Source organism: Bacteroides reticulotermitis JCM 10512 (assembly GCF_000517545.1).
GTDB classification, from domain to species: Bacteria; Bacteroidota; Bacteroidia; order Bacteroidales; family Bacteroidaceae; genus Bacteroides; species Bacteroides reticulotermitis.
This window is the reverse complement of sequence record NZ_BAIV01000032.1, coordinates 1-57671: the sequence shown is the minus strand read 5'-3', so window position 1 is coordinate 57671 and position 57671 is coordinate 1. Positions and strand designations below refer to the sequence as shown.

Below are 57671 nucleotides of genomic sequence, written 5' to 3'. Positions count from 1 at the left end.
AAGGCTCAATCCTAAAATGTATATTGTCCGAAACGTTCCAGTCATAGCTCAATACCGCATGATGGGCTTTGGCAAAATCAAGGTTTTTGTTTACCAAACGGTTGCCCGTTTCCAGAGTGGTAACAAAATAATAATCGAGTCGCTCGTGGCGGCTGTGCATACCATAAGCCAAAGCAAAAACATGTCGCGGAGACACCTGCCAGCGGATGCTTGCCCGTTTCTCGAATGTCCAGCGCCGGTTGAGTGCAAAATATTGCATGTTTAGTCCCAATTGGGCAGTGAACTGTTCATTGAACTGATAAGATGACTGGGTGTATGCCGAAGCAAGGAAACTGTTCCCGTCTGCGTCGGCAAAGTTCTCCATCGGCTCGCCGTTAGTGTAAGGAGCGTTTGGGGCGATGTTATAATTGTCATCATAAAACAGGTTTGTAAGCGTGACGCCGGTACGGTTTGTGTGCCGTGCGCTGAACTTCCTGTTCAAGTATGAATGGAAAATGAGGTTGGTATTTTTGTCGAGCATATCCTGTATCCGTTGCGGATTCCGGCGGTTGGCATCATACAGGTCTGTCATCGTATGATTTTGGGAATATGTGACGGCATACGTGGATTTGAGATAAGTATTCTCATCCAGAAAAATCTTATGCCCCAATCCTGCCGTGCCCATATACTGGCGGGCTGTCCCTTCGATGGGAATATAATCGAAATCGGACAGGTCGTCAGGCAGGTAGTTCACAAAACCGTCGTTTGTTCCGATGCCCCACAGCGAGAAAACGCCCGCTTTTTGGGTGGGGAGATTAATTTTGAAAGATAAATCTTGGTAGCGCATACCGGAAACCTCTTTCATGTCGCCGCCGGCAATATCACCCGCCAAAGCCATCGACGAATAGCGGTAGTTAAAGAGGTAAGAAGCCCGTTCTCCTTTTTTGAAAGGCCCTTCGGAAGCAAATTCCACGCCGAGCGTCCCTACTTGCGCCGTGTGCTCATATTGCCGGTTGTTTCCGTTGCGCAGCGCCATGTCAAATACGCCCGACAGCGCATTGTTGTATTCCGCAGGAAAAGCGCCCGCGAAGAAGTCGGAATTACCCAGCACCTGTGAACTGAATGCTGTCAGGATGCCGCCACCCACACCGCCGATTTCGGGATAATGGCTGGGATTGGGTATTTCAACACCTTCCAATTTCCATTGCAGGGATTGCGGCGAATTGCCCCGGATGGCAATGCTGTTGCTTGTTACATCGCCCGCTACGCCCGCAAACGAACCGACCAGCCGCGCAGGGTCATCGAAACCGCCTGCATAACGGCTTGCTTCTTCCACGCTGAGCATCCGCGCCCCGGCCAATGCCATCGGGTTGAGCGGCGCGTCCTTGTTCGTCTTCGGGCGGACAACTATTTCGTCCAATGCCTGTACGCTTTCCTTCATTGTAATCTCCAGTATGGTTTCTTTAGCTGATGAAACCATTCTTTTTTCATATTCTTTTTACCTTTACTTTGATGCGGCAAAGGTACGGGTGGATGAAATGCACATTTATTTTTTTCGACCAAACGCGGCGGTTTTTCGACAAAAACGAATTTTTGAATGTATTTTTCAGGAAGTTGTCCATTCATGCTGTTTTTGATTCGAAAATGTTCTGTTATGCGGATAACACGTAATCGACCTTCAATATACCGGATTCAAACGTCTTGCTGCCGCACAATTCCCATTTTGATGTTTTCATTCTGGATGGGAACAAAGGAATACCGTCTCCAAACATAACAGGGATGTAACAAAGGTGCAGTTCATCCACCAAATCATGGTTCAACAAAAGTCTTATCGTTTGCCCGCCACCTAAAAGCCAAATATCCTTGCCATCCTGACGTTTGATTTGACGTATGTATTCCAATACATTTTCAGTAAGATACGATACGTTTGCTTTAGGAGGAAGATTATTTTTTCGACGGGAAAGCACATAAGTTGTTTTGTCTTTGTACGGCCAATCCACATCAGAAGATGTTATCTCCTGATATGTACCACTTCCCATAAGGACAGTGTCTATAGAATTGTAAAACACTTTATCCTTAAATTCTTTCAGGGCAGGGGCATTAAGTCCTGCCAGCCAATCCATTCCGCCATCAGGATAAGCAATGTAACCATCGAGCGACACAGCGATGAAAACTTTAATCTTTTTCATTTTTCTTCAATTTAATTGTTTATACTGTGTTCGCCTGTATCCAACAAAAAAGCGTGAACTTACGCTATTCCGACACGAGGTACTGGCATACCCAACAACCGAAACAGGCAAGCCCACGCCATACTTTCGTATAGCATGAACATTGCGACTGTTATTCTCGGTTGTTTGAAAAGTGCCAGTTTTCGTGTCGAGACGTTCAGCGAACGTTATGTTATATTATATAAACGGCTTTACAAGCCGCTATTTTCTATTTTTCAAGGGCAAAGGTACAAATTCTTTGCTATATTCATACTGTCCGAAAAATAGAAATAGAAAAGGTATTGATTGTTGTGGTTTCTCTCAAAAAGCAGTTATCGTGGCGAAATTATTTGAAGCAATGGAAAAACGAAGCAAGGTAAAGAATTTCACTCATTTCCATATTGTTGCCCAATGCTTATTCCTGCCTGCCTAAACTTCTGTTTTTAAGTTTGTAATGAAGGGTTAAAACTGGAAAAGCATTCTGGTATGAGTAACCAAAATAGATTGGAAAAAGGGAAACGCAAAAAAATGATTGAGTATATTGGTAATATAAGATTCTTTTGTAACTTTGCAGTTCAATATCGTTCTTTGTACTTTGTGAAAAATGACGTAAATAAACGAGACTCGCTCGTTTCTAAATCGTTACCTGTCAAGAAAAATATTCTTGTAACTTGCTTGTTTTCAGACGAAAATAAAAATTCATATGTCTTGCGGTGTGAAATGATATGTGTTTGTCAATTCCAGCTAGCCTCCTTAATATATTCAATTCTTTGTTAATATTAGAATTATCTTTTAACTTAAAAAAGCAATTGAGATCATCCATATAACGCTGTAATATTAGAAGTGCTTTCCCCTCAAACAATAAATATAAAGGAAGCCGGACTTCAGCACTAGTCTTGACTGATTTGTAGATAAGCCATGTCTCTTGATTAAACTCTACGAAGTCTGTAGACTTCAAGCTTATGAAGTCTGAATATCGTAAACCAGCGTAGCAACAGAACAGAAAAGCATCTTTTGTCTTTTGCCATTTTGCAGATCTACCCTCTAGTGATAGATCTTCTAGCTTGCGCAATTCTTCTGGTGTTAGATGCGTATGACTGCCTTCAACGCTTTTTATTTTATATTTCCTGAATGCATATTTTTGCGCGTCCATATAATCTTTGTTAATAGCGGCATTGATATATCGCTTCAAGTGCTTCATATGCTTAGCTATTGTATTAAGGTGATATTCTTTGGATTGCAGATAATTGTCGAAAGAAGAAACAAAATCAAATGTCAGGTCAGTAAATAGTACTTCTCTTTTGAATTTCTGCAGTAATTCCAAAGTCGATAGATGATTTTGTTTCGTGTTTTCTTTTAAAGAAGAATTAGCAACCTCTTCTTTAAAAAAAGCAAGGAACGACTTATCGCTACCTACGGGCTTATCAATCGACTCCTTTAATAAATCCAATGAAATTGCTTTTCCTCGACGCCATAGTCCAAATTCTGCTTGTTCAATAGTAGCAATGTGCTTATATAGCATCTGGTTCAGGATGTTAGAGTTAGGATGGTTTTTTACCATACTACGTTTTGCATCCCACTGATTAGGCTTAAGATATATTTTAGTGGAAAAGTATCTTTTTCTACTATTTAAATATGCCTCCACTTGTACTAAAGCCATCCCCTTTTTATTCAATCTTTTTGTTCGGTTAAATACGAGGTTGTAACTAATCTTTTCCATTCTCTTGTTTTTTAGTTAATATATAGAATTTAGTTAGACGTAATCTGTACTGCACTTAGAAGCGAACATCTATTAATATCTCTAAAAAAATAAAATATCGTCGATTAAGTATTCACAGAACTTTTAAATAAATGGCACTTTTTTGTAGGTCTTTCATCGAGATAAACAAAAAGATGCAATTATAGCAGTATTTAGTGACTAAAAATAAGCGAATCCAATGTTAAAAGAGACTTTTTGTCCAGACAATATGTTTATTCTTCTTTTGAAAATCGAAGTTTTTGCTATCGACTAACCAGTTTTTAATCATAAATCTTCCTTTATTGGTAACGAAATGTTATATTTGCAACCTTTTTTGATAAAGTTGCTTATTTATTTATATTTTATTAATACATTTGCAACTTGTTAGAGTGAAGGAAAATTAATGTAAAGTTAAACTTTAAGAGAGAGAATTTATGAAGAGAAAATTGATGCTGTTATTGGCGTGCCTTTTTGTGGGTCTAAGCCAAGTAGCCGCCCAATCTCAAACAATCACAGGCGTTGTGATTTCAGAAGAAGACGGGCAGCCAGTTGTTGGAGCCTCTGTATTAGTAAAAGGTACCACGAAAGGTACTATTACTGACATAGATGGCAAATTTAGTTTATCAAACGTACCAAGTTCTGCAAAGACTTTGCAGGTTTCGTATATTGGTATGCAGAGCGCCGAAACTGCTATTAGATCTAATATGAGAATTATATTAAAATCTGATACCGAAGTTCTGGACGAAGTTATTGTAACTGCTTATGGTACTTCAACAAAAGGAACATTTACGGGTTCTGCTGCTGTGATGAAAGCTGATAAGATTGAGAAACGTCAGGTTGCTAACGTTTCTAATGCATTAGCTGGTGCGGTAGCAGGTGTACAGATTTTGAATGATAACGGTCAGCCGGGTGAATCCGCTAAGGTGCGTATTCGCGGTGTAGGTTCTATCAATGCCGGAACGAATCCATTGTATGTTGTGGATGGAGTTCCTTTTGATGGCGAACTGTCTTCTATCAATACTGCTGATATCGAATCGATGACTGTATTGAAAGACGCTGCTTCTACGGCTCTTTATGGTGCACGTGGTGCTAATGGTATTATTATGATTACCACCAAAAAGGGTGTTTCCGGTAAAGCACGTATTAATGTAGATGCTAAGTGGGGTGTAAACTCTCGTGCAGTAAAGAACTATGATGTAATGACTAGTCCTAAAAACTACATTGAAACTGCTTATCAGGCTATCTATAATGCTCAGGTTGGTGCAGGATATACTCCTGAAATCGCTAATATCAGAGCTAACTCTATTTTGCCTACTAAGGCATCGGGTGGTTTAGGTTACCAAATTTACACAGCTCCTTCGGGACAACTAGTGGTTGGTTCTAATGGTAAAGTAAACCCGAATGCAACTTTAGGTTATAACGATGGAACTTACTATTACACACCAGACAACTGGGCTGATGAGACTTTCCAAAACAATCTTCGTCAGGAGTATAACTTCAATGCTTCCGGTGGTAATGATAAAGCTACCTATTATTTAGCTTTCGGTTACCTAGATGACCAGGGCGTAATTTCCGGTTCTGGATTGACACGTATTAATGGCCGTTTCAAAGGTGACTATAAACTTTACGATTGGTTGAAAGTTGGTGCTAATGTAGGCTACGTTAACTCAAAAAGCCGCTATCCGTCTGATCAGGATGCAAATGCTACTGCTTCTTCAGGTAACGCTTTCTTCATTGCTAATAACTTAGCTCCTGTTTACCCGATGTATGTTCGTGATACAGATAAGAATATCATGCTGAACAACGGACGTAAAGTGTATGATTATGGAGATGGACAAAGCTCAAAAGGTAATCGCTCCTTCATGTCTATTGCCAATCCGGCTGGTGACTTGATCTATAATAAGACTGAATACCTGATGGATATTGTAAACGCAAACTGGTTTGCTGAGTTAACTCCAATTTCCGGACTTACAGTTTCTGCTCGCTTCGGTATGAACGTTGACAACACTCGTTACAATGACCTCGGAAATGCTTATATGGGACAGAGTGCCTCTTATGGTGGTACTGCTTATCAGTCTTCTGAACGCACGTTTGGTTTCGACCAACAATATGTAGCTAACTATCAGTTTGCTCTTGAAGATGCACATCATTTTGATGTTACTGCAGGTTATGATGGATATACTTATGAGTATACGCTTTTGTCGGGAAGTGCACAAAACCTGTACAATCCTGAAAATGTATATCTAGGCAATGCTATTGATAACTTCAAGGTGAATGGTAAGAGAGATACATACTCTACAAAAGGTTTCTTCGGCCGTGTGAACTACTCTTACAATGACACTTACTTCGGTAACGTTTCTTACCGTCGTGATGCTTCTTCACGTTTTGCTCCGGAAAACCGTTGGGGAGATTTCTGGTCAGCAAGTGCTGCGTGGATCATCACTCGTGAAGATTTTATGAAAGATCTGACTTGGATCAATCTATTGAAGCTGAAAGCATCTTTTGGACAACAAGGTAATGATGATATCCTATACCCGGGAGTAGACTTGGATAAGAACTATTATCCTTGGATGGACCAATTCAAATTGACAGGTGCTAACGGTGTGTTTGCTGATGGTACATTATTATACAAAGGTAACCCTGATATCACTTGGGAAACTTCTATCTCCTATAATGTCGGTGTAGATTTCGCTTTGTTGGAAAGTCGTTTGAACGGTTCTATTGAATACTTCGGACGTAAATCGAAAGACATGCTTTACAATCGTCCGACTGCCGGTAGCTTAGGTTATACTGCTGTTCCGATGAACGTAGGTTCAATGACTAACTCAGGTCTTGAAGTTGATTTGAATTATCAGATTCTGAATAATAAGAAGATCAACTGGAACGTAAACCTGAATGCTACTTTCGTTAAGAATAAGATCAACGAACTACATCCTGACCTTAATGGAAAGATGATTGATGGTTCTCGTATTTACGAAGAAGGAAAATCAATGTACCGCATGTATCTGGTAGATTATGCAGGTGTAGATCCTGAAAACGGTATTGCTCTGTACTGGGCAAAAGATGATGCAGGTAATGCAATCAAAACATCGGATTATACAGTAGCTGAAGGCTATAAAGTTGCTACTGACGATTTGATGCCTACTGTTTACGGTGGATTTGGTACTTCGGTTGAAGCTTATGGATTCGACGCATCTCTCCAACTCTCTTATCAATTGGGTGGTAAAATTTACGATGCAGGTTATAGAGGATTTATGCACGGTGGTTCTTCCAGCTCTGCAGGAAGAAACTGGCACAAGGACATCTACAATGCTTGGACTCCGGAAAATACGCAAACAAATGTACCGCGTCTGAACGCAAATGACAAGTATACAAACTCAGCTTCTACTCGTTGGTTGGAAAGTTCAGATTACCTGAGCATCAACAACATCTCAGTTGGGTATACCTTGCCACAGCAGTTGACTAAAAAGATGATGGTTGACAAAATACGTGTTTATTTTGTTGCTGACAACGTAGCTGTAATTACTGCACGTAAGGGTCTAGACCCACGTCAGAGCTATACTACGTCAACTACATCGCTTTATACTCCTATTCGTACGCTCTCCGGAGGTATTAGTCTTACATTTTAATGGATTAACAAATTGAGAATTTAATATGAAAACAAAATATATTTTTGCTTCCTTCTTATTCTCTTCTTTAGCTTTTGTTGGCTGCGCCGAAATGGATACATTTCCTGAAGGCAGCACAATAACAGGCGAACAAAAAGAAGAAGTTGGGAAAATGGACCCGACTAAAATAGAAGCCCGTGTAAATGCGATCTTTGCTCAGTTTAATCAATACATGCCTAATACAGGTGCTTTGGGGCGTGAACGTCATAATGATATTGGTTATCCGAGCGTTATGCTATTTACAGATGCGAATGGTAATGATGTAGTTAGCGATGATAATGGTTACAACTGGACTGGTTCTGATCTTGATTTTACCGATCGTTCGCAAACTTCATTGGAAGGTCAGATTGTATGGAATGATATGTATTCCATCATCTACGCTTCTAACAATGTGATTTCAGGTATTGATCCTGCTTCAACAAGTGCAACTGATCAGTATTACCTTGCACAAGGCTTGAGTGCACGTGCCTTTTCGTATTGGGTATTAGCTCAGCTTTATCAGTTCAATTATAAGGGTAATGAAAGCAAACCTTGCGTACCTTTAATTACGGAAGAAAACATGGAAGCAGCTGAAAAAGAAGGCTGTGCCCGTGCAACTGTTAAAGATGTATATACAAAGATTACTTCTGACTTGACAGAAGCAATCGGTCTGCTTGAAAAAGCAAAAGTAGCCCGGAAGGATAAACGCTATATTAGCTTAGCTGTAGCTTATGGACTGAGTGCCCGTGTTTATTTGACCATGCACGAATACGCCTTGGCAGCTACTGCAGCAGATGACGCTATTGAGGCTGCAAGTGCCGAAAATATTGTACCGGGCGGTATGACCGACATCAATAAACCTACTTTCTCGAATATTGAAGAGAAAAACTGGATGTGGGGAATTATCGTTAATGAAACTGATGGAGTAGTAACTTCGGGTATCGTTAACTGGCCTTCGCACATGGGATCTTTCAACTATGGATATGCTAACTACTCAGGCGGTAAGCAGATCAATAAGAGCCTGTATAATAGTATTCCGGATGTTGACCCTCGTAAAGGTTGGTGGTTAGGATCGAACTTGCGTTCGGTGAATCTTACTGCAGCTCAGCAAGCGTTGATGACAGATTATGGGTATGGTGCTTATACACAGGTGAAGTTTGCTCCTTATAATAATGTACTTGAAACTGCTACCAATGCCAACGATATTCCGTTGATGCGTGTGGAAGAGATGTATTTAATTAAAGCCGAAGCCGAAGCAATGTCGGGTAAAGACGGTAAAGGAACACTCGAGAAGTTTATGCAAACATATCGCTATAAAGAATATACAGTTAGTGGAGGTGCTAATGTACAAGACGAAGTATTCTTGCAACGTCGGATCGAATTCTGGGGAGAAGGTTTGAACTGGTTCGACTTGATGCGCTTGAATAAAGGTGTCGATCGTCGTGGTGGAGGATATCCGAATGATAATATGATATTCAACATTGCCAGCAACGACAATATCTTGTTATGGCCTATTCCGGAAGTAGAGATCCAATCTAATCAGGCATTGACCAATGCAGATCAGAATACTCCGGGAACAACTCCGGAAGCTGTTGCAGATAATTAATTATACTTATTTTATAAATATGAATCATATGAAAATAAATAAATATCTACTCTATTTGCTGTTCGTCCCGGCTCTCTCTATGACTAGCTGTAGCGACTTTGAAGATACTGAGGTGGCAAGTCCACAAGCAGATCAAGATGCTTTGGGGGCTAACTTTACGGCAGCGACTTCTACTGCTACTGTAAACCCGGATAAAGGAACTAGTTTTACTGTTACGATGAATCGCGTGAACACCACTGGTGCAGCGACCGTACCTGTAAAAGTAGAGTCATGTTCTAAAATTGATGATGAACCGTTCTGCGACCAACCTACTGCATTTGTTTTTGCGGCTGGTGAAGCAAAAGCATCTGTTACGCTCAAACTTAACAGCAAGTGTAAATACCAAACAACCTATTCATTAAAGTTGTCGATTGGTGGTAATACCAAGGATCATCTTTATGCAGCAGGTACCTCTTTAACTACTATCTCCGTAACCAGAGATTATAAATGGGCGGCTTTAGGACAACCGGTACTTTTGGAAAAAGGTTGGTATGATGGTGGTATTCTTGCTCCTGTTCAGTTGGCATCTGACTACATTGGTGCTAATCCATTGTTCAGAGTTGGCGCACCCTACTATTATGCAGGTTTATCAGCTTCAACCGCAGGAAGTTTCCAGTTCTTCTTAGATGATACGAACTATGACTTTGCCGGTATGTTGAACAAACCAGGTGAGTATGAAGCTACTAAGATCAATACAGGCATGACGGAGAATAAATTGCCTCTATTTATCAATGTGACTCAGACGAAGAAAGTAGGCACGGTTTACACTTTTACTTATGATGTATTCTATGTGAAAGATGGCCAAAACGTAAACTACAAGGAAGGCGTTACAGCTGATCTTGACTTTGATATTGAAGGTTTGATGGCAGAATAATCAATATTCTTCTTCAAAATAATTAGCCCCTGACATACATTCGTGTGTGTCAGGGGCTTTTTTTGCTCTCTTTTTAATGAAGCACACTTATAAATACAAGATTTTTATGTAAGTTTGTTCCCACATTATTTATAGAATAAAAAGGATGAAAGAATTTGTAATATCCGAAGCCAAAGCGGAAACAGCAGTACTTGTGGGACTCATTACTCAAACGCAGGATGAGCGCAAGACAAAAGAATATCTGGATGAACTGGCTTTCCTTGCTGAGACGGCTGGGGCGGAAGTAGTGAAGGAGTTTACGCAGAAGTTACCTATTGCGAACTCTGTGACATATGTGGGAAAAGGTAAACTGGAAGAGATTAAAACCTATATTGCCACCGAAGCGGAAGAAGAACGCGAAGTGGGTATGGTGATCTTTGACGACGAACTTTCTCCTAAACAGCTTCGTAATATTGAAGCTGAGCTTAATGTGAAGATACTCGATCGTACTTCACTCATTCTTGATATTTTTGCCATGCGTGCTCAAACTGCCAATGCTAAAACGCAAGTAGAGCTGGCGCAATACAAATATATGTTGCCACGTTTGCAACGTCTTTGGACTCACTTGGAACGCCAGGGCGGTGGCTCCGGTAGTGGCAAAGGAGGTTCTGTGGGACTTCGCGGACCGGGAGAGACTCAGCTTGAAATGGACCGTCGTATCATCTTAAACCGTATGTCGTTGTTGAAAGAGCGTTTGCGGGAAATTGATAAGCAAAAAGCTACCCAACGCAAAAATCGCGGTCGTATGATTCGGGTTGCCTTAGTTGGCTATACCAATGTCGGGAAGTCTACCATCATGAATCTGTTGGCAAAGAGTGAAGTCTTTGCTGAGAATAAGCTATTCGCTACGTTAGACACGACAGTACGTAAAGTGATAATTGAAAACCTGCCATTCCTGCTATCCGATACCGTAGGATTCATCCGGAAGTTGCCAACCGATTTGGTTGAGTCGTTTAAATCGACCTTGGATGAAGTACGTGAAGCCGATTTATTGATCCATGTAGTCGATATTTCTCATGTTGGATTTGAAGAGCAAATCGATGTGGTGAATAAGACCCTGGCTGAGATTGAAGGCAGTGGCAAACCTATGATCCTTATATTTAATAAAATAGATGCGTACACTTATATAGAAAAAGCATCCGACGACCTTACCCCCCGAACAAAAGAGAACTTAACACTCGAAGAGCTGATGAAGACGTGGATGGCCAAGATGGAAGACAACTGTCTATTCATCTCCGCCCGCGAACGAATCAATATAGACGAACTGAAAGATGTGGTTTATCAACGAGTGAAAGAATTGCATGTACAAAAGTATCCCTATAATGATTTCCTTTATCAGACATACGACGAAGAATAGAATTTAATCAGTGTGTTGCTTTGCCGTCGATTGGCAAGGCACACATTAATATATTGTATTTGTATGAAAGATTATCGTAAACTTACTGAAGAAGAGATTCTTCAGTTGAAGGGACAGTCGTGCCTGGCTGGTGATTGGGGAAGTGTTTTGGTGGTCGAAGGTTTCAACTGTGAATATGTGCATCATACTCGCTTCTCGGGCGAGGTTAAATTGGGCGTCTTCGACTCCGAGTTTACCCTGCCCGGTGGCATCAAAAAGCATTCCGGCCTGCGGCATGTCACGCTGCATAACGTTACAGTTGGTGATAACTGTTGCATAGAGAACATTCAAAACTACATTGCGAATTATGAAATAGGTAGTGATGCCTTTATTGAGAATGTAGATATCATTCTGGTCGATGGCCTAAGCACATTCGGCAATGGAGTGAAAATCTCAGTTCTAAATGAAATGGGAGGACGTGAAGTTTTGATGAATGATAAGCTCTCTGCCCATCAAGCCTATATCCTGGCCCTCTACCGGCACCGTCCGGAATTAATCAATCGCATGAAAACGATTACCGATTATTACTCCAACAAGCATGCGGCTACAGTGGGGAGTATCGGGAATCATGTGATTATTCAGAATACCGGTTCTATCCGAAATGTGCGGATAGGGGATTATTGTCATATCTGTGGAACCTGCCGCCTTACGAATGGAAGTATCAATAGCAATGTAGCCGATCCGGTGCACATTGGTGACGGAGTTATCTGTGATGATTTTATCATCTCTTCCGGTTCGGAGGTCGATGACGGTACGATGCTAAGCCGTTGCTTCGTAGGTCAATCTTGTCGGTTGGGACATAACTACTCAGCCTCCGATTCGCTGTTTTTCAGTAACTGTCAGGGCGAGAATGGCGAGGCTTGTGCAATCTTTGCAGGCCCCTTCACGGTGACACACCACAAGTCCACCTTATTGATAGCCGGTATGTTCTCGTTCATGAATGCCGGCTCAGGTTCCAATCAAAGTAACCATATGTATAAGCTAGGCCCCATCCATCAGGGGACCATGGAGCGTGGAGCGAAAACCACATCCGATTCATATATATTGTGGCCGGCACGCGTGGGCGCGTTCTCTTTGGTAATGGGACGACACGTCAATCATGCCGACACGTCCAATTTGCCTTTCTCCTATTTGATTGAGCAACGGGATACCACCTATTTGGTGCCTGGTGTGAATCTGCGGAGTGTGGGAACCATTCGGGATGCTCAGAAATGGCCGAAACGAGATAAGCGGAAAGATCCCAATAAACTGGATTATATCAATTATAACCTGTTGAGTCCGTATACCATCCAAAAGATGTTCAAGGGACGAGCTATTCTGAAAGATTTGAAACGCGTATCGGGTGAAACTTCCGAGATTTACTCCTTCCAGAGTGCGAAGATTAAAAACTCATCTCTGAATAACGGCATCCGCTTCTATGAGATTGCCATTCATAAATTCCTTGGTAACTCAATAATCAAGCGTTTGGAGGGGATCAACTTTCAGAACGATGAAGAGATACGTCAACGTTTGAAACCGGATACCGAGATTGGTGTTGGAGAATGGGTGGATATGTCCGGTCTGATTGCTCCCAAGAGCGAAATCGATCGTTTGTTGGATGGCATTGAAAGTGGCGAGATCAACCGGCTGAAATCGATCAATGCCTGCTTCTCCGTGATGCACGCCAACTACTACACCTATGAGTGGACATGGGCCTATGAGAATATCCGGGAATTTTATGGAATTAATCCGGAAACTATTACGGCAAAAGACATCATTCAGATTGTGAAGTCCTGGCAAGAGGCCGTTGTCGGGTTGGATAGAATGGTCTACAACGATGCTCGCAAAGAGTTTTCACTCTCTTCGATGACCGGGTTCGGTGCGGACGGCTCACGTGACGATATGAAACAGGATTTTGAACAGGTTCGTGGTGATTTTGAAAGTAATCCTTTCGTTACGGCTGTTCTCAAGCACGTTGAAGATAAGACCGCTTTGGGGAATGAACTGATCAGCCGGATTGAAGGGCTTGTTGCCGAAGCATAGCAGAATACTTCTTTTTCCGAGAGGCTAGAACTATGAAACGGTGAGTAGAATGACAACATTCCTGCTCACCGTTTTGCATACCTTATACTCCGTTAATTATTACTTCTAAATATTTATCATTCATCATTTATTGCTACCTTTGTCTCACTAACTAACATAACGTAATAAAATAAGAAATTTATGGCAACACCTCCGTTTAAGTATCAACCTATGTTCGAAAAGGGCCAAGATACTACTGAGTACTATCTGCTTACCAAAGACCATGTGTCGGTAAGCGAGTTTGAAGGAAAACCTATTCTGAAAATTGCGAAAGAAGGCTTGACTGAAATGGCTAATACAGCCTTTCGTGACGTATCTTTTCTGCTTCGCCGTGCGCATAACGAACAGGTAGCTAAAATCTTGAGTGATCCGGAAGCCAGTGAAAATGATAAATATGTAGCATTGACTTTTCTGCGTAACGCGGAAGTAGCTGCTAAAGGCGTACTTCCTTTCTGTCAGGATACCGGAACCGCCATTATTCATGGTGAAAAGGGACAGCAAGTCTGGACCGGTTACTGTGACGAGGAAGCTCTTTCCTTAGGCGTTTATAAAACCTACACCGAAGAGAACCTCCGTTATTCTCAGAACGCACCGCTGAATATGTTTGATGAAGTCAACACCAAATGCAACCTGCCTGCGCAGATAGACCTTGAAGCTACCGAGGGAATGGAATATGAGTTCCTTTGCGTAACCAAAGGTGGTGGTTCGGCCAATAAAACCTATTTGTATCAGGAAACCAAAGCCATTCTGAATCCCGGCACCTTGGTGCCATTCCTGGTTGAGAAGATGAAGACATTGGGTACAGCTGCTTGTCCTCCTTATCACATTGCTTTTGTTATTGGCGGTACATCTGCTGAGAAGAACCTGTTGACAGTGAAACTCGCTTCAACTCACTTCTACGATAATCTTCCGACTACCGGCAATGAGTTTGGACGTGCATTCCGCGATGTGGAATTGGAAAAAGAAGTATTGGAAGAAGCACAGAAAATTGGGCTAGGCGCACAGTTTGGTGGAAAATACCTGGCACATGACGTACGTATCATCCGCTTGCCGCGTCACGGAGCTTCTTGCCCCGTAGGATTGGGCGTATCTTGCTCGGCCGACCGTAACATTAAATGTAAGATTAATAAAGAAGGTATTTGGATTGAGAAGCTGGATTCAAATCCGGGCAACCTGATTCCCGTTGAGTTGCGTCAAGCTGGTGAGGGAGATGCTGTGAAGATCGACTTGAATCGTCCGATGGCTGAGATCCTGAAAGAACTGAGCAAGTATCCGGTAGCAACCCGCCTTTCGTTGAATGGAACAATCATTGTAGGTAGAGACATCGCGCATGCTAAGCTGAAAGAACGTTTAGACCGTGGCGAGGACCTTCCTCAATATATCAAAGATCATCCGATCTATTATGCAGGTCCGGCGAAAACACCGAACGGCATGGCTTGCGGCTCTATGGGCCCGACTACTGCCGGACGTATGGACTCGTATGTAGGACTTTTCCAGAGTCATGGCGGAAGCATGATCATGTTGGCCAAAGGTAACCGTAGCCAGCAAGTAACAGATGCTTGTCAGCAATACGGTGGTTTCTATCTCGGCTCCATTGGTGGTCCCGCTGCTCTGTTAGCTCAGGACAACATCAAGAGCATCGAGTGTGTGGAATACCCGGAATTGGGTATGGAAGCAATCTGGAAGATCGAAGTAGAAGATTTCCCCGCATTCATCTTAGTCGATGATAAGGCAATGACTTCTTCAAACAGATTAAGCCGCGTTGCGCGATTAAATAAGACAACCCTTTACACAAAGTTGGGGGGCAGCTATAAATCTAGTTGTCCCCCTTTTATTTAAATAATACCATGAAAGAACCTTCGACAAAACTTGCTGAAAGATCCCACATTGTTTGGTTGGATATTGTTCGGCTGATTGCTATGTTTGCTGTTGTATGCTGTCATTGTACCGATCCTTTTAATTTCTTTCCGGGCACTTCTCCCGATATTGGTGCGATAAAATTCTGGGGAGCAGCCTACGGTGCTCTGCTACGTCCGTGTGTGCCACTCTTTGTTATGATTACCGGAGCACTTTTGTTGCCGGTGCGAGGTGAGGCTTCCACTTTCTACAAGAAGCGTATTCCGCGTGTACTTTTTCCGTTTCTCATCTGGTCTGTACTTTATAACCTCTTCCCTTGGATTACCGGACTGCTTGGACTTAACTCTCAAATCATACTGGACTTCTTCCCCTATGCGGGTGAAGATGTGATGCGTCAGTCATTTTCCGTAGCGTTGGAGTATATTTTGATGATCCCACTCAATTTTTCAATCCTAGCCGTACATATGTGGTACATCTATTTGTTGATTGGGCTTTACCTTTACCTGCCTATTTTCTCGGCATGGGTAGAGAAAGCTTCGGAACGTGCTAAACTCTATTTCCTACTGGCTTGGGGAGTTACTTTACTCTTACCTTATTACAATGAATATGCTGCCGATTACCTGTGGGGTACATGTTCGTGGAACTCGTTTGGCATGCTGTATGCGTTTGCTGGTTTCCACGGCTATCTGTTGTTGGGGCATTACCTCCGGAATCTGGAGTGGAGCCTGACTAAAACATTGGCTATAGGCATTCCGATGTTTGCGATTGGTTATGCCGTAACCTTCTTTGGATTCCGGCACATGACCGCTCTGCCCGAATGTACGGATGAGATGTTAGAACTCTTCTTTACCTATTGCTCCATCAATGTGTTAATGCTGACCCTACCCGTATTTATGATAGCCAAAAAGATCAATGTGCGTTCGGAAACGATCAAGAAAGCATTAGCTAATCTGACGGTTTGCGGTTTCGGAATCTACATGGTACACTACTTCTTTACCGGCCCTTCGGTTATGCTGGTGCGGTTGATTCAAATTCCAATACCCCTGCAAATCCCGGTAGCGGCAGTCTTAGCTTTTACGGCATCTTGGCTTCTGGTGCGATTGATTTATCGCGTCGGAGGAAGGGGGGCCAAATACATCGCCGGCTAATTACAAATCAACAAGAAGGGCTGTCCGAATTTGGATGGCCCTTTTTGATATCTATAAATTGTGAGCTGTACCTTCGCATCCTATTTTCTTATAATCCTGCCATAACGCATCTTCGGTGGTACGATATACCTCCTCTACACTGTATTTGTTTTTTGCTTTCAGCTTTCAGTTTGGGACGTAATTGGTTGTTATTTAATGAGATAATCCTGAAAGTGAGACGGTGAAACTGAAAGCTGCTGCTTTCAGCCGGATCGCTTGCGGGGTTGGGTTATAGCCCCGGGCATTTGCCAAAAAGCCCGGGGCGTTTCAGTCGTTTGCCCCGGGCAGTTGGTCAAAAGCCCGGGGCTTCGAACCAATAAGAATACTTGTGCGGATATAAAAAGAAAGGATGCTGGTTAGTTCGTATATGGGGGAGAGAAAGAGAAGCATTCGAATCTTTGACTTTTGAACTGAACGCTAACTGGGGGCTGAAAGCTTGCTTGTTACACTGCTTTCAGTTTAAAAGCTTTGTATTACAGTATTTTATGCCTAAAACTGAAAGCTGAAGGCTAAAAACTCAAACTTTATTTCCTGGCTTTTTTATCGAAGTTTTGGGGACGTTTCTTCCATTTGCTTTATAAAAGTAGGATCGCTCATCAATCCGAGACCGTGGTTGGTAAAGATCGGCTGTGAAAAAGAAAGGAGCTAGTCGACTTCCCGGCTAGCTCCTTTTCGCTTTTATTTTTTATCTAACTTCTTTTTCCATTGTTCATACTTCTGCAAGACTTTACTTCCGTCGCTGTTATACCAACTGTATCCCGTCCGTCGCTCAATGCCGATCTCCGATAGATCGTATCTTTTAACTCCATCACGATCGCAGAAGAAAGGGCGGTTCGTCTCTAAATCATAGAAGCGTGCCCATAGGGGAGGACAGTTCTCACAGGGAACCATGCGATAGTCTTTTTTGCCGTCGCTGTTGGTAAAGAACTCCTTCTGCAAGCCTTTGATCTCCGATCTCTTGAACCATTCGATAGAACCTTCGATTGAATTGATAATCCGTTCGGAGGGGCTGGGGAGAGATAAAAGCAATAAGACGATATTATCCGATTCTTGTCCGCTCAATGAAGGCAGTTCATAAGCACGCGCCTTGCAAGGTCCAAGGTCTCGCGATCGTGCTGGGCGCACCATACGGTCAGTTTACCATTTTGGCGGACTTGTGTATTGAGGATGCACTCAATTCCTTTGTCGAAAGAGGTACGAGCCTGTTCGCGGATCTTATCCGATAGAAAAGTATAAGGAGCTTTGTTCTCATATATCTCCCGCAATTGATTCAGCACCCGAACCATCGCATTATCGTTGTAGGTGATTTGTATGTAATAGCCTGTGGGGCGAGGATAGAATTGCGGCCATCCTCCATTGGGATATTGAGCGTCCAGCAAGTATTGGATGCCTTTCAGTACGGCTTCTTTGTATTTGTTGTCCTGTGTAGCCTGAAACAGGCGAGCCAGGTACTGAATCTCGGTCGTTGTGGCGTTGTTGTCAATCGTACTCTCATTGACGTTCTTTTGATCTTTCAACACAGCCGCATAGGCTTTCTTGTCCAATTCGGCAGGCATATAAATGTTCTTAGGCCATCCTCCGGTTGTCTGTTGATACAATAATACATTGTCACCGATGCGACGTGCTTCTTTGGTCTGGAAGAAAGAATCCTCAAATTTGGGAGCAATGCGTACCCATTCTTTATAATTCTTTTGTTGTGTGTAATTCTCTGTTTCTTGGGCGGATAGTTGGCTCAACGCAAAGAATGTCAGGAAGACAAAGGTTATTTTCTTCATGTCTTTAATTTGTTAAGTAAATCTTTGATGTACAAATGTAAGTGGAAAAACGAAGCGACAGGGGGAATAACTGGTTTTTTATTCCAAATATCTCGTAATCTTACCACTCAGTTGCAACAAAGATATCTCACAAAGTTTGGTGCTGTATTCGGCTGAGAGAATACGCTCTTCGGCATCCAGCAGACTCTTTTGCGCTTCACGCATTTCAATACCGGGCAGGTTACCGAGCATGTAACGCTCCATGCAATCTCGTGATTCTCTTTGGCCGAAATCAGGTTCTGCCGTTCTAGGTTGAGTAGCTCCTGATTGTTGCGGTAGGCTTGCCATAAATTGCTGAAGTCCGATCGCAGCGTCAGTTCTAACTCTTGTCGTTCCAGACGCGCGTTTTTTATGGCAATGCTCGCGTTGTTCTTCTCCCTGCGGCGGTTGCCATCGAAAATATTAAATCCGATGGTGACTCCGGCGTTAAGTCCCAAATCACCGCGGCGACTGGTGGCGTTGATATCGTATTTGTTGAATGTATATCCGTAGCCGTATTCAGTTTCAGGTACGGATAGTTACGCGAGTTGATTTTCTTGTAGTCTAACTGCGAAAGCGTTATGTTCTGATCCGCTTTCAATAAATTGGCATTGGTAGCAAGCGTCGCAGTCCACAAATCATCGTATATAAGTTGTGCGTTAACGTCAATAACCGAGTCCGTAATCAGCAACGGTTGGTTGACCGACTCATTGGCCATCAACTCGTTGAGGTGGATGCGCGACGAGTGTAACAGCTCCTGTTGCTTCATGTACTGAGCACTGTCCGCATTGAAGTCCACTTTTGCCTGTTGGTAGTCCAAGCGCGAGAAACTACCGATGTGGTATCGCTCCTCCACGATGCGCATACGCTCTTTCGAAAGCGTGACCGCGTAGCGGAGATTCTTCAGGCGGATTTCCTGTTGCAGGTAGTTGTAGTATTCCGAAGCCAGCGTGGCAATGAAATCCTCAATGGCGATGCGGGTGTTTGTTTCCCCCTGGCGTTCGAGTTCTTTAAGTTGCTTGTACGTAGTACTGATGTTAAAGCCATCGAAGATGGTCCAGTTGAGGTTGAGTCCCACATTAGCTGTCTGGTCATACACCCCGTTGTTTTTGATAATTTCTCCGGTAGCCCTTGATTTGCTTTCGATGTTATCGAGGTTCCCCTTATAGCCTGCCGAGAAATCCAACGTCGGCAGATAGCCGGCATTGGCCAGCGTAGCGTTGTTTTTACTAATCTGCTCCTGGTTGTGTGTGATTTGCATGGAGTAGTTGTTCTGCAACCCGCTCTCCAGGCACGACTTTAACGAATATACCTTTTGCGCCTGAACGCTCTGCGATAGACCACTGCAGGCTATCAGAAGATAAATGATATGCTGTATGCTGAAAAACGCTGTTTCATTCTTTTAGTTTATTGATTCGGTTAGTCGATATATAACTGTAGATAGCCGGTACGATGTACATCGTCAGCAGGGTAGAGATTACCATACCACCGACTACCGCTATACCCATGGCAATACGTTGGTTGGAGCCTTCACCGCTGGCAAAAGCCAAGGGCAATAGTCCCAGAATGGTAGAAGCACTCGTCATGAGGATGGGGCGGAGACGTTGCAAAGAGGCATCCTTGATGGCACTCATCTTGTCTTCTCCGGCCTCTTGTTTCTGGTTGGCAAACTCCACAATCAGAATACCATTTTTGGCTACTAACCCAATTAGCATGATGATACCGATCTGGCTAAATATATTCATCGTAATCCCGTTGAAGTACATGAATATTAATGCTCCCGCAATGGCGAGCGGCACCGTAAGCATGATAATCAGCGGATCCTTGAAACTCTCGAACTGGGCGGCCAGAATCAGGTAGATCAAGACAATGGCCAGTACGAAGGCAAACATCAAACTGGAAGAACTTTCCCGATACTCTTTTGACTCGCCTGACAGGGCGGTACGGAACGTATCGTCCAACGTTTCTTTGGCTATTTTGTCCATCTCGTCCAAGCCCTGCCCGATTGTTTTGCCTTCCGCCAGTCCGGCAGATATAGTAGCGGCAACGAATCGATTGTACCGATACAGTTTGGGCGGAGCTATACCCCCTTCGAGTTCGATTAAGTTGTCCAGTTGAACATATCCCCCTTCTCGTTTCGGATATAGATGGCTTTCAGGTCGGCAGGCTTGTTACGTTGCTGGCGATTGATCTCTCCCAGAATCTCGTATTGTTTTCCGTTCATGTAGAAGTACCCCATGCGTTGGCCGCTCAATCCATATTGCAGGGTTTGCGCAATGTTTTTGGTACTGACCCCCATGATACTTGCCTTATCGCGGTTAATTTGGATACGTGCTTCCGGTTTACTGAACTTCAAGTCTACGTCCGCCATCTGGAATACCGGATTCTCGTAAACCTTATTCATGAACTCGGGTAATATCTCTTGCAATTTGCTAATGTTCGTGGCTTGTAGCACGTATTGTATCGGCATACCTCCACGGCGACCTCCGAAGGAAGATGATTGCTGCACGAAGGAGCGCGCCATTGTTTTCTTCTGCACCGCCTTCGATAGTTGTTCGGCAACATCCATCTGCGAGTAGTCACGGTCTTTCATGTTCTTGAGCGTGATGCGCACATTACCGCTACCACTCGATACACGGGCGGTAACAGCCTCGGCGTCCGGAACGATGGAGTCTACCAAATGATTGATATCCTCCGTATAGTCACGGATGTACTCGTAGGTGATGCCCTCAGCTCCACGGGTATTGATCGAGATCTGCGAACGATCTTCCAACGGCGACATTTCCGCCGGAATGATGTTCCACAATACACCAATCGAGCAGATTATGACGAAGGAGATAAGGATGGCAATCCATCTCTTATTTAAAAAAGCACTCAACGAACGACTGTACAGATGGTTCAGCCCGACAAAGAATGGTTCGGTTTTCCGGTAAAACCAGTTCTTTTTCTCTTGTTTGATGAGCAGTTTGGTGGCAAGCATCGGTGTAAAGGTCAGAGCCGCAAAAGCGGAGATAAGGACTGAGCCGGAAATCACGATACTGAATTCGCGGAACAGACGTCCCGTAGTTCCCTGCATAAATACGATTGGGAAGAATACCGCTACCAAGGTGATTGTGGTGGAGATAATGGCAAAGAATATCTCTTTGGCTCCTTCGATCCCCGCCTCTCTGGGGTTCATCCCCCGTTCGATACGGATGTAGATATTCTCCGTCATTACAATGGCATCGTCCACCACAAGCCCCACCGCCAGCACAATGGCCAGCATCGAAAGCACATTGATGGAGAATCCCGCAAGGTACATTACAAAGAAAGCCCCGATGAGCGAAACCGGAATAACGATGCAAGGCACCAGTGTGACGCGCCAGTCGCGTAGGAACAAGAAGATAATGATGATGACCAGTATGAACGCTTCATATACCGTCGACTTCACCTCATTGATGGATGACCGGATGAATTGCGTGTTGTCAAAACCGTAATTGTATTTCACATCCTCCGGCAAGTCTTTCTGCATCTGTTCCATCCGCTTGTAAACGGCATCTGCGATTTCGATGTGATTGGCTCCCGGCTGAGGAATGACTACGATACCAACCATCGGCACGCCATTCATCTTCATATAACTCTTGATGTCCGCCGGGCCTAATTCGGCACGCCCGATGTCGCTGAAACGGACAATCTGCCCGTCCTGCTCCCTTACAATCAGGCTGTTGAACTCTTCTGCCGTATGCATTAGGCCAAGCGTACGTATGGTTAATTCGGTTGTGTTGCCTTCGATACTTCCTGAGGGAAGTTCGATATTCTCTTTGTCTACAGCGTTCTTGACATCAATGGGTGTGATGCCGTATCCCGCCATCTTGATAGGATCTAACCAAAGGCGCATGGAGTAACGCTTTTCGCCCCAAATGGATACGCTACTTACATCGGAGATGGTTTGCAGCTGCTCTTTAACCGTCAGGTCGGCTATCTCGCTCAGTTCCAGTAGCGAGCGTCTATCGCTTTGCAGCGCTACCATCAAGATAGGCGTCGCGTCTGCGTCAGCCTTCGAAACGGTGGGAGGGTCACAGTCACGTGGAAGGTAGCGTTGCGCCCGTGACACCTTGTCGCGCACGTCGTTGGCGGCCGTTTCGAGGTCTACCGACAATTCAAATTCGACGGTAATGCGGCTTTGGCCCTGCTGACTCACACTGGAGAGCGAACGTATGCCCGGAATACCGTTGATGTTTTGCTCCAACGGTTCCGTGATTTGGTTCTCAATTACGTCGGCGTTGGCTCCGGGGTAGGAGCAACTGACCGATATGATGGGGTTGTCTACCGATGGGTATTCACGGACGCCAGGTAGCTGTATCCAATGAACCCAAAGAGTAGGATGATGATTGTTAATACCGTGGCTAATACCGGACGGCGTATGCTTAATTCGGATATATTCATAGGTCACAGGTATTAGTCGATGTTGTCGAGGATGACGGAAAGTCCGGTACGAAGTTGGAGTGTTCCCGAAGTGATGATTGTGTCTCCCAATTGGAGACCTCTGACTACCTGAACTTCTGCTTCGGTGCGTATGCCCGCCACGATGTCCACCGGTTCTGCCTTTCCCGATTTATATAAGAAGACTTTATCCTTGCCCATTTCCGGCACAATGGCTTCGGTAGGAATCGCGATCGCGTTCGGGATCTCTTCCTTTTTAAGCTGGATGCTGGCGTAGCGTCCCGGAAGAAGCGTCCGATTTACGTTGGGATAGAGTGCCCGTACCATAAATGTGTGCAGGTTGGGGTCGATGGTAGACTCCATCGCATATACTTTAGCCGCAAAGGCGTCCAGTTGTCCTTCGATATGAAAGTTGAGGTTAGTCCCTTTTTTGATTTGAGCCGCATAGCGCTCGGGGACTGAGAACTGAACTTTGAGCGGCGTAACTTTGGTTAGTTTAGCTACGACGGTGGTAGGCGATGCGTACGAGCCGACGCTGATTTGGCGCAAACCGATCACGCCGTCGAAAGGAGCATGAAGCTCGGTCAGGGAAATGTTAGCTTTCACTATTTCGATGTCAGCGTTCAAGGTAGCCAAATCGGTCTTTACCTGTTCGTAGGCTTCCTTACTGACAGCATCGCGTTCCAATAAGGCGTTTTGGCGGAATACACGGTCCTCGGCTAGTTTAAGCTGAGAGACGAGCCGTTGCAGCTGGGCTTGCAGTTGCCGGTCGTTTACTTTGGCCAGTAATTGTCCTTTCTTAACCAGGCTTCCTTCTTCAAAGTTGATTTCGATCACTTTTCCGGAGGTTTCGAAAGAGAGATCTACTTCTTCATCGGGCAGTAGCACACCGGTAGTCGTAAATTCGTCTGTTAACAGTTGCGGCTTTATGATTTTGGCATTTACATTGAGAATGTTTTTCTTCCCTTTGCTGCCACTAACTACCTTGTCTGCCGCGGCTAACTCTTCATTTTCTTTGGGGAGCTGCGAATAGATAGCTCCACCAATAAGACCGACACCTAGTATAATAAGGCTGCCCCATTTGATTTTTTTATTCATGGTTAAGTATCAGTATGTGTTATGTTATTGAAGTTTAGACAGCAGGAAGGTAGAAAGGTTTAACTTCGGGTAAATAAAAAAGAGTTAAAGAACCTGATTCGATATGAAATAGTTACTTTAACTCTCGACTGTAGATAGGGAGGATTAGTGTGCCGACCTGTATTTTCCTTCTTCTTTATCTTCGAGCATACTCAGGTAAGAAATGTAGCGTGACTCGCTAATGAAATGCTCTTCTACGGCTTTGCGGACCGCACAATCGGGTTCGCTGCGATGGGTGCAGTTGTTATATTTGCAGTTGGCTGATGTCTTGAAAATCTCCCGGAAGTAGTGGCTCACTTCTTCCTCTTCCATATCAAAAGTACCAAAACCTTTGATTCCCGGGGTGTCGATAATATATCCGCCTTCTTCGACGGGAAACATTTCGGAGAAGGTAGTGGTATGCATCCCTTTGTTATGATAGGACGAGATCTCTCCGGTTTTTATATCTTGATTCGGCAGAATGGCGTTGATCAGCGTCGATTTGCCTACGCCGGAATGTCCGGAGAAGAGGGTGATCTTGCCTGCCAGCTCTTTCTTAAGAGGCTCGATGCCTTCGCCGGTTAGTGCGGATACTTGAAGGCAGGGGTAACCAATGTAGGAGTAGAGGGTGATGAGGCTGTCCATGTAACGAATTTCGTCTTCATCGTAGGCATCTATCTTATTAAAAACAAGTTTGGTCGGAACCCCGTATGCTTCGGCTGACGCGAGAAAACGGTCGATAAATGTGGTGGAGGTTTCCGGGTAATTGACAGTCACAACTAACATCGACTGGTCCAGGTTGGCTCCCAGAATATGGGATTGCTTCGACAAATTGGAAGCGCGGCGGATGATGTAGTTCTTCCGGTCTTCTATTTCGCTGATAAAGGCTGTACCTTCTTGGTTGAGTATAATTTTTACGCGGTCGCCCACAGAAATGGGATTGGTGCTCCGAATCCCTTTCAGTCTGAAATTTCCCTTAATTTTGCATTCAACGAATTGCTCGTCGTCTGTCTTTACGAGATACCAGCTGCCTGTATTTTTAATAACTAAGCCTTTCATGCATTGACATTTGAGAGTTGAAAACAGAGATCAGAATAATTGTTATTTCTATTTACATTTTGATCGGATGGATGCCCTGTTTTCAATTCTCTGTTATTCCATTTATACAGTCATAATTTCTTTTTCTTTCTCTGCTAGCATTTCATCAATCTGCTTGATGAATTTATCATGAATTTTCTGCAATTTCTCTTCCGAGTTCTTTTGCTCATCTTCTGCCAAGCCTTCTTTAACCGCTTTTTTAAGGTAATCGATACCATCGCGACGGGCGTTGCGGACACTGATCTTAGCTGTTTCGCCTTCGCCTTTACACTGTTTAGCCAATTGTCTACGGCGTTCTTCGGTTAGCGCAGGGATACCAATTCGGATAATTTCACCGTTATTCTCGGGCATGATACCCAGATCGGAGTCGATAATCGCTTTCTCAATAACACGAAACATGCTTTTATCCCAAGGTTTAATTGCGATGCTGCGCGCATCCGGAGTAGTTACAGCTGCTACATTGCTGATGGGAACCATGCTCCCATATGAATCTACGCGAATGCCATCCAGTAATCTGGTGCTCGCTTTCCCGGCACGGATATGAGCTAGGGCCTCATCGAGATACATGATGGCCATATCCATTTTTTCTTGTGCGTTGTTAATGCAAGTCTTTACGTCTACCATATTCTTTTGATTATTAAGTTGCTTTTTATCGATTAATTAGCAAAAGTATACTATTTTTTGTTGATCTGCAATAGCATACTCATCTTTTTTAGCAGGGACTTGCCTACGATAATCAAAGTGACAGCTGCAATAATCATGACAATACCGATTATCAGACGCAGCGTTAACTTTTCATGAAAAACCAGAACACCAAAGAATAATGCGGTTACCGGTTCCAATGCACCCAGAATTGCCGTGGGCGTAGAGCCGATGTAGTGGGCGGAAAGTGTGGTACATATCAACGAAACCGCTGTGGGGAGAATGGCGAGTGCAAGCACACTACCCCATAACAAAGGAGTGGGTGGCATCTGCAGATCGACGCAGAATCGCAGGCGGACAATGTAGATGGAAAGCCCGAATAAGATGGCGTAAAAAGTCATTTTAGTCGTTGGCAGTGTTTTGAGCGACGACTGGTTGACTCCTATTATATAAATAGCATAAGACAATGACGACAGCAGTACGAGGATGATGCCGAGTGTAGAAAGCGTTTTTCCTCCGTCGCCCTGATACAAGAAGGAGATCCCCACCAGTGCCAACGCGATGGAGAAGATCGTAATAAATGAAATCTTCTCTTTAAAGAATACCCCCATAATGACGGCTACCATCACCGGATAGACAAATAGGATGGTAGAAGCAATTCCGGCGTCCATGTAGTTGTAACTCATAAACAGTAGTAACGAAGAGAAAGAGAACAGCAACCCCATAATGGCCAAGGGAAGTATATCGGCTTTTTGGATGGCGAACGACTGTTTCTGTATTTTCATCAGAATGGCCAGAACGATTACGGCCAGTAGGTAGCGGTAGAATAGAACAGAGTCAACACTCATCCGGCGGCGTAGAGCGGTAGAGCGAATAAAGGATTCATTCCGTAGCTGGCGGCGGCAATGGCTCCATAGGTAAACCCTTTGGTTTTGTTGTTCATTATTTCAATTCTTCATTAAATTGCGGGCACAAAAGTATATCGTTCGCCGGTGATATACAAGTGTTTTGCCCAACAATAGAAAAAAATAATTGGCCGACCCCCGCAGGCTATAATCTCAGGCTTATACAGCTATCCTTTTGGGCTTAAAAATTAATTCGTTACACCCGGGTTGACGTTTCGTTTCACCTGGGTCGAACGTAAGTTACACCTGGGTTGTTGTTTCGTTCCACCCGGGTCGAACGAATCGGGTGCGGTTATTCGGGGAGCTAATTGTCGTTGGAAGAGGGGGTTATGGATCGATCGCTTCGTGCAAGAAATGCCGAATCGGTAAAAAAAGAATCGGTGCCACCGGAATTTCTCCCGATAGCACCGATTGCGGTATGTTCTATTGAAACGGAAAAAGCGGAGTTAGTTGTGTACCAAGGTTCCGATCTTTTCGCCGATAATTACTTTTTGTAGATTCCCTGCGGTATCCATGTCGAATACGATGATAGGCAGGTTGTTTTCTTTGCACATGCAGGTTGCGGTCAGGTCCATTACTTTCAACCCGCGGCTTAATACTTCGTCGTAGGTGATCTCGTCAAACTTGGTGGCTGTTGGGTCCTTTTCCGGATCGGCTGTATAGATTCCGTCTACACGCGTTCCTTTCAGCATAACATCTGCTTCGATCTCGATTCCCCGTAACGAGGATCCGGTGTCGGTGGTAAAGAAAGGATTTCCCGTTCCGGCCGACATAATCACTACTTCGTCGTTCTCCATACACTCAATGGCTTTCCACTTGCTGTAGAATTCGCCGATAGGTTCCATGCGAATCGCGGTTAGCACCCGTGCTTTCACACCGGTAGCCACAAGGGCGGAACTTAGCGCCAAGCTGTTGATTACCGTAGCCAACATGCCCATCTGGTCACCCTTCACGCGGTCGAATCCTTTATTGGAGCCACTCAAGCCACGGAAGATGTTACCACCGCCAATCACAATGCCGATCTGTACCCCTTGTTCGTGAATTTCTTTGATTTGTGCGGCGTATTCTGCCAACCTCTTTTCGTCAATGCCATATTGCTTTTCGCCCATCAAGCTTTCGCCACTTAGCTTTAGTAGTATTCTTTTGAACTTTGCCATACCTTTTTACGTTTAATTTCCGCAAAAATAAGCATATTTTGTCAGATTGAGAGAGACTTCCGGAGAATCTTTCTTCCCAAAACAGTCTGCGCCACTCCCCGCAATGATAAATAACAGATGAAAGCAAACCAAAGCGCGTGGTTTCCCCATTGCTGATATAGGCTGTAATAAATAAGGAAGAAGCAGGCTGAAGCAGCTAGCATGGAGTACAGCATTTGCCGGGTGGCGGTGGCTCCGATGAAGATGCCGTCCCACAAAAAAGCGGCAAAGCCCAGCAGTGGGAAGGAGAGTACCCAGTAAAAATAGGTATCCGCTTCCTGGATCACAGAAGGCTCATTGGTCAGCAGTCCGAGGAAAGCTTTGCCACCCACTAAGTAGAGCAAGGTGAACCCCAATGACAGTCCGGTTCCCCAGTAAAACAGTTGGCGTACGGTGCGATTCAGGGCAACTTGGTTCCGAGCACCGATGTAGCGTCCCGCCAAGGCCTCACCGGCATAAGCAAAGCCGTCCATGATGTAGGAGAACAGGGTGAATAGCTGCATCAGCAGAGTGTTGACCGCCAAAACGATTTCTCCCTGAGCGGCTCCGGTCGAAGTAAAGAATGTGGTGACGGCTATCAGGCAGAGGGTACGGAAAAAGATATCCCGGTTGACTTGGAAGAAGCGGTACATTTCCTGCTTTTGCCAAATCTCATTCCATCTGATCCGTTTGCGAAGGGTGCCGTAATAACGTTTCCAAAGTAGAAGTGCCATCACGATACCGGCATATTGTGCGATGAGTGTTCCGGTAGCTACTCCGGCTACATTCATATCCAACAGGTAGACGAATGACAAACTGGCTAGTATGTTTACAACATTCTGAACGATTGCGATATACATCGGGAAGCGGGAGTTCTGCATACCGATGAACCAACCCGCAAAACCGTAGAGCCCGAGCATGGCAGGTGCACCCCAGATGCAAATACGGAAGTAGACGGTGGCGAAGTGCTGGATATCTTCGGTCGTTTTGATCAGGTAAAAGCAACGTTGAGAATAGGCTTCTGGAGGAGTAGCAGGCAGAAAGAAATGAGAAGGCCTACACCTACCGAACGCAACAACAGTCTGGTTACTTCATCCAGGTCGTGCTTGCCGTAAGCTTGTGAGGTCATGCCGCTGGTGCCCATCCGCAGGAATCCGAAAATCCAATAGATTATATTGAATAGCATCCCCGCTACGGCAATTGCACCGATATAGGCAGCCGAACCCAAATGCCCCACAATTGCCACATCGATCAATCCCAGCAACGGGACGGTGATATTGGAAATGATGGACGGGATGGCAATATGTAATATGCGTTTATTGGTTGAAGCAGCGGTATTATTTATCATACAAATGCAACACTTTTTTCTAGTAAATTGTTCTATTTGCGAACAAAGGTACGCTTTTTGCTCTGAACAGACGAGATAGATAGAATAATAACATATTTTATGGATGATAAAAGCCTTAAAATGAGTACCTTTGCGAGGTGCAAAAAAATGACTAATAGTGTAGATGATGAAAACCTTAACTTTACTTTTTTATTTTCTGATTTCGTTACCGGTTGCGCTGCTGGCGCAGACCCCCGACGAGATGTTACAGAAGGTTTCTGCTGCGATTGATGAAGGGCAGCAAGGACCGGCAGTGAGTTATTTCCGCCAGGCGATTAATTTGAACTCCGATCGGGCGGAAATGTATTATTGGACGCATGTGGACAAGCGCGGTGAGTTAGCTCCCAAATTGGCTAATGAATTGGCCGTCGCTTACAAAAAGAACCGCAACTACGACAAAGCGTATTTGTTCTACAAAGAATTGTTGCAGACCAGCCCTGATAATGTGGATTACTTAGTCGCTTGTGCTGAGATGCAGGTAGGGCGTGGGCAGGAAAAAGATGCGTTGCGTACGTATGAGAAAGTTTTGCAACTGGATGCTGATAATCTGGATGCCAATATCTTTCTGGGGAATTACTACTATTTGATGGCAGAACAAAGAAAGCAAAAAATGGAAAGTGATTTTAAAAAGATTGGTTCTCCTACCAAAATGCAATATGCGCGTTATCGCGATGGGTTATTTGATCTGTTTGCCAACGGATATGAAAGGGCACGAGGCTCGCTACAAAAGGTCGTCTCGCAGTTTCCTTCCACCGAAGCCAAAAAGACATTGGATAAAATACTGTTAATCGAAAAAGAGGTGAAACGCTAGCGTTTCACCTCTTTCTTTTATGATAGAATGGGATTGCTATCTAGCAATCGATTACTTTTTAACCTGTATCGGCGGTCTTTCGTTGGAATCTAACGAACGAGTCTCCGCATCTGTATATCTTTTCGTTCCCGGAATAAGCGGCTATAAGAAAGTACGTGACGGATGCGCTTGTACTGATCGCTTGTGAATTGATCCGAATAACAGAATGCGTAATCCATAATATTGCGCGACACAAATTCTGTTCCACTACAATTTTTCCGGGTACATAACTGTTTGAAAGTATAATCGTCAAAGTCGATGGTGTTTAGCCAGTTTATATATTCAGTCATATTGTAGGTAGGGGTGTCGGCGCAATAATCTGTATCGGCGCATAGATCCGTATCGTCTCCATCTTCCGAGAAGGCGTGGTGTAATCCGAGATAATGTCCCAACTCATGCGCGAGCGTGTTGTTAACATCGGTTGTGTAGTAGGTGTCATCATCGTTGTTTACATAGATATACTTGCTGTTGATCGAAACGCAATGCGCGTATTCTACATCGTTCTTTAAATAATAGTCACCTTTATTTAATCCTGCAAGCGGATAGGTCGATAAAGCATATGGCAGGTGAGCTATACCCAGAATGTTTTCGTTATCAAACAGATAAACGAATATATTGATATACGATTTGGGATCCCACAGCATTTTTGCATACTCTTTCGCCATATTGTCGTCTCCGCTCATAAAGTCTTCGCATGACATGGGTAACGTGCTCCATGCAATTCGTTCAACGCCGGGCTCCTCCAAAGTAGCTCCTTTAGGCGTTTTATCGGCCATCACGAACTCGAGGTTCATGTCTTGGCTGATATTGGCACTGGCGCTTTGGTATATCTTGTTTTGGAAAGTATAGTTGCACATCTTGATAATTTCGGCAAGCCTTCCTTTATCGATGTATTGATTGCGGTCTGCCGGGTCTTTGTAGAGGACATGGAAAATAACCGGTAACTTATAATGCTCTATGTTGAGAGTCGAGTTGGGAAGTTGGGTTACCTGAAATGTTTTAATAGTCTTTCTGGAAACGATGCTAACGGTAGCGCTTCTCGATTCAGTAGTGGTATTTGCACTGATTAGCAGGCTAAGATCGGTGTTGTTAGTGCCGCTTAGCACACTCGGTACACACCAAGCTTGATCGCTACTGATATTCCAAGTCGAGTTACACGTGATGGTAAACTCTACCGCCGTACTTTCCGGGGTTATATCATTGAAAGATGATCGCGATACACTCAAGGCTGCCGTATCTGTATCAGAATCCCCGCATCCCATCATCAGAAAAGTGAGTAGGGGGAGGAATAATAATAACTTTATTTTCATACGTTAGTGAATTTAATATATAATGGCTTCAAATGTAATGATTTAATCTTCAAAAAAGGCATGTGCTTCAATAAAAAACGTTTTCTTTAAACATCTTTTCTATTCTTTCCTGTCTTTCGATAGCCGTATTCTTTCCACCAAAGTTAAAAGGAAATCAGATAAGATTCTATAGTAACCGCAAGAGGTGAAACGCCATTGCTCCACCTCTTCTCGGCTATATAGTTTTTATTTGATCATTCGCATAGGGAACTCTTGTGGGGTAGTAGTTGCTCTCGTTATGCTTCTTGCCACCTTGGGTCCCGGTACGAGAGGGCTATGTGTTAATACATAACGGATTCTTGCTTTCTGATCATTCGTAAAACGATTCATGAATGATATCTCATAGTCCATGATATTGTTAGGCGTAGAAGTTATATGTGTCTTACAGTCGGTTCTTTGTGACAAAACAACTATATCTTCGTAAGTCAATTTTTTATTCTGACTATACTCTGTGACATACTCTTGGTATTCATATCGGTTATAGGCCGGTGTATCTTCACAAAAGTCAGTGTCTTCGCATAGGTCGATATTTCCATCTTCAGCTTCATTAAAGGCATGGTGTAAGCCTAGGTAATGCCCAAGTTCATGGGCAATAGTCGCTACTACATCCACCGAAGTATAAAATTGACCTTCAACGATTGATTCTGTATAAATATAAGTATTGTTGATAGAGACACAATGCGGGTAATTTAAACTGGAATGAGTTGGCAGAAAATCTAAACTATTTAACCCGTCTAATTGATCAGGCTCTACTGTATAGGAAGGTGCGAAATTCCTAAGATGTTTTCATTCGTAAACTGATATAGGAAGATATTGACATACTTGTCTGTATCCCATACATACTTGAGTTTTGTCTCATCTCCCATGAAATCTTCACAATCGAAGATCGGGTTGCTCACCTCGATACGGTCGACACCGGGCTCGGTAAGCGTATTGCCTTTCTCGTCTTCTGTTGCTAAGATGAACTCGATATTGATATTAGAACTGTTGGTGGAACCACCGTATAGCTTATTGCAGGCAGCAATGATTTCATTAACTCTTCCCTCTTTGATGTATTGAGTTGAAGTCGTTTTGTTTTGATAAAGTATATGAAATACTACGGGGATTTTATAAGAATATGAGTTGATTTCGGCTTCAGTGAGCGTGATTGCATGCTGGGTAATTGTAACACTTCTGCTTATTTGATCGGAGGAAATCTTTATAGTTCCCGTGCGCGATTTTTGCTCAATATTAGGAGCAATAACAAAAGTTACGTCACTGCTATTATTACCACTCTTCATGCTGGGCGAACACCAGGAAGGTGCACTTATTACCCACGTTGAATTGCTGTTAATATTCAATGTCACCTGATCCCCTTTTCCATTAATGTCATTGAAAGATGATCGAGATACACTCAAAGCTGCCGTATCTGAATCAGAATCCCCACATCCCATCATCAGAAAAGTGAGTAGGGGGAGGAGAAATAATAATCTAATCTTCATAAGTGAGCGAGTTTAATATTTATGAATTCAAATGTAACGTTTTAATTTTCGAAAGAAGCATTTATTTCAATAAATATTCGACTTCTTTAAACATATAGCCCCTTTCTATCTGCGTTTCGTCTTTCAGGATCAATCTTCCTTCCGACTCCACACGTACTATTTGTGCGGTGAATTCTCCTTGGCGGTCCCTGTATCGGTGCATACCATCTTTCCGGAAAAGAGCTTGTTCATAACGTTGGCTTATCAGCTCGGTATCGCCTTGGCGAAGCAGCTGATAATAGGCTTTTACCCGTTGCATTATCGAATCGAGCACGTCGGATAAAGAATACTCCTTGTTTGTAATTTGCTTCAGTGATACCGGGTTAGGCGCGGGACTGACAAATGTTTGTTGGTTAATGTTGATCCCGATGCCTGCAATGCTTTGATTGATATACTTGCCCATCAGGTCGTTCTCGATTAATATTCCGCATATCTTTTTGTTTTTCCAATAGATATCGTTCGGCCACTTGATGGAAATATCAGTAGTATGACATTCCAAGGCCTCTTTGATGGCGAGAGATACAATTTGCGAAATGAAGAATTGTCGCCTGGCTTCCAGAAACTCAGGATAAAGGACGAAGCTGAATAGAAGGTTGCTACCGCGCTCCGACTCCCAGGAGTTGCCGCGCTGTCCTCTGCCCGCTGTCTGAAAATTGGCTACGACCGTAGTAAATTCTTCCGGTCTCGACTCATTGATGCAAGCTTGCAGGTAACTATTGGTCGAATTAGTCTCTTCGATGTGTATCAGAGGAACGATGAATTCGTTAGGGAATGGCGTCATATTCGGCACGTAATTTTCGAGTGAACTTTTGGATAACCTCTTCGTAAGAATGATCGATCATCTCCTTGATCAGCGCTTCGTTCACATCCCCGTCAAAGCTAACATTGTTCCAATACTTTTTGTTGAAGTAAGGGGCACTTGTAATGGAGGTGAAGCGTTCGCGGAGTTCGATTGTGCGCTCCGGATCACATTTCAGTATAATGCTGTTGGCATCTTCCAAATCAATTAACGCGAACATCTTTCCCATTACTTTCATGACGAGAGCATACTCGTTGAAAGGAAAACATTCAGTCGCTTCTTTTTTGCTGAGGCAGTACTCTCTGGCAATCTCTATATCCATATCCTGTTTTGTTATAAAGTGTCAAGTTACTTAGAAAAGTGGAGGATGAAATGCTTCTTTTAGATGTTCTATGGTAAAATTCTCCGGTTCACCTACGACCGTGATAATGTCGAAACGTACGGAAACGTCAATCTGAAATAGTTTCATATACGTGTCGGCAGCCCGAACGGTTCGTCTAATTTTCGCCAGATCGACCGCATCTTCCGGGTCGGCAAACGCCCTGTTTCGGCGCGTCTTGACTTCAACGATTACCAACTCATTGGCTTGAGCGGCTACGATATCCAATTCGAAGTGTCCTTTCCTCCAATTACGATGACGGATTACATAATCTTTCTTTTCGAGATAGGCCACAGCGGCATTTTCTCCGGCTTTTCCCAAATCATTGTGTTTAGCCATCTTTTTTTGCAAATTTACTGCTTTTATTCTTTGTTTTTACAGAAGTAAAAGTAATTTTGCAAAAGATATGAGAAAAAGAAGTAAGAAGTGCTTGAGGATATCTGCCGAATCAGTCAAACGAGAACGGCGGATGAGCATTTTGCTGAGCGAAGATGAGCAGCAGATTATTGATCGTTATCTGGAAAAATACAAGATAAGCAATAAGTCGCGCTGGCTTCGTGAAACAGTCCTCGCGTTTGTTCACCAGAAAATGGAAGAAGATTATCCCACCCTCTTCGGAGAACACGATATGCGACGTTAATATGCTGGACGATACTTATTTTATGAAACAAGCTTTGATAGAAGCACAGAAAGCCGGTGAACGGGGAGAAGTGCCTGTAGGAGCTATTGTTGTTTGTAAGGAGCGTATCATTGCGCGCGCTCATAATCTAACGGAGACATTGACGGACGTGACTGCTCATGCCGAAATGCAAGCCATTACTGCTGCCGCCAATGTACTTGGTGGAAAATATCTGAATGAATGTACTTTATATGTTACCGTTGAGCCTTGTGTGATGTGCGCCGGTGCTATTGCCTGGGCGCAAACCGGTAAATTGGTATTTGGTGCGGAAGATGAGAAACGGGGATATCAAAAGTATGCTTCAGAGGCGTTGCATCCGAAAACCGTAGTTGTAAAAGGCGTGCTAGCTGACAAATGTGCAGAACTGATGAAACAATTCTTTGCCGCTAAACGCAATAAGTAACGATTCTTAATTTACCTGATATTATTGAGAGAAGACTATTCTTTCACTTCTTCGAAGTCTACATACTCTCCTTCGTCTTTTGAGAATATCTTTTTATTATGCCCCTCCTCTTCGTTGTCGGAATTACTTGTGCCATAGCCTGTATTGGTCCGTTGGTCACCATTGTTGTGTCTGGCTCGTTCATAATGCGGCTGTTGTTTGGAACGTCCAATTCCGAAAATGGCTCTCAGAATCGTTCCAATAATCGAAAGGCCTATACCAAAAAGGCAAACAAAGAAAATCAGGATAAATAGAAGTATATGCATTGAACTCTCTTTTTAGTGTTATAACTTGAATACTATTATATTAGTACAACAAGCGTGCCAAAAGATTGTTTTATTCGCTTTTCTCAGTAAACACCGAGAGTAAGATATACCACACGATGATGGCAGCGAAGGCACTGATTTGTAATATAGCAAGGAGCGGGATGCAGACAATCAGAAAAATAAAACTTGTTTTGTTGTCTTTCCACGAGAGATTCTTGAACTTCAAAGAGAACATTGGAGTCTCTGAGACCAATAACCAGGAGAATACACAGACTAATGCCAATAGGTATAGAGGATGGCAACTTTCGGATACCAACCAGCTATGAGCTCCTACTACCAAAGAACCCCAGAATAAGGCGTTAGCCGGAACCGGAAGTCCAATGAAAGAACTAGTCTGACGAGTATCATTATTGAATTTAGCCAAACGCAATGCTGAGAATATAGAAATTAAAAAGGCGGCATAAGGCATATACGGTGCCAGAAACTCGATTCCTGCAGGATAATGCATCTCTCTAAATAACGAGAACACCACGATCGAAGGAGCTACTCCAAAGCTAACATCATCAGCCAAGGAGTCAAGGTCTTTGCCTATAATGGAATGTGCATCGAGCGCACGCGCTAACAAGCCGTCGAAAAAATCGAAAACCGCACTTAGTATAATAAAGAGTAAGGCCAGATCGTATCGGGCTTCGAAAGCCATCACACAAGCGATACAACCGGAAAAAAGGTTCAGGCAGGTTACAGTATTCGGTATGTTATTCTTAATAATGTTTGTCATTGTGACTTTTAATTATTTGAGTTTGGCGATAACTGTCTGGTTACCGGTAGTCAATTGGCCCAATTGAACGCATACTTCCGTGTCAAGCGGCAGATATACATCCACTCGAGAACCAAACTTGATGAATCCAAGGTGTTCATCGATGTAGCACTCTTCACCCACTTCTGCGTAAGTGACAATACGGCGGGCTACTGCACCGGCAATTTGACGTACCAACACTTCCACACCTTCGGGTGTTTCAATCACAACCGTAGAACGTTCATTTTCTGTACTGGCTTTAGGTAACCAGGCTTTCATAAAGTTTCCGTCGTGATGGGCTACTTTTTTCACAGCTCCGTCTACTGGGTACCAGTTGGCGTGCACATTTGTTATACTCATGAAGATGGAAATCATCAAGCGGCGATCATGGAAGTGCTCGTTCTCTTCCACTTCTTCAATAACTACTATCTTTCCGTCAGCTGGCGCGACTACTATCTTTTCCGTATCGTGCCCGAAGAATCGAATCGGGCAACGGAAGAAATTTACCATCAGCATATAAATGGAAATACTGACAATGGCTACAAGATAGAAAGGCAACTTGCATTCTATCCCCCAATAAAGAGCAGCGTTGATAAGAAGTAACAGAAAAAAACTGCCCCATAGAATGTGTGTTCCTTCCCTGTGAATACGTATTTTTTTTAGTTTTTTTAATCGGCCCATGAATGTTAGATAAATGGTAATTACGTGCAAAAATATACTTAATTTAAAAAACCCGCAAATAAATGTGAGTAGAAATGATGATGTTGATAACTTTTTGAGGATTATTTTTGTTTATCCGTGCATTGGTCGTATTTTTAGGGCTTAATTACTCACTTTATTAATTGTTATGCAGGATTTCGTTCATTTACACGTTCATACCCAATATTCTTTATTAGATGGACAAGCCAGTGTTAGTGCATTGGTGGATAAAGCTATGAAGAATGGGATGAAAGGTATTGCTGTGACTGATCATGGTAATATGTTCGCTGTCAAAGAGTTTACGAATTATGTTAATAAGAAAAATAGTGCTCCGAGAGGAGAAATCAAGGAGCTAAAGAAGAAAATAACAGCTATTGAAACAGGCAAAGTGGCTTGTGAAGACAAAGAAGCTGAGATTGCCGCTTGTCGGGAGCAGATAGCTGAGATCGAGAACCGGTTATTTAAACCTATTATAGGTTGTGAAATGTATGTGGCTCGACGAACTATGGATCTCAAAGAAGGTAGGCAGGATCAAAGTGGCTACCATCTAGTCGTATTAGCTAAAAACAAGACTGGCTACCATAACCTTATTAAACTCGTGTCACACGCGTGGACACGCGGGTACTATATGCGTCCTCGTACCGATCGTAGCGAACTGGAAAAGTATAGCGAAGGACTAATTATCAGTTCGGCTTGTCTGGGTGGAGAGATTCCGAGAAAGATTACGCAAGGTCTATTGAGTGAAGCGGAAGAGGCTATTACCTGGTACAAAAGAGTGTTCGGTGACGATTTCTATCTGGAGATGCAACGTCATAAAGCAACTGTACCTCGTGCTAACCGGGAAGCTTATCCCTTACAGGCAAATGTAAACGACCATTTAATCGAATTATCCAAGAAATTCGATGTAAAGCTAATATGTACCAACGACGTTCACTTTGTGAATGAAGAGCATGCGGAAGCGCACGATCGCCTAATTTGTTTGAGTACCGGTAAAGATCTCGACGATCCGAATCGAATGTACTACACCAAGCAAGAGTGGATGAAGACGCGTGAAGAGATGAACGTGCTCTTTGAAGATGTTCCGGAGGCGTTGAGCAATACGATGGAGATTCTCAATAAGGTAGAACACTATTCGATCGATCATGCGCCTATCATGCCGACCTTTGCCATTCCCGAAGATTTTGGAACGGAAGAAGGTTATCGACAAAAATATACGGAAAAAGACCTGTTCGATGAATTTACGCAGGACGAGAATGGTAATGTCGTATTGGATGAGGAAGAGGCATTAGCAAAGATCGAGCGTCTGGGTGGTTATGATAAACTCTATCGTATCAAACTAGAGGGAGATTACTTGGGTAAGTTAACCTTGGATGGCGCATTAAAGACGTACGGAGATCCCTTGTCGGACGAGGTGAAGGAACGACTGAAGTTTGAGTTATATATCATGAAGACGATGGGTTTTCCCGGTTACTTCTTGATTGTACAGGACTTTATCAGTGCTGCGCGTAATGAATTAGGCGTCTCTGTAGGTCCCGGACGTGGTTCGGCAGCCGGTTCAGCTGTTGCCTACTGTTTGGGTATTACCCGGATAGACCCCATCCAATATGATTTGCTGTTTGAGCGTTTCCTTAATCCCGACCGTATCTCCTTGCCTGATATCGATGTGGACTTCGATGATGATGGACGTGGTGAAGTACTTCGTTGGGTAACCAATAAATATGGGCAAGAGAAAGTCGCTCATATCATTACATACGGCACCATGCTACTAAACTGGCCATTAAAGACGTTGCCCGTGTACAGAAGCTACCTCTTTCCGAGTCCGATCGATTAGCGAAGCTTGTGCCCGATAGGATTCCGGATAAGAAGCTGAATTTGCGAAATGCGATTGAATACGTTCCGGAGTTGCAGGCGGCTGAGGCCTCCCCTGACCCGTTGGTACGCGATACGCTTAAATATGCTAAAATGCTCGAGGGTAATGTACGAGGTACAGGTGTACATGCCTGCGGTACGATTATCTGTCGGGATGATATCACCGATTGGGTGCCTGTGAGCACGGCTGACGATAAGGAGACCGGCGAAAAGATGCTGGTCACTCAATATGAAGGTTCGGTTATTGAAGATACCGGATTGATCAAGATGGACTTTTTGGGCCTGAAGACACTTTCCATTATTAAGGAGGCTGTTGTCAACGTACGTTTAAGCCGTGGGCTGGAGATCGACATTGACCAAATTCCAATTGACGATCCTGCTACCTATAAACTATATAGCGATGGACGAACGATTGGTACGTTCCAGTTCGAGTCCGCCGGTATGCAGAAATACCTGCGTGAGTTGCAGCCTTCCACATTCGAAGACTTGATTGCCATGAATGCGCTCTACCGTCCGGGTCCAATGGATTATATTCCGGACTTTATCGACCGTAAACATGGACGTAAGCCGATTGAATATGATATTCCCGTTATGGAGAAATACCTGAAGGAAACCTATGGTATTACGGTGTATCAAGAACAGGTGATGCTTTTGTCGCGTTTGTTGGCGGACTTTACCCGTGGTGAGTCCGATGCCCTTCGTAAAGCGATGGGTAAGAAGATGCGCGACAAACTAGATCATATGAAACCGCAGTTTATTGCCGGTGGACAGAAAAACGGACACAACCCAAAGGTTCTGGAGAAGATTTGGACCGACTGGGAGAAATTCGCATCTTATGCGTTTAACAAGTCGCATGCAACTTGCTATTCTTGGGTTGCTTACCAAACGGCTTATCTGAAAGCAAACTATCCGCCGGAATATATGGCTGCGGTTATGAGCCGAAGTTTATCCAACATTACGGATATCACGAAACTGATGGACGAATGTAAAGCGATGGGTATTCAGACTCTGGGACCGGATGTGAATGAAAGTAACCTGAAGTTACAGTAAATCATGATGGAAATATTCGTTTCGGACTTGGGGCTGTGAAAGGAGTGGGAGAGGCTGCCGTGCAAAGTATCATGGAAGAACGTGAAAAGAACGGACCTTTTACAGGACTCTTCGACTTCGTGCAACGCGTCAATCTGAATGCGTGTAACAAAAAGAATATGGAATGTCTGGCATTAGCCGGAGGATTTGATGAGTTTCCAGAGTTAAAACGCGAACAGTATTTCGCTGTAAACTCCAAAGGAGAAGTTTTCCTGGAAACTCTAATGAGATATGGTAACCGTTATCAGCCGATCAGGCTGCTGCGGTTAATTCCTTGTTTGGAGGAGATAACGTAATTGAGATTTCCACACCCGAAATTCCGCAAGGAGTACCGCGTTGGAATGATTTAGAAAGACTAAACCGTGAGCGAGATTTAGTCGGTATTTATCTTTCGGCCCATCCGTTGGACGAATTTGCGATTGTACTGGAGCATGTATGCAATACCCATGTAGCCGAACTCGACGATAAGGCTGCTTTAGCAGGTCGTGAAATTGTTATGGGAGGTATTGTAACCGGTGTTCGTCGAGGAATAAGTAAGAACGGTAACCCTTACGGTATTGTCAAAATGGAAGACTATTCAGGCTCTGCGAGATACCTTTTTGGGGGAATGATTGGGTGACCTATCAAGGGTACTTGAATGAGGGCACTTTCCTTTATATCAAAGCCCGTTGTCAACCCAAGCAATGGAACCCGAATGAGTTAGATTTTAAAGTAACGTCCATAGAACTACTGCCTGATGTTAAAGAAGAACTGGTGCAAAAAATAACCATTATGATTCCGTTGTCAGTGCTTAATAAAGAGCTTGTTACAGATTTAGCCCTACTGACAAAGTCGCATCCGGGTAGTACTGAACTCTATTTTAAAGTAACCGATGATTCGGATAACAATCATATGAGTGTTGACTTGATTTCCCGTCCGATCAAACTATCAATCGGTCGAGAATTAATTACGTATTTAAAAGAGCGTCCCGAACTGGCGTTTCATATAAATTGATTATATTTGTCCCGTGAATAATGATGATTTACATTAACAATAAATATAGTTAAAAAATGGCTTTAGAAATTACAGACAGCAACTACAAGGAACTCCTTGCAGAAGGTAAACCAGTTGTAATCGATTTTTGGGCTCCTTGGTGTGGCCCGTGTAAAATGGTAGCCCCTATCATTGAAGAGTTGGCAAAGGAATTTGAAGGACAAGTAATTATTGGCAAGTGCGATGTAGACGAAAACAGTGACGTGGCTGCCGAGTATGGAATTCGTAATATTCCTACAGTCCTTTTCTTTAAAGATGGTGCAATTGTGGATAAGCAGGTAAGTACTGCTAGCAAATCGGTATTTGTTGAAAAGGTGAAGAACCTACTCTGATAAATACCCAATATTCATTTTAAACTTAATAACCATGGGACTGGAAAATGATTTTTTAGCGATGGATGCTGATGAAGAGAAAACAATCGAATTCATCAAGAACTATCTTCCTCAGGAGTTAAAAGAGAAGTTCGATGATGATGAACTATGTTATTTCCTTGATCTGATTGATGAGTATTATGTGGAAAGTGGTATTCTGGACGCTGAGCCGGATGCAGAAGGCTACATAAACATCGATTTGGAAGAAGTGGTATCCTACATTGTAAAAGAAGCTAAAAAGGATGAGGTAGGAGAATATGATCCTGAAGAAATTCTTTTTATCGTTCAGGGCGAAATGGAATATGGTGATTCTCTGGAAGAGCAGGCATAGTAATTATCCGGTTTTCATAGAATAAACAAAGAATAATGGGGCTGTTCGAATTAATTCGAACAGCCCCATTTCTTGTTCTATCGGGTCATTGTCGGAACTTGATATAAGAACTGTATGCAATAATACATCACTGCGATGTGTTTGTCATATTTTGCGTATTATTCAAATGTCTTCCAGTGCGTAATACTGATAATCTCGTAAGATAAGCTGAAGAAACTTTTCCTTATTAGGGTCACGAGCGGTGATGGAGAGCGAATCCTCTACCTTTTGGGCAAGTAGCATAATGCGGCGTACACGCTCTTTCTCACCCGACTCCAATGTACGGGTAATAACATTTATTTGTTCTAAAGATAAATCCGCTGCTTGCGGGTAGGTGGGGCGGTAATCTTTAGTCAAGTAATTGAATTCATCCAGGCTGACATGTATCTTCCGGTAGTTCTTTTCTTTAATCACCATCGTACCGGCAGCAAGATCGCCTATGCGTTGATTGTTCTTGGTCAGTAAGACCACCAGTAAGCCCATGCCCCCTGTTGCCGGACCATCAATCAAAAATAGCAACCAGCGGAGTAAATACGAACCGATGCTCGGGGTAGAACCGTCTGCTTTCACTACGCGGATATTCATTAGCTTCTTTCCAAAACTTTGCCCCCGGTTGAACATTTCACACAAAAAAGAATAAAATAAGACAGGCAAATATCCAATGAACAGAAAGAAGAGATAACCTGCGCTGGATTGATTAATGGGAGATTTGGTTATCAGTGTGGTCATGCAGATGAGGTAAATAGCAATCAGAAAGTAATCTATGAATAGAGCTATTATCCGCTCGCCAATGCTGGCTGGCGTTTGACTGATACGGACGAATTGCCCCGTGATAATTGTGGAATCTGCCATTACTGGTTGAACATTTTTACGTTTCTGTTGCAAATATATCATAATTCTCTTACTTTTGCTAACTGTTTCGGGCTAAACTTACTCGAGACGTGGAGGGAATAATGAAAGAAGTTACGTTTATTCGGCAGAATATAGAAAAATGGAAGGAGGCTGAGAAGGTCGTAGAGCAGGCATCACGTTTGTCTCCCGATCGGTTGGCCGATGTCTATACGGAACTGACTGCTGATTTGGCATTTGCCCAAACTCATTATCCCGTTTCTCGCATTACGATCTACTTAAACAACTTATCTTCCGCATTGCACAACGAGATTTATCGAAACAAGCGGGAGAAATGGTCGCGCATCATCACGTACTGGGCAAAGGAAGTGCCACAAACAATGTACGATGCTCGCCGAGAACTGCTCACTTCTTTTCTAATCTTTTTATGCAGTGTACTGATAGGCGTTTTGTCGGCTACCAATGATCCGGAATTTGTACGACTCATTTTGGGTAATTCGTATGTGGATATGACGCTGAATAACATAGCCAATGGAACACCAATGGCTGTTTATAACGGAAGTTCGGAAATTCCGATGTTCTTGGGGATAACCTTAAACAATGTGATGGTCTCTTTCTACTGTTTCGCAACGGGAATTTTAACCAGTTTCGGTACAGGCTATGTTTTGTTGCAAAACGGTATTATGGTAGGAGCCTTTCAAACCTTTTTCTTTCAGCATGGTTTGCTTTGGGAATCTTTTTTGGCTATCTGGCTACATGGGACTTTGGAGATCTGGCTATTGTCGTGGCGGGTGCCGCCGGATTATGTCTGGGAAACGGATGGCTCTTTCCCGGTACGTATTCGCGAATTGAATCATTCCGAAGAGGTGCTAAACGTGGTTTGAAGATTGTCATTGGTACGGTGCCTGTATTCATTTTGGCCGCATTCATCGAAGGATTTCTCACGCGGCATACTCAATTGCCCGATTTGCTGAGGCTGAGTATTATCCTGCTTTCACTTGCTTTTATTCTATTTTACTATATTTATTTACCCAATAGGAAAAAACATGGAGTCACAAAAACCTAAAATTGCATTGTATAAGAAGCGCTCTTTCGGCGATAAGCTGAATGCTTCTTTCGACTTTATTAAAGAAAACTGGAAGATAATTCTGAAGTTTACAACCTATCTGCTTTTGCCTTTATCACTGATTCAAGCATTAAGCCTGAATGGATTGATGGGAGGAGCCTTTAGTCTAATGCAGCAGGCTGAAGGAGGAAATGCCACAGTTCCGGCTATTGGTATAGCTTTTTTATAAATTATGGAGTTTACATTTTGTTAACGATGATTGGAACCATGCTTCTGAGTTCTTTGCTGTATGGACTCATACACACATACAATGAGCGTGAAGAACGTTTGCAAGGCGTCACATTGGGCATGTTGAAGCCTCTACTATTTCGCAATTTGAAAAAGATGCTTATCATTTTCCTGATGGGCTTCGCATTGGGCATTTTAATAGTACTAGTTTTGGTTATACTAATTATGCTGACTCCATTCACGTTAATCTTTACGATTCCTGCGGCGATTGCTGTAATGCTGCCATTCGCTTTGTGGACTCCCATCTACCTATTGGAAGAGATAACTGTAATCGGAGCGCTAAAGAAAGCTTTCCGTTTAGGCTTTGCTACTTGGGGAGGCATCTTTTTGATGGCCCTGGTTATGGGACTTGTTGCCAATATTCTGCAAGGGGTAACTATGATGCCGTGGTATATTGCTACATTGGTGAAGTATTTCTTTGCCATGAGTGATGCGGGAAGCGGTGCTACTGTCTCTGTCGGATACAGTTTCTTCCTTTATATATTGGGAATCATTCAAACCTTTGGCGTTTATCTGGCGATGATCTTCTCGGTAGTGGGCTTGGTTTATCAGTATGGGCATGCTTCGGAAGTAGTAGACAGTGTCACCGTAGAAGATGATATTGATAAATTTAATGAATTATAAGAACCAGATAGAAAGATGATAAACTCTCCCGCGGATACATTGGTTTGCGATACGGCACAGATTGCTCTTTGGCAGTCTAACCCGGCTTATGCTATAACCGGGAGCTGATTACACCCGAAATCAATGTGCTCGAGTGGGTCGCTAATCAATTCGCGGAGTTGTTACGACGGATTTTCGGCAGTAAATTTGCTACCGAATACTCCGAAATTATACTCATCAGCATTGCCATTCTTCTTTTGCTGTTTCTTTGTTGGTTGATTTATCGCAAGCGTCCGGAGCTTTTCATGCGTACGCGCAGAAAACAACTGGGTTATGTCACCGAAGAAGATACCATTTATGGAATCGACTTTCACGAAGAGATAACACATGCACTTGCCGGACAGAACTACCGTCAGGCTATTCGGCTACTCTATCTGCAAACGCTCAAGCAGTTGAGCGATGAAGGTAAGATCAACTGGCAACTTTATAAAACTCCCACACAATACATTTATGAAGTGCGTACGCCTGTTTTTAGACAATTGACAAACCACTTTCTGCGGGTACGTTATGGTAATTTTGAGGCGAGCGAATCGTTGTTTCAAACCATGCAAACGTTGCAACAAGAAATCATGAAAGGAGGTGAAGCATGAAAGGTAGCCGTTGGTTTATTATTGGCATAATAGCCTTTCTGATTCTTATGTTTGCAGTGGAATATCATTTGCCTAAGAAGTTTGTGTGGATTCCTACCTTTAGCCATAACGACAGCCAACCTTTCGGATGCGCTGTCTTTGATAGCGTACTGTCTACCTCCTTACCCAAAGGGTATGCTTTGTCGAAAAAATCGCTTTATCAATTAGAACAAGAAGATTCGTCCCAAGTGCGGGGAATATTGGTTGTCTCCAATGATTTGATGCTACCCCGGGTTGATGTAGAGTCCATATTGAAGTTGGCAGAACGAGGGAATAAGATCATGCTCGTAAGCACTCGGTTTGGGAGTATTCTGCAAGATACCTTAGAATTCTACTGTACGTATTCTTATTTCAACGCGAATACGCTGAAGAAACGTGTAAGTTCGCTAGCGTTAGAAAGAGATACAATCTATTGGGTTGGAGACTCTGTATACTCCTCCAACTTGTATCGCTTCTATCCACAATTTATAGCTTCCCATTTCTTGCGGACCGACTCCTTACCGCAAAGAAAATTGGTGGAGAAAGATTTAATGAAACAAACGACGTACGAAATAACCGATTCAGATACGGCCAAGATCCATAACGCTTACCATCCGTTGCTTGCTTTCTCACGTCCTTGGGGCAAAGGCGAAGTAATTCTGGTATCCACACCTTTGCTGTTTACCAATTACGGTATGCTGGATGGAAATAATGCAACCTACCTTTACCGGCTGCTTTCGCAAATGGGCGATTTACCTATCATCCGTACGGAAGGCTATATGAAGGAGTCGGCCCAGGCAGAGTTGTCTCCTTTTCGTTACCTACTTTCGCAACCGCCCCTTCGGTGGGCACTCTACCTTACCATGTTGGCGATTCTGCTCTTCATGCTGTTTACTGCCCGTAGAACGCAGCGAGTCATCCCAGTGATGCGTGAGCCGGAGAATAAGTCACTCGAGTTCACCGAACTCATAGGCACTCTCTACGCACAGAAGAAAGATTGTGCCGACCTGGTTCGTAAGAAATACATCTATTTCTCCGAAGAGTTGCGACGGGATATTCAAGTCGATCTTGATGAAGTTATCGATGAAGAACGCCAAGTGCGACGAATTGCACAAAAGACCGGCATGGATGTCGATGAACTGTGTCGCTTTTTCCGCGAACTTCGTCCGGTGCTGGATAATGAGAAGATTATTATTTCCGATGTGGAAATGAAACGTTATATTGATAAGATGAATGAAATAGTCAAACAAATATAAAGAAGAAATTATGGAAGAATATATAGAACAACGCGTAGACCTAACTCTCTTCTCCGAGAAGATACAACTCTTACGAGACCAGATAGCATCCGTTATTGTTGGTCAGGAGCAGGCGGTGGATTTGGTGCTTACAGCCATCCTTGCCAATGGACATGTGCTGATAGAAGGGGTTCCGGGAGTAGCTAAGACTTTGCTGGCTCGCCTGATTGCTCAATTGATTGAAGCTAAGTTCAGTCGGATTCAGTTTACGCCTGATTTGATGCCGAGTGATGTACTCGGAACTACGGTGTTCAATATGAAAACCAGTGAGTTCGACTTCCATCAGGGACCGATCTTTGCGGATGTAGTCTTGGTGGATGAGATCAATCGTGCCCCTGCTAAGACACAGGCAGCTCTGTTTGAGGTCATGGAAGAACGACAAGTCAGTGTTGACGGAACGACTCACCGGATGGGAGAGCTCTATACCATTCTTGCTACCCAGAATCCGGTGGAGCAGGAGGGAACCTACAAACTTCCCGAAGCACAACTCGACCGTTTCCTGATGAAGATCACGATGGGATATCCGTCGTTAGAGGAAGAAGTAGCCATTCTGGAGCGTCACCATACCAATGCCAAATTGATCAGATTGGAAGATATAATCCCCGCAATAACGTGCGAGGAACTACTTTCCCTACGAACTTTCATGAGTCAAGTATTTGTGGAGCCTAGCTTACTCAAGTATATCGCTTTAATTGTAGAGCAAACCCGTACCAGCAAAGCGGTTTATCTGGGTGCATCACCCCGTGCATCGGTGGCTATGATGCAATCTGCCAAAGCCTATGCCTTGTTGCAAGGACGTGACTTTGTGACACCGGAGGACATTAAGTTTGTAGCTCCTTACGTGCTTCAGCATCGTTTGATACTGACCGCAGAAGCCGAGATGGAAGGTTATTCCCCTATCAAAGTAACACAACGCCTGATCGATAAGGTTGAAGTACCTCAGTAAAATAATATAAATAATAAACGCAGCCGACATTGTTTCTACCTCGCCGCTTCTATATAGCCTTGATTTTCGTTATCGCTCTGTTTGTCGGAGGATACGTGTTCGCCCCCTTGTTCGTTGCCGGACAGGTAGCTGATACTTCTCATCCTCTTGCTGTTGGTCGATGCCTATCTGCTCTATCGGTTACCGGGAATCCGGGCATACCGCCAGTGTGCCGAACGGTTCTCCAATGGTGATGAAAACCTCGTAGATATTCGCGTGGAAAGTAGCTATACGCATCAAATAGCCGTGTCGGTAATTGACGAGATCCCTTTCATCTTTCAGAGACGCGATATCGATTTTCATTTGTCGCTTCAGCCCGGTGAAGGGAAAAATATCAAATACAATCTTCGGCCAACGCAACGTGGAGTCTATTCCTTCGGCTTCATTCGCGTATTTGTATCTACTCCTTTGGGTATTCTCTCGCGCAGATATACCGTTGGCGAACCGAAAAACGTTAAAGTCTACCCTTCCTACCTGATGCTTCATCAATATGAGTTGCTGGCTATCAGCGATAATCTGACTGAACTTGGTATCAAACGTATCCGTAGGGTGGGGCATCATACCGAGTTTGAGCAGATAAAGGAATATGTGAAAGGTGACGACTACCGGACAATCAATTGGAAGGCCAGTGCCCGTCGCCATGAGTTGATGGTCAATGTCTTTCAGGATGAACGTTCTCAGCAAATCTATAACGTGATTGATAAAGGAAGAGTCATGCAACAGGCTTTCCAGAGGATGACCTTGTTTGATTATTCAATCAATGCGTCGCTGGTGCTCTCTTATGTGGCGATGCAGAAGGAAGATAAAGCGGGATTGGCAACGTTCAATGAGCGCTTCGATACTTTTGTGCCTGCTTCGCGTCAGGCAGGGTATATGCAAACGATTCTGGAAACTCTTTATGCGCAACAGACCAGTTACGGAGAAACCGACTTCTCGGCACTTTGCGTACATCTCAATAAGTACATCAACAAACGAAGCCTGCTTATACTCTACACAAACTTTGCTAATATTGCGAGTATGAACAGGCAATTAGCTTACCTGCAACAGCTAAACAGACGTCACCGGCTGCTTGTTGTTTTCTTCGAAGATACCGACTTGAAAGAATATATATCCCGTCCGGCAGACAGCACAGAAGAGTATTACCAGCAAGTTATTGCCGAGAAGTTCGCTTACGAGAAACGCCTCATTGTCTCTACACTGAAACAGCATGGTATTTACTCGTTGCTCACTACGCCGGATAACCTTTCGGTTGATGTGATTAACAAATATCTGGAAATGAAATCCCGGCAAATGCTGTGATTTACCGGGATCGGATTTTGTTTTTCCTGAAATTCTGTTGATTCCAGTTGTTTACATAAGAGCTTTCTCCTCGAAGGCTGCGCGGGTCATTACAAAGAAAAAGATGGATGCCCCGATTAGAACAACTCCTAAAAGTCCATACGCAACGCGTGCAAATGCTCGTCCCTCTTTCTTCACAATATCTATTGTGTGGGCGGATTGAAAAACCAGTCCCAATTCAAAATAGATGCTATTAGTGAAGTCGTTCCTGAACACAGAAAGAGTAATTGTGCCAGGTATTGTCCAATTCCGTTCATAGCTTAATGATTCGTGTTCCGTCTTCTTGTTCTTCAATAGTAACCTTTACAGCATTACCCGGTAAAAGTTCTTCTACGAGTTCAGGCCATTCGATAAAGCAAAGTGCTCCACTGTAGAAATAATCTTCATAGCCCATGTCATACACCTCGCTCAACTTCTTGATGCGGTAGAAGTCGAAGTGATAAATCAGCTCGCCGTTTTTGTCCGAACGATATTCGTTGACAATGGCAAAAGTAGGAGAGGTGATGATGTCCGATACACCCAATTCCTCACATAAAGCTTTTACGAAAGTCGTTTTGCCGGCTCCCATTTTCCCGTATAAGGCAAAGACGGTGTTTTCGTCCATAGCGTTGATAAATTGACGGGCAGCTTCGTGAATGTTTTCCAATGACTGAATCTTGATTTCCATATGCTAATAAATATATGATGAATTTTATTTTGTACATAGTGACTGTCGAATACTTCTTCCTACTTTGCAAACCGCATAAATCAGGATTGAGAAAAAGATAATCGAGGCTCCCGAAGGAACTCTCCAATGATAAGAGATGAACAATCCACCCATACAGCCCAAAAAACCAATAAGAATGGATAGCCAGATAATCCGTTTAAAGTTGTATGTGAATAAGTTCGCCGTCATTTGCGGAATGGTGAGTAGTGAAATAGCAAGCACGATGCCCACCATACGCAAACAAGCAACAATTGTGAGCGCAATAAACATCATCAAGAGATACTCGAATACGGCTACCGGAATACCTTGCGAACGGGCAAACTCCCGGTCAAACGCAATTGAGACGATAGGATGTATAAATAAATAGAAGAAAACGATTAGTGCCAACGTCAATAGCCCCAACATCCACAAATCATCTTGCGTAATGGTTAAAATATTGCCGAACAGGTATGCCGATAGGTCCGGAGCAAAGCCGGGCGACAGGAAGCTAAATATGATTCCCAACGCCATTCCCAGTGTCCAGAAAACAGCGATTGCCGAATCTTCGCGCATATCTTTCCGTTTGCTGAGCCATTCGACACCAAATGAAGATAGCACCGAAAAGATAGCAGCCGAGAGAATGGGAGAGATTCCGGCGAAGAGTCCGATCCCGATGCCACCAAATGAAGCATGCGTAATCCCTCCGCTAATGAAAACCAATCGGCGTGTAACAATGTATGTGCCGATTATGCCGCAGGCAATGCTTGCCAGCAGGCTACCCAATAGGGCATATTGAAAAAATGTATATTGCAGTAGATTCACGTTATTCTCCTCTCTTCGATGATAAGAAATACTTCGTCTTTAAGACTCTCCGGCAGTTGGATTTCCCTGAGTTGTAAACTACGCACCCAACCGGCTACTTCGGATTCCATTGTGCTATACAACACCTCACGAAACCGATTTGTTTCTTTTTCCGAATAGGAATTTGCTTCCCGTCCGATAAACTCGTCCAGCTCTTCGTCGTCGTAATACTCTATTTGGGTACTTACACCCGCCAGCAGACTGTCACGTTCGCAGATAGCATGTTGTCCGCAGCATTCGGCATCTGTAATCCGCACCTCCGGCATACGATCCAACTCCCCCCGCTTTATTTTACTTTGGAGTCTCCGGTTGCGAATCGTACCGGCTACCCAAGCAATGAGGCCTAGCAACAGTAAGCTTATAACGAGTATCCACATAATCGCACATCTCTAATTTCCGCAAAGTTACTTATAAATTTGTATTCTGTCGTGTCTGTTGTCTGATATTTTTCTTATTTTTGCTCTTTGTTATTAAAATAGTATGCAATGAAACTTGATAAATTACTTTCTATACTACTTGGTTTTGTTTTGCTTGCGGGGTTCACTTCTTGTTCGGAAGATAAAAGCGTGTTTGGCGATGAGTTTGAAATACCGGAACTGACGGATAAAAACACGATTCAATTCACAGTAGATCTCACTTCGGGTACTTGGAAGCAACTCGAAATATTTGCTAGTGGAGGGAGAGTGGTGGTTGATTGGGGAGACGGGCGTGTGCAAAAGGTGGAAGACCCGGGATCACTTTCGGGCGGAATCAGGTACCGATACGGCAACTCTAAAACCTACCGGGTGAGGATTTGGGCCGAGGAACTGAGTTTCCTTAATATCTCCGGATTGCTTTTGACGCTTCGTGATTTGCAGATGGGGTATTTTCCGAATATGTCGGATCTGTCTATTAATAGTATTGTGGGTACAAAAGCTCTGGATTTAAGCTCCTCTTGTCCGAATGTGAAAACGATTAATGTTGGGAATAATGCCGATTTGGAACAAATTGATATAAGCAGGTGCAGCAAGTTGGAATCAATCCAACTATATACCCATCCGAAGTTGACTTCGTTGAAACTCGGTGCTCACCCGAAGCTTATAGGTTTATATTGTACCGGAACTTCTCTGCGTACCTTATCGTTCAAAGGATTACCGGAAATGAGGGAGATCGATTGCAGCAATAATCCCAATTTGTCGACCATTGAGGTGGATGATGGACAGCAAATAGGTGCGCTACTATGTTATTCTTGCGCTTTTAAAAATATGGATTGGTTAGATCATATAACTGGTTTGTCAGAACTTGCTTGTCATGGGAATCAATTGACGGAACTGGATTTGTCTGCTCATCCCTACTTAGCTTATTTGAACTGCTCAAATAATCAGTTGACTCGTTTGTCAATTCCAACTTCAAAGTCAACGCGGCAGTTAGCGTGTCATTCCAATCGCTTGGATGCCAATTCACTGAACGAACTCTTTGAGAATTTACCCGATATGTCGAGCTTTGTTACGCCCACACTACAGTTTAGAATCAGCTATTACGATAATCCGGGTGAGAAAGATTGTGATGCGGATATAGCGGTCCAGCGGGGATGGACGATCACCGAATCAAAGCCGGCAAACTAAACTATTGAATAAAATTGTGTCGCTGTGTGCTTCGCCTCTTTGGGAACGGACAACTTACATGCGACAATAAATAGGCGCAGGTATTATCCGGAATATACCAGCTACATACTTCCATCTTTTAGAGATGTAAGCTACCCGTTTCTTTCGCGCAATTGCTTTTCGTATCTGCCGGGCCGCTTTATCTACTGGTGCTACCCAAAATAAACCTTCGCCTTTAGCCATTGCTGTATCTACGAAGCCCGGACGAATATCGGTGGTGAAGATCGGATGCGAGGATTTGGCCGCTTTCTGTCGCAATCCCTCCATATAGTTGATTTGATAAGCTTTCGATGCGTTGTATGCCGGAGCAATGCCACTGCCACGTGTTCCTCCTACGGAAGAGATGTTCACGAGATGCCCGCTGCCTTGTTTCTCAAAATATCGGAAGCCCCAATCGGCTACATGTGTAAAACCAAGAACGTTGGTTTGCAAAGTCGGCTCCTCCAGTTGGAAGTCCAACTCCGGATTTAACTCACCCGTTCCGGCGCAGATAATCAGGAGATCCATTCCACCCATCTCCTGAACAAGCGCATCTAAGATGGAAATTCGATGTTGCGTATCGGTTAGGTCGCATACCCGGTTAACTATTTGGTTCGGATGCGCGGCGTTCATCTCTTGTAGGACTGCTTCTCTGCGGCCGGTGATGCCCACCAGAGAGTTTTCGCTGACATATTGCTCTGCAAGTGACCGTCCAATACCGGAAGTTGCTCCTATAATCAGTATTTTCTTCATAAGTCACTTCGTTTAGTTAGTTGATTAGTTTTCTAAGGAAGCCGAGCTATCCGTTTGTTTCGGGAATTTAATTTCCGTTTCTATACGAATACCGAACCCAACTTGTCGAAGATGGTCCCAATACGTGGGATACGACTTCGTTACCACTTGTGGTTCCGCAATTCGGATCGATGGGAAGCGCAAGGCCGCCGGAGCGAAAGCCATAGCCATCCGGTGATCCTCGTACGTATGAATAACGGGGATCGCTTGCGGTTTACAACGTTCGCCATTCCAAAAAAGCACGCTGTCATTCTCTTCGCTTATCAGGTAACCTAGCTTTTTCAATTCGGTACGGAGTGCGGCAATGCGATCCGTTTCCTTAATCTTCAAACTTTGGAGTCCGGTGAAGCGAAAGGGAATATTTAGGAGCGCACAGGTAACTACAAATGTCTGTGCAAGATCAGGAATATCGATGAAATCTTCGTCCAGACGCGATGGTAAATCGCCCGACTTTCTCAGGCGTATTCCTTGCGGTATGTATTCGGTTTGAACACCCAAGCGACTAAATATCTCTGCACCTCGGCTATCTCCTTGGTAGCTTTTGTGAAACAATCCGGTCAATACGAGGTCAGCTTCAGGAGCTAAGGCAGCAAGCTGATACCAGTAGGAGGCAGCGCTCCAATCACTTTCCACGGTAAACTGCAAACTCTTGTACGGAACTGGAGCAACATATATGGTGTCAGCGGCAGTCCACGAAGCTTCGGCACCAAAATCATTCATTAGGTGAAGCGTCAGGTTGATGTATGGGCGTGAAATAATTTCTCCGCTCAGACGCACGGTTAGTCCGTTTTTCAGTACAGGTCCTATCATCAATAAGGCCGATATGTATTGAGAACTTATGTTCCCTTGCAGCGTGAGCTCTTTGCCTTCTAAAACCCCTCCTTGGATGTGCAACGGTGGAAATCCTTCGGTGTCTGCATAATCGATCGTTGCGTTCAGTGCACGAAGCGCGTTTACTAATATTTGTATGGGGCGTTGCTGCATACGTTCGGTCCCGGTAATTGTACGTTCACCCGGTATTACACTCAGGTAAGCAGTAAGAAAGCGCATGGCAGTTCCGGCAGCCATAATGTTGATCAGCTGTTTCCCTTGAGCTATAGCTTGTATCAGCACCTTTGTGTCGTCACAATCGGAGAGATTTTCTGGAGGGTACGTACCTTTTCCCAGTGCATTGATAATCAAAACCCGGTTGCTGATACTTTTAGAAGCTGGTAACTTGATGGTCCCTTTTACTGATGAAGGCGTAGTAAATAGATAGCGTTTCATACTGATTTTTTTGTGGTTTCGAAGACAAAGGTAAACAATTATTTGGAAATCATCGGGAGTAGCCGTGAAAAAATCAGATTGACATCTCGCCTCTCTGTTTTTATCTAACAGATTCTATCTGTCATTTGCATTGGGCAAATCTACAGACAAAGTTCTGCTTGCTGTTTTAATTAACCTCCGATTTATCTATTCTTTATTTATTATCAATGAGTTAAGTGTAAAGCGCTGATAAGAAATGCTCGTTTGAGCGAAACGATGCGATTGGGAGAAGAAATACAGCTGTTTGCAAGTTGGCTATGCTAAATTTAGGAAGTCTATTTACATGCTATCACCTATTTGTTTTACAATTATTTCCAGCCATTTTACAATAATTCCCTAAACTATCTAAAATGAGAAAATAGCCTATTACTATATTAATTTTTTTTGCTTCCGAAGGTGTACTTTTGTCAATCTATTAATTCTAATTGATTCACTATGACATCAGTAAACTTCGTATTTCGTCCTTCTGGCAAGCAAGGGTATAATCTAGGTAGCTTAGTTTTGCGTATTGTGCATAAACGCCGCTCTAAAAGTGTAACTCTGAAGGGGTGCCGACTTTATCCCAATGAGTGGGATAGCGAAAAGCAAAGCCTTATTTATCCCAAAAACAATCCTGTGCGGGTGGCTTATCTTGAGAAAGTGCAGCAGGTACTTACAGAAGAAACCAAGTTGTTGGAAAGTCACTTACTCGGTATTCGAGAACGTGGGCATTATTCCGTAGATGAGGTTATCAGTCTTTACCGGCTTCGTAAAGACGAGGGCCGAATTTTGGGTTTTGCCGAAAGTCTTGCCCGCGAGTTAGACCGTCGTGGACAGTTTCGTACCGCAAGGGCTTACCGCACCGTTACTCAGGGATTGATAAACTTTAATAAAGGTATGGATATTCCTTTGCATCAGATTAACGCTAGATTGGTCAAAGACTTTGAGATCTATTTGCGGTTTCAAGGCAAGCTACCCAATACCATTTCTTATTATATGCGTAATCTGCGTTCGATCTATAACAAAGCCCTTTTTACGAAGGTTTTCAAGGGAGGTCGTGACGAGAATCCCTTCTTGGGAGTTTTCACGGGTGTTACCAAGACCATGAAACGTTCTCTTTCACTTACGGAAGTTAAACAGTTCTGTGATCTGGATTTTGTTTCTTTCTTTAACGAGGGGCTCCCGTTCAATGAATCTCATCGTTACGCAGAGCGTCTGTATTCCGCATACCGCTATTTCCTGTTTTGTCTTTTTGCGCGTGGCATGTGTTTTATCGATATAGCCTATTTAACTAAGAAGAACCTGCGAGGAGGAGTTATTAAATATGTTCGTCGCAAGACGGGGCGACTAATGGAAGTCCGGGTTACTCCCGAAATGCAAACGATCATTGAGAGTTTTTCCTTGGATGTTGCGCGTTCTCCTTATCTTTTTCCCATCATTGTTCCGATGATAGGGAGGGTGGAGACTCCTAAAACAGCTCGTTTGAAATACGAGACAGCTTTGCGTAATCAGAATGTTCGTTTGAAGAAACTCGCTTTACTTGCCGGCATAAACAAACCCATTAGCACCCACTGGGCGCGTCATACTTGGGCTACTATTGGTAAGCATGAGCATGTTCCGTTGCAGGTTCTAAGCGAGTGTTTGGGACATAGTTCAGAAAGAACCACGCTTATTTATCTGGGGCTTTTGGAAAATTCTATTTTGGATGAGGCCAATCAGGCCATTACTTCTGCGATTCAGTATCAGCATACTGTTTCATTTCACGCATGATGAATTGTGGGTTGGCTTAAAATAAATAGTCTAGGATCACTGAAAAGTTCTACTTGACGAATCTGACTGCCGTTGGGCGACAATCTCTGCTGTTGCCTGACGGCCTTTTTTGAGTATCTAAATAGCTTATAATTCGTTGATTTAGATTGGGATGCAAAGAAAAAATACCAGTTTTAATTATATTTTTTTATCTTTGCAAAAGCATATAATCTGACAGTCATACGAATTCTGACACTTGCAGAGTGTCAGATGATGCGATAAATCTCCTTTCAATTCTGCTGCAAAAATAGGCGTTCTCGTTTAAATTGCACTTATCAATAAGGGTTATTTATTTTACATATCTTCTGTTTTCTTTAATCTAGTTAGTCTTATTTGGGTCGGTGTCTTGTCAAATTCCTTTTTACAGAATCTCGTGAATGACGATTCCGAAGCGAACCCGTTTTCCATGGCTATTTGCTTGAATTGTTTCTCGGTTGACGTGATTTCAACCTGAATGATACGCGCCCTTCCTTGTAGCATCCACTTATAAGGTGTCTGTCCAAAAACGAACGTGAATCTTGCGGTAAACCTTTTGCTTGTCATGTTCAGGAAAGCTGCTAGCTCTCCTACAGTTTGGAATCTGTTCCAGTGCATTCCAACCTGTTCGGAAAAGGTAATGTCGCTGCTGAGTATAAGGTATAAAAACTTATATATTTCCTCTTTAGTATAATATAATCTGAGTAATAAAAAGAACTCATCTACCTTAAGATCAAGTAAATAATAGCAAGAAAATCCCTCTTTTAAAGAATTGGCGATTGTGTTGACAAACTGTTGTATATGGGTGTTCATCTCTAACTCTCCAAAGTTCCCGTTCTGGGGTTTGTATTCCTCCATTTTGTTTCTGTTGATTTTTAGAAACAAGTCTTCCAAAGAGAAGTTCTTGCATAACTGAATTGATGTTTGAATCCTGAAAAGAAGGACTGTTGTATCTTCCATGGCTTGGTATGAACATCTACTTCCGGCAAGTAGGAAAAGCATCTTTCCACTTGCCACCGGGTAGTAAGTTTTATCCCTTGGATACAGTCTTAGACTACCTTTAATTATAAATATAACTTTATGGAATGTTAGCTCTGCCACATCGGCTTTTCCTTTTGACATTTTTGCAACTTCAATTACCGTCTTTTCTGTTTTGCGGCAATTTACGCACAGTTTATGTGCTTTCTTACTTGAACGTTTCATATTCCCTTCATTATTAGTTAGTTAATTCTATGTTTTGCAAATGTTTCACAAGTCGTTTTTTTGCCTAAAATAAGGCTTCTTAATAGTCTATTTTTTTTAGTGTTTTGTGTTTTTCCGAAATGCGCCTCTGACGCTCTGAAATTGTCAAGATTATTATTGGATAGTTTAACTTCACTCACAGAAGCGCTGTTTTGTGGCTTAACTATCGCTTTGGTAATGATAATTAATAAGAGGGTAAAGTAAGCAAGTATAGTTGGATATCTCATTATATGGCATTCTTATTATAAGAATATTTCAAGTTTTGTGCCATATTTTTTCTGTACGCCTTACTTTTTAAAGCTAGATTGAATGAATAAGCTATTGGCTAAACTACTTCTATTGTTATTTGCTTTTCCGCTGTACTTGTATGCGCAGATGGTTGATTCGTCTGCTGTGAGTCGGGTACCCGACTGCCGGGTAGGGAAGCAATGCCTACCGTAGCTTTGAAAACAAATCTGCTGAGCGACTTGACTGATACTTTTAGTTTAGGCGCTGAGTTTCGCCTTTCGGGCTATCTGACTATGGACTTGTCCGCCAATTACAATTCGTGGACTTTCTCGGATAACCGGAAGTTCAAACGGGTGACAGTGAATACCTGCTTGCCATCCTTTGCCACCGACTCGAACGGAA

At 43.4% G+C, this 57671-nt stretch carries 41 protein-coding genes and 12 pseudogenes (1 of these 53 running past the window's edge); 23 read left to right on the top strand and 30 right to left on the bottom strand.

The features are described 5' to 3' along the window. From JCM10512_RS17295 to JCM10512_RS17285, 4 genes and pseudogenes are all read right to left on the bottom strand, one after another. Positions 1–1459: the 5' portion of a TonB-dependent receptor plug domain-containing protein gene (locus JCM10512_RS17295; RefSeq protein ID WP_052517278.1), read on the bottom strand. It extends 323 nt beyond the left edge of the window; only the first 1459 of its 1782 coding nucleotides appear in the window; it begins with the start codon at positions 1457–1459; the stop codon falls past the left edge of the window. Continuing rightward, positions 1417–1605, bottom strand: coding sequence for a hypothetical protein (locus tag JCM10512_RS22600; RefSeq protein ID WP_148298458.1), 189 nt, complete (start codon positions 1603–1605; stop codon positions 1417–1419). Before JCM10512_RS22600 ends, JCM10512_RS17295 begins: the two co-directional genes overlap by 43 nt. A gap of 26 nt (positions 1606–1631) precedes the next feature. Continuing rightward, complete coding sequence (locus tag JCM10512_RS17290) at positions 1632–2168, bottom strand: dihydrofolate reductase family protein (protein ID WP_044164912.1); 537 nt, start codon at positions 2166–2168, stop codon at positions 1632–1634. Positions 2169–2883: 715 nt separating this feature from the next. Next, a pseudogene (locus JCM10512_RS17285) lies at positions 2884–3906 on the bottom strand (site-specific integrase); the annotation flags it as partial. A gap of 452 nt (positions 3907–4358) precedes the next feature. Here JCM10512_RS17285 and JCM10512_RS17280 point away from each other — a divergent pair. The 7 genes and pseudogenes from JCM10512_RS17280 (at position 4359) to JCM10512_RS17250 (ending at position 16591) form a co-directional block, all read left to right on the top strand. Continuing rightward, positions 4359–7553: a SusC/RagA family TonB-linked outer membrane protein gene (locus tag JCM10512_RS17280; protein ID WP_183209439.1), complete on the top strand. Its 3195-nt coding sequence runs from the start codon at positions 4359–4361 to the stop codon at positions 7551–7553. A gap of 25 nt (positions 7554–7578) precedes the next feature. Beyond that, positions 7579–9177: a RagB/SusD family nutrient uptake outer membrane protein gene (locus JCM10512_RS17275; RefSeq protein WP_044164910.1), complete on the top strand. Its 1599-nt coding sequence runs from the start codon at positions 7579–7581 to the stop codon at positions 9175–9177. 28 nt (positions 9178–9205) lie between these two features. Further along, positions 9206–10090: a hypothetical protein gene (locus JCM10512_RS17270; RefSeq protein WP_044164942.1), complete on the top strand. Its 885-nt coding sequence runs from the start codon at positions 9206–9208 to the stop codon at positions 10088–10090. 145 nt (positions 10091–10235) lie between these two features. Beyond that, positions 10236–11486, top strand: a complete 1251-nt coding sequence (gene hflX, locus JCM10512_RS17265; RefSeq protein WP_044164909.1) for a GTPase HflX — start codon at positions 10236–10238, stop codon at positions 11484–11486. 63 nt (positions 11487–11549) lie between these two features. Continuing rightward, positions 11550–13547 (top strand): DUF4954 family protein, encoded by a 1998-nt coding sequence (locus JCM10512_RS17260; RefSeq protein WP_044164908.1) that lies wholly within the window; start codon positions 11550–11552, stop codon positions 13545–13547. Between the two features lie 180 nt (positions 13548–13727). Then, positions 13728–15364: pseudogene (locus JCM10512_RS17255) on the top strand (fumarate hydratase). A gap of 69 nt (positions 15365–15433) precedes the next feature. Beyond that, positions 15434–16591: an acyltransferase gene (locus JCM10512_RS17250; RefSeq protein WP_044164904.1), complete on the top strand. Its 1158-nt coding sequence runs from the start codon at positions 15434–15436 to the stop codon at positions 16589–16591. Between the two features lie 717 nt (positions 16592–17308). Here the strand turns inward: JCM10512_RS17250 and pelA are convergent. The 9 genes and pseudogenes from pelA to JCM10512_RS17205 all read right to left on the bottom strand — a co-directional run bounded on the left by pelA (position 17309) and on the right by JCM10512_RS17205 (position 29129). Further along, a pseudogene (pelA, locus tag JCM10512_RS17245) lies at positions 17309–18405 on the bottom strand (pectate lyase). Between the two features lie 78 nt (positions 18406–18483). Beyond that, positions 18484–19792: pseudogene (locus JCM10512_RS17240) on the bottom strand (TolC family protein). A gap of 25 nt (positions 19793–19817) precedes the next feature. Then, a pseudogene (locus JCM10512_RS17235) lies at positions 19818–22855 on the bottom strand (efflux RND transporter permease subunit). Between the two features lie 5 nt (positions 22856–22860). Further along, positions 22861–23943, bottom strand: a complete 1083-nt coding sequence (locus JCM10512_RS17230; RefSeq protein ID WP_044164903.1) for an efflux RND transporter periplasmic adaptor subunit — start codon at positions 23941–23943, stop codon at positions 22861–22863. 144 nt (positions 23944–24087) lie between these two features. After that, entirely contained in the window at positions 24088–25020 is a 933-nt protein-coding gene (rsgA, locus tag JCM10512_RS17225; RefSeq protein WP_044164902.1) for a ribosome small subunit-dependent GTPase A, read from the bottom strand. Positions 25021–25122: 102 nt separating this feature from the next. Beyond that, entirely contained in the window at positions 25123–25683 is a 561-nt protein-coding gene (gene frr / locus JCM10512_RS17220; protein ID WP_044164901.1) for a ribosome recycling factor, read from the bottom strand. Positions 25684–25733: 50 nt separating this feature from the next. After that, positions 25734–26644, bottom strand: a pseudogene (locus JCM10512_RS17215) (DMT family transporter). 408 nt (positions 26645–27052) lie between these two features. Next, complete coding sequence (gene pyrH, locus JCM10512_RS17210; protein WP_044164900.1) at positions 27053–27763, bottom strand: UMP kinase; 711 nt, start codon at positions 27761–27763, stop codon at positions 27053–27055. Between the two features lie 41 nt (positions 27764–27804). Beyond that, positions 27805–29129: pseudogene (locus tag JCM10512_RS17205) on the bottom strand (MATE family efflux transporter). Positions 29130–29295: 166 nt separating this feature from the next. Between JCM10512_RS17205 and JCM10512_RS17200 the strand changes: the two are divergent. Continuing rightward, positions 29296–29979 carry a tetratricopeptide repeat protein gene (locus tag JCM10512_RS17200; RefSeq protein WP_044164940.1) on the top strand — a complete coding sequence of 228 codons (684 nt, stop codon included), beginning with the start codon at positions 29296–29298 and terminating at the stop codon, positions 29977–29979. Positions 29980–30068: 89 nt separating this feature from the next. On the opposite strand, the gene JCM10512_RS17195 is transcribed toward JCM10512_RS17200, so the two are convergent. The 6 genes from JCM10512_RS17195 to JCM10512_RS17175 form a co-directional block, all read right to left on the bottom strand. Next, positions 30069–31328 carry a zinc-dependent metalloproteinase lipoprotein gene (locus JCM10512_RS17195; protein WP_244437274.1) on the bottom strand — a complete coding sequence of 420 codons (1260 nt, stop codon included), beginning with the start codon at positions 31326–31328 and terminating at the stop codon, positions 30069–30071. Positions 31329–31553: 225 nt separating this feature from the next. Continuing rightward, positions 31554–31979: a M43 family zinc metalloprotease gene (locus JCM10512_RS21600; RefSeq protein WP_052517277.1), complete on the bottom strand. Its 426-nt coding sequence runs from the start codon at positions 31977–31979 to the stop codon at positions 31554–31556. Between the two features lie 137 nt (positions 31980–32116). Continuing rightward, positions 32117–32848 carry a BACON domain-containing protein gene (locus tag JCM10512_RS21595; protein WP_081741425.1) on the bottom strand — a complete coding sequence of 244 codons (732 nt, stop codon included), beginning with the start codon at positions 32846–32848 and terminating at the stop codon, positions 32117–32119. A 61-nt stretch (positions 32849–32909) separates the two neighbouring features. Beyond that, positions 32910–33668 carry a biotin--[acetyl-CoA-carboxylase] ligase gene (locus tag JCM10512_RS17185; protein ID WP_044164899.1) on the bottom strand — a complete coding sequence of 253 codons (759 nt, stop codon included), beginning with the start codon at positions 33666–33668 and terminating at the stop codon, positions 32910–32912. Next, the gene (locus JCM10512_RS17180; RefSeq protein WP_044164898.1) at positions 33652–34008 is read right to left on the bottom strand and encodes an MmcQ/YjbR family DNA-binding protein; all 357 of its coding nucleotides are present in this window, start codon (positions 34006–34008) and stop codon (positions 33652–33654) included. The genes JCM10512_RS17185 and JCM10512_RS17180 overlap by 17 nt, the downstream gene beginning before the upstream one ends. A 30-nt stretch (positions 34009–34038) precedes the next feature. Next, positions 34039–34404: a YraN family protein gene (locus tag JCM10512_RS17175; protein WP_044164896.1), complete on the bottom strand. Its 366-nt coding sequence runs from the start codon at positions 34402–34404 to the stop codon at positions 34039–34041. A 67-nt stretch (positions 34405–34471) separates the two neighbouring features. On the opposite strand from JCM10512_RS17175, the gene JCM10512_RS17170 reads away from it, so the two are divergent. Continuing rightward, positions 34472–34705 (top strand): hypothetical protein, encoded by a 234-nt coding sequence (locus tag JCM10512_RS17170; RefSeq protein ID WP_044164895.1) that lies wholly within the window; start codon positions 34472–34474, stop codon positions 34703–34705. 1 nt (position 34706) lies between these two features. Beyond that, positions 34707–35147, top strand: a complete 441-nt coding sequence (locus tag JCM10512_RS17165; RefSeq protein ID WP_044164894.1) for a nucleoside deaminase — start codon at positions 34707–34709, stop codon at positions 35145–35147. A 35-nt stretch (positions 35148–35182) separates the two neighbouring features. On the opposite strand, the gene JCM10512_RS17160 is transcribed toward JCM10512_RS17165, so the two are convergent. The 3 genes from JCM10512_RS17160 to JCM10512_RS17150 all read right to left on the bottom strand — a co-directional run bounded on the left by JCM10512_RS17160 (position 35183) and on the right by JCM10512_RS17150 (position 36929). Next, positions 35183–35452: a DUF4834 family protein gene (locus JCM10512_RS17160; RefSeq protein WP_044164893.1), complete on the bottom strand. Its 270-nt coding sequence runs from the start codon at positions 35450–35452 to the stop codon at positions 35183–35185. A 70-nt stretch (positions 35453–35522) separates the two neighbouring features. Further along, on the bottom strand, positions 35523–36230 hold the full coding sequence (gene pssA, locus JCM10512_RS17155) for a CDP-diacylglycerol--serine O-phosphatidyltransferase (protein WP_044164892.1): 708 nt from the start codon (positions 36228–36230) through the stop codon (positions 35523–35525). A gap of 12 nt (positions 36231–36242) precedes the next feature. Beyond that, positions 36243–36929 (bottom strand): phosphatidylserine decarboxylase family protein, encoded by a 687-nt coding sequence (locus JCM10512_RS17150; RefSeq protein ID WP_044164891.1) that lies wholly within the window; start codon positions 36927–36929, stop codon positions 36243–36245. A 166-nt stretch (positions 36930–37095) separates the two neighbouring features. Here JCM10512_RS17150 and dnaE point away from each other — a divergent pair. The 3 genes and pseudogenes from dnaE (at position 37096) to JCM10512_RS17135 (ending at position 41639) form a co-directional block, all read left to right on the top strand. After that, positions 37096–40898 (top strand): annotated as a pseudogene (dnaE, locus tag JCM10512_RS17145) (DNA polymerase III subunit alpha). Positions 40899–40954: 56 nt separating this feature from the next. Then, the gene (gene trxA / locus JCM10512_RS17140; protein WP_044164890.1) at positions 40955–41269 is read left to right on the top strand and encodes a thioredoxin; all 315 of its coding nucleotides are present in this window, start codon (positions 40955–40957) and stop codon (positions 41267–41269) included. Between the two features lie 34 nt (positions 41270–41303). Continuing rightward, the gene (locus tag JCM10512_RS17135; RefSeq protein ID WP_044164889.1) at positions 41304–41639 is read left to right on the top strand and encodes a hypothetical protein; all 336 of its coding nucleotides are present in this window, start codon (positions 41304–41306) and stop codon (positions 41637–41639) included. Between the two features lie 162 nt (positions 41640–41801). Here JCM10512_RS17135 and JCM10512_RS17130 read toward each other — a convergent pair whose 3' ends face one another. Continuing rightward, positions 41802–42530, bottom strand: coding sequence for an RDD family protein (locus JCM10512_RS17130; protein ID WP_044164939.1), 729 nt, complete (start codon positions 42528–42530; stop codon positions 41802–41804). A 101-nt stretch (positions 42531–42631) separates the two neighbouring features. Here JCM10512_RS17130 and JCM10512_RS17125 point away from each other — a divergent pair. From JCM10512_RS17125 to JCM10512_RS17100, 6 genes and pseudogenes are all read left to right on the top strand, one after another. Next, positions 42632–43593 (top strand): annotated as a pseudogene (locus JCM10512_RS17125) (stage II sporulation protein M). Next, a pseudogene (locus tag JCM10512_RS17120) lies at positions 43574–44505 on the top strand (hypothetical protein). Before JCM10512_RS17125 ends, JCM10512_RS17120 begins: the two co-directional pseudogenes overlap by 20 nt. Before the next feature lie 15 nt (positions 44506–44520). Then, positions 44521–45134, top strand: a pseudogene (locus JCM10512_RS17115) (DUF4129 domain-containing protein). Next, positions 45131–46408: a DUF4350 domain-containing protein gene (locus tag JCM10512_RS17110; protein ID WP_044164888.1), complete on the top strand. Its 1278-nt coding sequence runs from the start codon at positions 45131–45133 to the stop codon at positions 46406–46408. The pseudogene JCM10512_RS17115 and the gene JCM10512_RS17110 overlap by 4 nt, the downstream one beginning before the upstream one ends. A 10-nt stretch (positions 46409–46418) precedes the next feature. Then, on the top strand, positions 46419–47393 hold the full coding sequence (locus JCM10512_RS17105) for an AAA family ATPase (protein ID WP_044164886.1): 975 nt from the start codon (positions 46419–46421) through the stop codon (positions 47391–47393). Positions 47394–47422: 29 nt separating this feature from the next. After that, positions 47423–48731, top strand: a pseudogene (locus tag JCM10512_RS17100) (DUF58 domain-containing protein). Positions 48732–48913: 182 nt separating this feature from the next. Here the strand turns inward: JCM10512_RS17100 and JCM10512_RS25150 are convergent. From JCM10512_RS25150 to JCM10512_RS17080, 4 genes are read right to left on the bottom strand one after another with little or no spacing between them, the layout of a single operon-like run. After that, on the bottom strand, positions 48914–49027 hold the full coding sequence (locus tag JCM10512_RS25150; protein ID WP_439644383.1) for an immunity 17 family protein: 114 nt from the start codon (positions 49025–49027) through the stop codon (positions 48914–48916). Next, positions 49024–49437, bottom strand: a complete 414-nt coding sequence (gene tsaE / locus JCM10512_RS17090) for a tRNA (adenosine(37)-N6)-threonylcarbamoyltransferase complex ATPase subunit type 1 TsaE (protein WP_044164885.1) — start codon at positions 49435–49437, stop codon at positions 49024–49026. The genes JCM10512_RS25150 and tsaE overlap by 4 nt, the downstream gene beginning before the upstream one ends. Positions 49438–49461: 24 nt before the next feature. Then, positions 49462–50277 (bottom strand): metal ABC transporter permease, encoded by an 816-nt coding sequence (locus JCM10512_RS17085; RefSeq protein WP_044164884.1) that lies wholly within the window; start codon positions 50275–50277, stop codon positions 49462–49464. Then, positions 50274–50693, bottom strand: coding sequence for a hypothetical protein (locus JCM10512_RS17080; RefSeq protein ID WP_044164882.1), 420 nt, complete (start codon positions 50691–50693; stop codon positions 50274–50276). The genes JCM10512_RS17085 and JCM10512_RS17080 overlap by 4 nt, the downstream gene beginning before the upstream one ends. 108 nt (positions 50694–50801) lie before the next feature. Between JCM10512_RS17080 and JCM10512_RS22595 the strand changes: the two genes are divergently transcribed. Continuing rightward, the gene (locus tag JCM10512_RS22595) at positions 50802–51920 is read left to right on the top strand and encodes a leucine-rich repeat domain-containing protein (RefSeq protein WP_044164881.1); all 1119 of its coding nucleotides are present in this window, start codon (positions 50802–50804) and stop codon (positions 51918–51920) included. Between the two features lie 54 nt (positions 51921–51974). On the opposite strand, the gene JCM10512_RS17070 is transcribed toward JCM10512_RS22595, so the two are convergent. Both JCM10512_RS17070 and JCM10512_RS17065 read right to left on the bottom strand, forming a co-directional pair. Continuing rightward, positions 51975–52691: an SDR family NAD(P)-dependent oxidoreductase gene (locus tag JCM10512_RS17070; RefSeq protein WP_044164880.1), complete on the bottom strand. Its 717-nt coding sequence runs from the start codon at positions 52689–52691 to the stop codon at positions 51975–51977. Positions 52692–52715: 24 nt separating this feature from the next. Beyond that, positions 52716–53996, bottom strand: a complete 1281-nt coding sequence (locus JCM10512_RS17065) for a 3-phosphoshikimate 1-carboxyvinyltransferase (protein ID WP_044164879.1) — start codon at positions 53994–53996, stop codon at positions 52716–52718. A gap of 474 nt (positions 53997–54470) precedes the next feature. Between JCM10512_RS17065 and JCM10512_RS17060 the strand changes: the two genes are divergently transcribed. Beyond that, positions 54471–55784 (top strand): tyrosine-type recombinase/integrase, encoded by a 1314-nt coding sequence (locus tag JCM10512_RS17060; protein WP_081741422.1) that lies wholly within the window; start codon positions 54471–54473, stop codon positions 55782–55784. A 333-nt stretch (positions 55785–56117) separates the two neighbouring features. Here JCM10512_RS17060 and JCM10512_RS17055 read toward each other — a convergent pair whose 3' ends face one another. Continuing rightward, positions 56118–57002: a helix-turn-helix transcriptional regulator gene (locus tag JCM10512_RS17055; RefSeq protein ID WP_044164877.1), complete on the bottom strand. Its 885-nt coding sequence runs from the start codon at positions 57000–57002 to the stop codon at positions 56118–56120. Positions 57003–57350: 348 nt separating this feature from the next. Between JCM10512_RS17055 and JCM10512_RS24670 the strand changes: the two genes are divergently transcribed. Together JCM10512_RS24670 and JCM10512_RS17045 are read left to right on the top strand one after the other, a co-directional pair. Beyond that, the gene (locus tag JCM10512_RS24670; RefSeq protein ID WP_262482620.1) at positions 57351–57482 is read left to right on the top strand and encodes a hypothetical protein; all 132 of its coding nucleotides are present in this window, start codon (positions 57351–57353) and stop codon (positions 57480–57482) included. A 2-nt stretch (positions 57483–57484) separates the two neighbouring features. Further along, positions 57485–57671: DUF3575 domain-containing protein (locus JCM10512_RS17045; RefSeq protein ID WP_369346495.1), on the top strand; the 187-nt coding region annotated here is incomplete at its 3' end.

Excerpts from the sequence above, each read along its gene's own strand:
- JCM10512_RS17160 (WP_044164893.1), bottom strand. The coding sequence starts at position 35,452 with ATGCATATACTTCTATTTATCCTGATTTTCTTTGTTTGCCTTTTTGGT.
- JCM10512_RS17130 (WP_044164939.1), bottom strand. The coding sequence starts at position 42,530 with ATGGCAGATTCCACAATTATCACGGGGCAATTCGTCCGTATCAGTCAA.
- JCM10512_RS17165 (WP_044164894.1), top strand. The coding sequence starts at position 34,707 with ATGCTGGACGATACTTATTTTATGAAACAAGCTTTGATAGAAGCACAG.
- JCM10512_RS17170 (WP_044164895.1), top strand. The coding sequence starts at position 34,472 with ATGAGAAAAAGAAGTAAGAAGTGCTTGAGGATATCTGCCGAATCAGTC.
- JCM10512_RS17290 (WP_044164912.1), bottom strand. The coding sequence starts at position 2,168 with ATGAAAAAGATTAAAGTTTTCATCGCTGTGTCGCTCGATGGTTACATT.
- JCM10512_RS25150 (WP_439644383.1), bottom strand. The coding sequence starts at position 49,027 with ATGAACGGAATTGGACAATACCTGGCACAATTACTCTTTCTGTGTTCA.
- JCM10512_RS17105 (WP_044164886.1), top strand. The coding sequence starts at position 46,419 with ATGGAAGAATATATAGAACAACGCGTAGACCTAACTCTCTTCTCCGAG.
- JCM10512_RS17150 (WP_044164891.1), bottom strand. The coding sequence starts at position 36,929 with ATGGGCCGATTAAAAAAACTAAAAAAAATACGTATTCACAGGGAAGGA.
- pyrH (WP_044164900.1), bottom strand. The coding sequence starts at position 27,763 with ATGGCAAAGTTCAAAAGAATACTACTAAAGCTAAGTGGCGAAAGCTTG.
- JCM10512_RS17055 (WP_044164877.1), bottom strand. The coding sequence starts at position 57,002 with ATGAAACGTTCAAGTAAGAAAGCACATAAACTGTGCGTAAATTGCCGC.
- JCM10512_RS17065 (WP_044164879.1), bottom strand. The coding sequence starts at position 53,996 with ATGAAACGCTATCTATTTACTACGCCTTCATCAGTAAAAGGGACCATC.
- rsgA (WP_044164902.1), bottom strand. The coding sequence starts at position 25,020 with ATGAAAGGCTTAGTTATTAAAAATACAGGCAGCTGGTATCTCGTAAAG.
- JCM10512_RS24670 (WP_262482620.1), top strand. The coding sequence starts at position 57,351 with ATGAATAAGCTATTGGCTAAACTACTTCTATTGTTATTTGCTTTTCCG.
- JCM10512_RS17270 (WP_044164942.1), top strand. The coding sequence starts at position 9,206 with ATGAAAATAAATAAATATCTACTCTATTTGCTGTTCGTCCCGGCTCTC.
- JCM10512_RS17110 (WP_044164888.1), top strand. The coding sequence starts at position 45,131 with ATGAAAGGTAGCCGTTGGTTTATTATTGGCATAATAGCCTTTCTGATT.
- JCM10512_RS17175 (WP_044164896.1), bottom strand. The coding sequence starts at position 34,404 with ATGGCTAAACACAATGATTTGGGAAAAGCCGGAGAAAATGCCGCTGTG.
- hflX (WP_044164909.1), top strand. The coding sequence starts at position 10,236 with ATGAAAGAATTTGTAATATCCGAAGCCAAAGCGGAAACAGCAGTACTT.
- tsaE (WP_044164885.1), bottom strand. The coding sequence starts at position 49,437 with ATGGAAATCAAGATTCAGTCATTGGAAAACATTCACGAAGCTGCCCGT.
- JCM10512_RS17195 (WP_244437274.1), bottom strand. The coding sequence starts at position 31,328 with ATGAAAATAAAGTTATTATTATTCCTCCCCCTACTCACTTTTCTGATG.
- JCM10512_RS17200 (WP_044164940.1), top strand. The coding sequence starts at position 29,296 with ATGAAAACCTTAACTTTACTTTTTTATTTTCTGATTTCGTTACCGGTT.
- JCM10512_RS17280 (WP_183209439.1), top strand. The coding sequence starts at position 4,359 with ATGAAGAGAAAATTGATGCTGTTATTGGCGTGCCTTTTTGTGGGTCTA.
- JCM10512_RS17260 (WP_044164908.1), top strand. The coding sequence starts at position 11,550 with ATGAAAGATTATCGTAAACTTACTGAAGAAGAGATTCTTCAGTTGAAG.
- JCM10512_RS22595 (WP_044164881.1), top strand. The coding sequence starts at position 50,802 with ATGAAACTTGATAAATTACTTTCTATACTACTTGGTTTTGTTTTGCTT.
- pssA (WP_044164892.1), bottom strand. The coding sequence starts at position 36,230 with ATGACAAACATTATTAAGAATAACATACCGAATACTGTAACCTGCCTG.
- frr (WP_044164901.1), bottom strand. The coding sequence starts at position 25,683 with ATGGTAGACGTAAAGACTTGCATTAACAACGCACAAGAAAAAATGGAT.
- trxA (WP_044164890.1), top strand. The coding sequence starts at position 40,955 with ATGGCTTTAGAAATTACAGACAGCAACTACAAGGAACTCCTTGCAGAA.
- JCM10512_RS17060 (WP_081741422.1), top strand. The coding sequence starts at position 54,471 with ATGACATCAGTAAACTTCGTATTTCGTCCTTCTGGCAAGCAAGGGTAT.
- JCM10512_RS17185 (WP_044164899.1), bottom strand. The coding sequence starts at position 33,668 with ATGACGCCATTCCCTAACGAATTCATCGTTCCTCTGATACACATCGAA.
- JCM10512_RS17080 (WP_044164882.1), bottom strand. The coding sequence starts at position 50,693 with ATGTGGATACTCGTTATAAGCTTACTGTTGCTAGGCCTCATTGCTTGG.
- JCM10512_RS22600 (WP_148298458.1), bottom strand. The coding sequence starts at position 1,605 with ATGAATGGACAACTTCCTGAAAAATACATTCAAAAATTCGTTTTTGTC.
- JCM10512_RS17275 (WP_044164910.1), top strand. The coding sequence starts at position 7,579 with ATGAAAACAAAATATATTTTTGCTTCCTTCTTATTCTCTTCTTTAGCT.
- JCM10512_RS17180 (WP_044164898.1), bottom strand. The coding sequence starts at position 34,008 with ATGGATATAGAGATTGCCAGAGAGTACTGCCTCAGCAAAAAAGAAGCG.
- JCM10512_RS21595 (WP_081741425.1), bottom strand. The coding sequence starts at position 32,848 with ATGAAGATTAGATTATTATTTCTCCTCCCCCTACTCACTTTTCTGATG.
- JCM10512_RS17230 (WP_044164903.1), bottom strand. The coding sequence starts at position 23,943 with ATGAATAAAAAAATCAAATGGGGCAGCCTTATTATACTAGGTGTCGGT.
- JCM10512_RS17250 (WP_044164904.1), top strand. The coding sequence starts at position 15,434 with ATGAAAGAACCTTCGACAAAACTTGCTGAAAGATCCCACATTGTTTGG.
- JCM10512_RS17135 (WP_044164889.1), top strand. The coding sequence starts at position 41,304 with ATGGGACTGGAAAATGATTTTTTAGCGATGGATGCTGATGAAGAGAAA.
- JCM10512_RS17070 (WP_044164880.1), bottom strand. The coding sequence starts at position 52,691 with ATGAAGAAAATACTGATTATAGGAGCAACTTCCGGTATTGGACGGTCA.